Here is a 54,427-nt window from a genome sequence, read left to right as displayed (position 1 = left end):
GATGACCAGCCTGTAGTCGACGAAGGTGTGGCGGGGCTCGACACCAGCACCACCTCCAGCACCGAGGATCAGGCAATAGAAGGGGATGAGACCGACGGCGGGAATGAGAATGAAAGCGAAGCCGCGACGGCTGGCGAAGGGGATGCCATGGCCCAGGAACCGGTCCCCCTTTCCCTGGAGGGCCAAGCAGGCGTTGCCGACACTTTCGCCTTCGAGGCAGATGAGCACGGCGAGGTGCGCGACTTCGAGCTGGGCAAGGACAAGATCGACCTCTCCGGCATCCCCGGTCTCACGGACTTCCATCAACTCTCGCTTCACACCGAGATCGTCGAAACGAAGAGCGATCTCAGCACCAGGCATTCACAGGACACCATCCTGGAGTTCGAGGGTCAGGTCATCCGCATTGTCGACCTGCCTGCATGGGTGTTCGACGAGGCCGATTTCACGTTTGCCGAGGAGAACAAAGACCACGGCAGTAACATCGCCAACGACGAGAGCATGATCAGCGGCGACGACCAGGATAAAGATCTCACGGGCAGCAACGGTGATGACACCATCATCGGTGGCAGCGGCAATGACACGATCCGCGGCGGCGAGGGCGACGATATCCTCTATGGTGGTCCCGGCGCCGATATCTTCGTCTTCGAGTACAACGGAAGCCATGACAGGATCATGGATTTCGAACGTTACGTCGACAAGGTCATGGTGGAGGGCCAGATCGTCTATCACCCTGTAGAGGAAACGCGCCCGGACGACGGTGGCAACGAGCGTACGATCACCAGCAGCGAAGTCCACTATGATGAGGGAGGCTATAACAGCACAAGCAGCCTCATCATCGAAGATCTATTGGCGCGGCCCCAGGATTTCATTTGAGCAGAATGCTGGGCTTCACGTCGGGTCCGCATGCCGCGGAGCAACCCACTACCGCGATAGAAGCTGCTGCAGGAATTGCTGCAACTCCGGGAAGCGGTCGGACAGGAGGGAGAGCACGCTGGCGACACCCACCACGCCGCCCGCAAGCACCAGGAGCAACCCGCCGAAGAAGGCCTTCCAAGGGTTGCGCGATAGGGCGCCTGGCGCCGTCGGCGTTTCATTGCCGGCACGCGGCAGCGCCTCCACCTCGCCCTCGACGAACCGCTGGCGCTCCACCATGCGCTCGGCGATATAACGGGTGACCTGGTCGGTCACCGACGTCATGTCCGTCGATTCCGCCAGTACTACCCGGCCCAGCCGCGTGTCGCGCAGGAAGCGGTAGGTGCGCCGGTCGCGGCCCATGGTGACGTGCGCGACGGCGTCGATCCACAAGCGTGGCTGCTCGCCGGACGAGATGACGAAGTCGAAGGCAGGATCCTCGTCAGGCACCTCGGCGAAGACGGGCTCCAGCTCCTGCGCCAGGAGTTCGAGCCGCGTGCGGCTGGCCTCCCGCATCTCGACGACCACGTCCTCGCGGTCGGCGGCGGCGTTCTTCATCTCGCGGACGGCATCGGAGAGCTTGCGCATATTGGCGATGGGAGCGACGTTCTGGGTAGCCTCGCTCATGATGGTCCTCCAGACCAGAAACTATAGTTAATCCACAGTTAACACGGGCAGGAAGGAAATTCATCCTGATTCGTTCTGCTTTCGTGCCTGTTGAAAACCGGCTTCAGCCGAGGGCACGGGCGAGGATATGCGCCATCTCTTGCGGCGCTTCCTCCGGTAGCATGTGGCCGAGATGCGGGAAGGTGTGGAGGACGAAATGCGGCGGCAGATCATGCGCCTGCCGGGCGGGCAGAACCGTATCGAGCGCCCCCCAGACAACATGCACGGGCATGGTGAGCGCGGCCAGCTTTTCGTGGGAGATGACGCCCTGGCGGCCGTCGCGGGCGATCAGGCCGCAGACGTTCCTGAGCATGGCGAGCTGACCCGGCGCGGTGCGCATGGCCTCGGCTTCGCGTACGACACCTTCCGCCACCAGGGGTCGGCGCCCGGACATGGCGGTGAGGCAGTCGCGGATATCGGCGGCATTCCCGGCTTCCGCGAGGCGCCAGAGCAGCGGCGTGTTGATCTCGGGGCCGAAGCCGCCGGGGGCGAAAAGTGTGAGCGAAAGAACGCGCTTCGGCTCGCCAATGGCCGTGAGGGCGGCAATCGCGCCGCCGAAGGAGTGGCCGGCGAGGTGGAAGCGGTCGATGCCACGATCTTCCAGGTCGGCAAGAATGGCCTTGGCGGCGGGGCCTGCCCGGCCGGCCTCGGGGAAGCCGAGCGAGCCGCCATGGCCCGGAAGGTCGTAGGCGAGCACGCCCGGACTGCCGCCGAGTGCGGCGCGCACGCCGTCCCACACGCGGTGCGTACCGGCGAAGCCGTGCAGGAGGACGAGGGGCGGCGCGCCCTCGCCCGTCCGGCTGACGTAAAGCGTCTCGTTCACCCGACGATACGGTTTGCCGCTGACGTCACCGCCTCCAGGGACGCCGTGACGATGTTGGTGTTGATACCGACGCCGAAGAGCTTGCCGCCGGGGTGCTCCATCTCGACATAGCTGACGGCCGAGGCATCCGCCCCGCGCTGCAGCGAGTGCTCGGAATAGTCCAGCACGGTCATCTCCACGCCCACATGGGCCGACAGCGCGTCGACGAAACCATCGATGGGGCCGGTGCCGGCACCCTTGATAACCGTCTCACGGCCGTTATCGAGGATAGTCGCCTCGACGATGCGCCGGCCCTTAGCTTCCGGATGCGGGAAAGTCTGGTGATCGAGGAATTTGAGCCGTCCGCCGGGCTGCTCCACGTACCGCTCCAGGAAGCGCTCGTGGATGCGCTTCGACGGCAGCTCCTTGCCCTCGGTGTCGGTGATCGCCTGGATATCCTCGCGGAACTCGACCTGCAGGTTGCGCGGCAGGTTGAGACCGTAGTCGGCCTGCAGAATATAAGCGATGCCGCCCTTGCCGGACTGCGAATTGATGCGGATGATCGCCTCGTAGGTGCGGCCGACGTCCTGCGGATCGATGGGGAGATACGGGACCTCCCACAACTCCTTGTTGGCCTGCCGAAACGCCTTCATACCCTTGTTGATGGCGTCCTGGTGGGAGCCGGAGAACGCGGTGTAGACGAGCTCGCCCACGTAAGGGTGTCGCTCCGGGATGCGCAGCTGGTTACAGTGCTCGAAGACGTCCTTGATGCGGTTGATGTCCGAGCAGTCGAGCATCGGGTCGACGCCCTGCGTGTACATGTTGAGCGCCAAGGTCACGATATCGACGTTGCCGGTGCGCTCGCCATTGCCGAAGAGCGTACCTTCTACCCGGTCGGCGCCCGCCATCAGGCCGAGCTCGGTGGCGGCAATGCCGGTGCCGCGGTCGTTGTGCGGGTGGAGCGACAGGATGATGGAATCGCGCCGGTCGAGATTGCGGCTCATCCATTCGATCTGGTCGGCGTGGATATTCGGGGTGGACATCTCCACCGTCGCCGGCAGGTTGAGGATGAGCTTGTTTTCAGGTGTCGGATCAATGATCTCGGTGACGGCGTTGCAGATCTCCAGCGCCACCTCCAGCTCGGTGCCGGTGAAGCTCTCGGGCGAATACTGGAAGCGGTAACCGCCGCCAGCCTTGGCCGCCATGTCGCTAATCATCTTGGCGGCGTCTGTGGCGATCTGTTTCACGCCGGCCACGTCCTTGCCGAAGACCACGCGGCGCTGCAACTCGCTGGTCGAATTGTAGAAATGGACGATCGGGTGCTTCGCACCCTCGAGGGATTCGAACGTGCGCGCGATCAGTTCCGGCCGGCACTGCACCAACACCTGAAGCGAGACGTCGTCGGGCACATTGCCCTCTTCGATCGTCCAGCGCGCGAAGTCGAAATCTGTCTGCGAGGCGGACGGAAAACCCACCTCGATTTCCTTGAAGCCCATGTCGAGCAGGAGAGCGAACATGCGTGCCTTGCGCTCGTGGCCCATAGGATCGATGAGCGCCTGGTTGCCGTCGCGCAGGTCGACCGAGCACCAGATGGGCGCCTTGTCGATGCGTTTGGAGGGCCAAGTGCGATCGGCAAGGCCGACTTGCGGATAGGGCTGGTACTTTCGCGGAGCGTCGGGCATGCCCTTGTGCCCTACGTTCCGATTGGCGATTTCATTCTTCGCGTCCATATCGTTCACTCCGGCGGCCGCAGGCTTGCTCCAATGCAAAGCGCCACCTGTCAAGGCTTCATTGAAAAGGTTTAGCAGGAAGGAGCGGGCCAGCGCATCCGGCGACACCGATCGCCGGGCGCCCCTTCAGCGGACCCGGCGATCGCCGATAAGGCCGAGAAGCAGCAGGCTGGAAACGAGCGCATACGTGGCCGCGCCGCGGAACGCGAACCGGCAGAAATAGCTTGTGCGCTCGATATTGAACATGGGTTTTTGATAGCCGAGGCGGTGGAACCACGCAAGAGGCAGCTTGACAGGGCGAGTACCTTTCTGTATTTCACCAACAAGCTAATTAACTTGACGGTAAAGTAAATGAAGTCAGATCCCCTCAGCGCCGCTTTCGCCGCCCTGGCCGACCCGACGCGGCGCGCCATGCTCACCCGGCTGTGCGAGGGCGAGGCGACGGTGAACGAGATTGCAGCGCCCTTCGACCTGTCGCTTCCGGCCATCTCGAAGCATCTCAAGGTTCTGGAAGGTGCGGGGTTGATCTCGCGCGGACGCGCCGCGCAGTTCCGCCCCTGCCGGCTCGAACCGGGGCCGCTCAAGGACGTGGCGGACTGGGTGGAGCGCTACCGCCGCTTCTGGGACGAAAGCCTCGACCGCCTGGACAGCTACCTGAAGGAAATCCAGCACAAGGAGAAATCCGATGACGCCTGAACTCGCCGCCGCCCGGCAGTCCGATGCGGAACTTTACATCTCGCGCCTCTTCGATGCTCCGCCAGCGCTCGTGTTCGAGGCATGGACGAAGGCGGAGCACCTCAACCGCTGGAGCTGCCCCACCGGCTTCACCGTCCCCCACTCCGAAGGTGATATCCGCACGGGCGGCTGGTTCAAGACCTGCATGCGCTCACCGCAAGGCGAGGATCACTGGCTGAGCGGCACCTATCGCGAGATAGCGCCTGAGCGTCTCGTCTTCACCCACGCCTGGCATGACGAGAACGGCCAGCCGGGCCACGAAACGGTGGTGACGGTGACGCTCAAGGAGGAAGGTGGCAAGACGCGGCTGACGCTGCACCAGGCCTTCTTCGCCTCCAAGGCCTCGCGCGACGGCCACGAGGGCGGCTGGAACGAAACGCTCGACAATCTGGCCGCGTATCTGCCGACCATGGCCGCCGGTTAAAGCGGCACTTGAGGCTTTGCTGAATCGGATTGTCAGCCAGCGCGGCCAACCGCGCGGAATGACTCGACCTTTCGCCCACAGCTCCATCCGACGGGGAGAAGGACAATGAATCGGACGACCACCGCCACACAAGACCTCGCACTTTCCATCACCCGCGTCTTCGAGGCGCCGTGTAGCCTCGTCTTCAGGGTGTGGAGCACGCCGGAGCATCTTGCCCGCTGGTGGGGGCCGAAGGATTTTTCCGTGCCGTCGGTCAAGACCGACTTCCGCGAGGGCGGCGCGTGGCGCACCTGCATCCGCTCGCCCGAGGGACAGGATTACTGGGCGAACGGGGTTTACCGCGAGATCAGCGAACCTCACCGCATCGTCTTCACCTTCACCTGGGAGGAGGAGAACGCCATGGAAACGGTGGTTACCGTGACGCTGGAAGAGATGGGAGAGAAGACACGGCTCACCTTCCACCAGACACCCTTCCCCACCCCCGAAAGCCGCGACAGCCATATGGAGGGCTGGGAGGAATGCATGGACCGGCTTGGCGCCTATGTCACTGCGCAAAAGGAGGAGATGGGATGAGGAAGACCTATCACGGAAGCTGCCACTGCAGGGCCGTGCGCTTCGAATGCCGGCTTGATCTGGCGCCGGAAGGCCAGCGCTCGGAGCCGGCGCGGGAGGGCGTCTGGTGGACATCGACCTTCCGCTGCAACTGCTCGTCTTGCTTTAAGACGCGATTCTGGAAGGCGTTCGTCGTGCCGGAGGACTTCAAGTTGCTCGAGGGCGAGGACGCGTTGATGGAATACCGCTTCGGCGAGCGGATGATCAGGCACGTTTTCTGCAGGCACTGCGGCGTCCATCCTTTCGGCAGCGCCGACTTCGATGTGATGGGCGGGGCATTTTATGCCGTCAACCTCGTCTGCCTCGACGACGCAAGCGCCGGGGAACTGGCCAATGCGCCGATCATCTACGAGGACGGGCGGCATGACGCCTGGGACAGGGCGCCGGAGGTCACGGGGTACTTGTGAAGAGGCCGGCCTCCTTGAAGGGGAGACGAGGCGCAGACGAGCCGTTGAGTACGGACGCGATGACCCCACCCGTCCCGTCGTCTGCGGCGGCCGCCCACCCTCCCCTCAAGGGGGAGGGAGAGGTGCGCCTCGCGCCATGACCTCCATATAAGCCGCATATAGCCTCTCGCGCACACTGGGGCCGACTCTTGGCCGTGCAGGCGGGGTGCCCAGATGCTCCTCGCGCAGTTCCTCCATGAACCCTTCCCAGAGCGCCGGGCCGCCCTCTTCCAATAATTGCGCACGGATCGACAATTCCTCGGTGACGGGGAGCCACTTGCGCCCCCAGGCGCCGATCATGGCAAAGACCGGCAGAAGCTCGATGCCCTTCTCCGTCAGGCTGTAGATTGCCTTCTGTTTATGGCTCGGATCATCCTCCTTGGAGATGACGCCTTCGGCCAAGAGCCGCCGCAGCCGGTCGGCCAGGATGTTGGAGGCGATTCCCTCCTCGTTCTGCGCCAATAGCTCACGGAAATGGCGGCGGTTCCCGAACATCATGTCGCGCACGATGATCAACGACCATTTGTCCCCCAGAACCTCCAGCGTGAGGTTGATGGGACAGCCCGAGCGGTGGGCGGTTTCTTCCTTCTCAGCGGCCAATTTCACGGTCTCCAAAAAAACCGGTTGCAATATAGGATCAGTTTGATAACCTGCAACCAGTTGCAAAATGCAATTGGAATTAGATGAAGTCAAGGAGAGACTGCCGTGGGAGCGCGAGGAAAGGTTTTCTGGCACGCGACAATGTCGCTGGACGGCTTCATCGCCGACCCGGAGGATCGTGTGGACTGGGTGTTCGAGTACAAGGCGCCGAACCCGGCGGCCGACGAGGCGATCCGCACCACCGGTGCCGTGCTCGCCGGCCGACGCACTTACGACGTGGGCATCAGCAAGGGCGGCAAGGTCTATGGCGGCCGCTGGAGCGGTCCGCAATTCATCATCACGCACAATCCGCCGGACCCATCGCACGATCCGGAGTTCACCTTTGTCTCGGAAGACATCGGCGCGGCGGTGTCGCGCGGGCTGGCGGCGACCGAAGGCAAGAACCTGCTCCTCATCGGCGCGTCGGTGGTGCGCCAATGTGTCGAGGCCGGGCTCGTGGACGAAGTGCTTATCCACGTCGCGCCCATCCTGCTTGGCGACGGTGTGCGCCTGTTCAGCCGGACGGGCCTGGAGCCGGTCAGGCTGGAGAGGACCGAGGTTTCGGAGGCGGGACAGATCACCAACATGCGTTTTCGCCTCGCAAAAGGGAGTGCCTGAAATGAGCATGCGCGTTGTCAGATCCGACGATGTCGAGATCGCCACCCAGGCTTTCGGCGATCCTGGGCACCCACCGGTGCTTCTGATCATGGGCGGAATGGCCTCCATGCTATGGTGGCCCGAGGCGTTCTGCCAGCACCTTGCCGCGCACGGCCGCTTCGTCATCCGCTACGATCAGCGCGATACCGGTCTCTCGACGAAATATCCGCCCGGTCAGCCGGGATACGCTTTCGACGATGCGGTCAACGACGTCTTCCGCGTGCTCGACGGTTACGGAATTTCCGCCGCCCATATTGTCGGCTTCTCTCTCGGCGGCATGGTCGGCCAGGCCGCCGCGCTGAAGCGCCCGGAGCGCGTGCTTTCGCTGACGACGATGAGCAGCACGCCGGTCGGGGTAGACACATCTCACCTCCCTCCGAGCGGCGAGGCCTGGATGGAACATATGAGCGTGGAGGCGGACTGGTCGGACCGGGCAGACGCGGTCTCATACCTGGTCGAGGATGCGCGCCTGACTGCAGGCACGGCACATCCGTTCAACGAAGCCGGGACCAGAGCCTTCATCGAACGGGATTTCGACCGCGCCGGAGGCTATCTCAGCGCCACCAATCACAGCGTCCTCTTCAACGTCGGCGAGACATGGAAGGGCCGCCTGCGCGAGATGAAGCCGCCCCTTCTCGTCATTCACGGCACGGCCGATCCGGTTTTCCCGTTCGAGCATGGCGCGACGCTGGCCGCCGAGGTCAACGGCGCCAAGCTGGTCCAGATCGAAAGCGGTGGCCACGAGCTGCACCCGGGCCATTGGGATCGGATCGTCGCCGCGATCGTCGAACATACGGGCGATCCCGCCTGACCAGAAAGAAAGAAAGAGAGTAAGTCATATCCGACAAAGGAGAAAAACGATGAGACGGTTGGCGGTTTGGAACGTGATGACGCTCGACGGCTATTTCGAAGGCAGGAGCCCTTGGGACCTCGGCTTCCACGAGACCGTCTGGGGGGACGAGCTGGAGGCGTTCTCGCTCGAGCAGGGGGAGGAGATCGGCACGCTGCTTTTCGGGCGGCGCACCTATGAAGGCATGGCCAGCCACTGGAGCAAGGAAACCGGGGCGACTGCCGACATGATGAATTCGATCGAGAAGGCGGTGGCGAGCCGCACGCTCGACGAAGCGACGTGGAACAATACCCGGCTCCTGAAGGGCGAGGCCGCGGAGGCGATCAGAGCGCTGAAGGCGGAGGAAGGCAAGGACATCTTTGTGTTCGGCAGTGCCGACCTGCTCGGCTCCCTCTTCAAGGCCGGGCTCGTCGACGAATACCGGATCTGTATAGCGCCGGTGGTGCTGGGCGGGGGAAACCCGCTGTTCAAGCCGCAGGATCAGCAGGTCAAGATGCGTCTTGAAAGCACGCGCCAGCTCAAGACGAGCGGCGTGGTGCTGACCTATGCGGTGGGCGGATAGCCCTATGTGTTTCGTCCGAAAAGGCGACCCACGTCGTCCTGTCGAGGCGGGCCTAACCTTCGCATGAGAAACGAAGTGGAGATTTCAACATGCCCACACAAAGCAGACCTGAGATCGCCCGCGCCTATTTCGGCGCCCACAGGACGAAGGACCGCAAGTTTGTCGAGGATATGCTGACGGAGGATTTCACCTTCACCAGCCCTTATGACGACGCTATCGACCAGGAGGCCTTCTTCGAGCGCTGCTGGCCGGCTGGCCAGCGCATGGCGGAAATTTCTCCAGAGCAAATTGTCGAGAACGGCGACCGTGTATTCGTCTTGTACAAGTGCCGCACTCGGGAAGGGAAGGAATTCCGCAACGTCGAGACGCTTGATTTCACTGGCGACCGCATCCGCGCCGTCAATGTCTATTTCGGCGCGGCCTATGTCGACGGGGTTTTTCAGCCCTCGTGAGGGAGCCGGCGCGTAACCTGGAACCACGGAGGAACCGAAGATGAGCTTGCCAAAAGTTGTTTCGCGAGAGGAATGGCTGGAAGCCCGCAAGACGCTGCTGGCGAAAGAAAAGGAAATGACGCGGGCGCGCGACGCATTGAGCGCAGAGCGCCGCCACCTGCCGATGGTGAAGATCGAGAAGGACTACGTCTTTGATGGGCCGGAGGGCAAGAAGCGGCTGATCGACCTTTTCGAGGGCCGGCGCCAGCTCATCATCGGCCATTTCATGTTCGATCCGCGCTGGGAGAAGGGCTGCCCGGGCTGCACGGCTGGGGCCGATGAGATCTCGGACGGGCTTTTACGTCACCTTGCCCACCGTGACACCTCCTATGCCTGTGTCTCGCGGGCGCCGATCGACAAGATCGAGCGCTACAAGGCGGAGAAAGGCTGGCGCTTCCCCTGGTATTCCTCTTACGGCAGCGACTTCAACTACGATTTCGGCGTGACGCTGGACGAAAGCCGCGGGTATGCCATCTACAACTACCGCACCAAGGATGAGCATGAGAAAGCCGGCACCGGATATTATTTCGACGGCGAGCCACCGGCCGAGGCGCCGGGTAGCAGCTTTTTCCTGCGTGTCGGCGACAGCATCTTCCACACCTATTCGATATTCGGCAGGGGCGCGGAGATGGTCGGCGGTTCCTACTACTGGCTCGACCTGACCGCGCTCGGCCGTCAGGAGGAGTGGGAAGAGCCGAAAGGGCGGGTGGAAAGCGCCCGCGAAAACGTGCCTTTCTTCGACGACTGACAAAGGATCATGCACCTATGGACATGCACCGTAGCATTCACCGGCGTTCGCTGCTGATGGGCGCCACGGCTTGCCTGGCACTCGGCGTCGCGGGCCTCGCCCGCGCCGCCGGCGACGGGACGCAGAAAAGATCGGAAATGGCCGGCACAGCATTTTCGGCAGAAGCTCTCCAAAGACTGCAGGCGGCGATGGAAGGTCATGTGGCCGACGGCTACATCCCCGGCGCCGTCTGGCTGCTTCACCGCCACGGCGAGACCCATGTCGGGACGGCCGGCACTTTCGAGCTCGGCGGTGGAGGCCGGCCTATGGCCCGCGACACGATCTTCCGCGGCTACTCCATCGGCAAGCCGGTAACGGCGGTCGCTTGCATGAAGCTGGTGGAGGATGGCGTGATCGGGCTCGACGATCCAGTGGGCCGCTTCCTGCCGGAGCTTGCCGAGCCCCGCGTGCTGAAAAGCGTCGACGCCGACATCGACGATACTGTGCCGGCCGAGCGGCCGGTGACGCTTCGCCACCTTCTCACCCAAACCTTCGGCCTCGGCGCCATTACGGTCTTTCCCGAGAAATACCCGATCCAGATGACCATGCGCGAGGCCGGCATCGCGCCGAGCTGGGTGCTGCCCAAGCTGACGCCCAACGAGTATATGGAACGGCTCGGCGCCCTACCGCTCGCTTATCAGCCAGGCGAGCGCTTCCTCTACAACAACGGGCTCGATGTCGCCGGAATACTGGTCGAGCGGGCGACGGGCAAGCGGCTTGGCGAGGTCATGGCAGAGTGGATTTTCGAGCCGCTCGGGATGAAGGACACCGGCTTCTTCGTGCCTCCGGAAAAGCAGGACCGCATGCCGCCGCAATACGGCCCGGACTTCGCCGCCGGCGACGGCACGCTCAAGGAATACGGTCCTGAGGATGGCATCGATTTCACCGAGCAGCCGCCGCTCCAGGCCGGCTCCGGAGGTCTGGTCTACACCGTCGACGATTATCTCGCCTTCGCCCGCATGATGCTGAACGGCGGCGAGCTTGACGGCACCCGTGTCCTGCAGGCGGACACAGTGGCGGAGATGACGAGGAACCAGCTCACTGAAGAGCAGCGGCGCCATTCCGACGCCGAAATCTTCATGATGGAAGGCGGCGCCGGCTGGGGCCTCGGCATGTCGGTGGCGATTGAGAAGACCATGCCGTGGCTGACGCCCGGCCGCTTCGGCTGGGACGGTGGGTCGGGCACCTCGGCCTATGCGGACCCGGAAACAGGGCTGATCGGCATCTTCTTCAGCCAGAGGATGATGGATTCTCCAGAGCCGCCAAAGACTTACGTCGATTTCTGGAATCATGCCTATGAGGCCATCCGATAGAAAAGTGCTGTCATCAAAGAAGCAAAGTTTAAGGGCGCTGTCGGACAGCGCCCTTTTTCTTCGTCCTTGATACGATGAGGCTGCCGAAGTGCCTGAAAAGGAGGAGGGAACGATGAACGTTGAAGCGGCGAACACACGAGCTCAGCGGCGCCCGTTGCGCAGTGTGGGTGCGGTGCTTCTGGGCCTGGTGGTGATCTTCGTACTGTCGCTCGGCACAGACCAGCTCTTTCACGCGCTCGGCGTCTACCCACCCTGGGGTGAGCCCATGAGCACGGGGCAATACATCCTGGCGCTCATCTACCGTATCGTCTACGCCGTGCTGGGCTCCTACGTCACTGCACGTTTCGCGCCCAGCCGCCCCATGCTGCATGCACTGATCCTCGGTATCATCGGCGTGGTGCTGAGCACCGCCGGAGCCGTTGCCATGTGGCACCTGGGCGACCATTGGTATCCGATCGCGCTGGTGCTGATTTCGCTGCCCTGCGCTTGGGCGGGCGGAGCGCTGTATCTGAAGACCGAAACTGGAGGATGACGACCATGCGCTACATGATGCTGATGATCCCCAAGGGTTACGAAAGCGCCGGACCTGAACTGGACCTGCCGCCCGATGCCGTCGACAAGATGATGAAATACAACGAGGATTTGCGTGCAGCCGGCATCCTGCGCGAACTCAATGGCCTGCATCCGCCGTCCGCCGGCGCCCGCGTCTCCTTCGCCACCGGCGAGCCGGTTGTTACCGACGGGCCGTACGCGGAGGCAAAGGAGGTGGTCGGCGGCTACTGGATCATCGACGTGCCGACGCTGCAGGACGCGATCGAATGGGCCAAGCGCTGCCCGGGCCAGCCCAACGAGACAATCGAGATCCGCCGGATCCAGGAGATGGAGGATTACACGGAAGAGGTGAAAGCGGTCGTCAACAAATATCCGGACGTGCCGTTGGGAGAGAAGGGCTGAGGCATTGCCTCAGCCCCTGTTATCGCCGTTCTTGGCCTTGTGCGCTGGCTCGACGTGGATGACCACGCGGGCACCGGGGATCTCGTCTTCCAGCGCATCCTCGATGCGGTCGCAGATGGCGTGGGAGCGCTCGACCGTCATGTCGGACGGCACCACGAGGTGGAACTCGATGAAGCGGGCGCGGCCCGCTTCGCGCGTCTTCAGGTCATGAAATTCCAGCGCCTCATCACTGTTGGCCCGCACGATGCGCTCGATCTCGGCCACTTCCGCCGGGTCAACCGCAACGTCCATCAACCCCTGGACGGAGGCGCTGACCATGTGCCAGCCGTGCCACAGAATATTGGCCGCGACGATGATGGCCATCAGCGGGTCGAGCCACAGCCAGCCAGTGGCGAGCGCCAGGAGAAGGCCGGCGATGACGCCGGCCGACGTGATGACGTCAGTCCATAGATGGCGGCCGTCGGCCACCAGCGCCGGCGAGCGGGCTGAGCGGCCAGTGCGCATGAGGACGATGGCCCAGATGCCGTTGCCGACTGCTGCAACAGCGGTGATCGAGAGGCCGATCCCCGGCGCCTCCAACGCGTGCGGCAGGTAGAAGGCGAGCGCGGCCTCGCGCAAGATGAGGAGTGCGGCGACGACGATCAGGACGCCTTCCAGCACCGCGGATAGGTACTCCGCCTTGTGGTGCCCGAAGGGATGGTTTTCATCGGCCGGGGTGTAAGCCACGCGAATGGCGAACCAGGCCGCGCCCGACGCCACGACATTGACGATGGATTCCATTGCGTCGGAGAACAGCGCGACGGAACCCGTCAGCCACCAGGCGCAGAGCTTCAGGGCAAAAATCACCATGCCGACGACGATGGACCAGAAGGACAGGCGCCTGACTGTCTTCATGGGGGTCATGGTTTGCCGCACCCTCGCAAGCTCGCCGTCACGCGCGGCCTACATCGCTCACGCCGCCTTCACCTTCGCCTTGCCCGGCAGATGGGCGACGACGTTCTCGATCATGCGCATGCCGGCGTTTTGGCCCAGCGTCATAATGGATTCGGGGTGGAACTGCACGGCCGCCACCGGCTCGCTCTCGTGCTCGATGGCCATCACCACGCCATCCTCGGTCTCCGCCGTGACGATGAATGCTTCGGGCATACGCGAAGGATCGGCGAAGATGGAGTGATAGCGTCCCACCGTCACCTCGTGCGGCAGGCCGGAAAAGACGAGGCTGTTGCCGCCGGCGCGGATACGCGAGGGCTTGCCGTGCATGGGCTCGCGTAGGTGGCGCAATTGGCCGCCATAGGCCTCCACCAGCGCCTGCAGCCCCAGGCACACGCCGAAGATCGGCAGGTTGCGCGTCCGCGCCTTGGCGATCGTCGCCGCGCAGTCGAAATCCTGCGGTGTACCCGGCCCTGGCGAAAGCACCACGATGTCTGGGTCGACGCGGTCGAAGACGGCCTCGGCCACCGGCGTGCGCACGGTGGTGACGGCCGCTCCCGTCTGGCGGAAATAGTTGGCCAGGGTGTGGACGAAGGAATCCTCGTGGTCGACAAGCAGGATTTTTACGCCCTCGCCGACCTTCGCCGCCTCTCTCGCCTCGTTTGCCATGTTGGTTTTCCCTGCTTCGCAGATGGCCGAAAGCATGGCGGAGGCCTTCAGTTCCGTCTCCGCCTCTTCCTCCGCTCCGTCGGAATCGAAAAGGAGCGTTGCCCCCGCCCGCACCTCGGCGATGCCGTCCTTGATGCGGATGGTTCTGAGCGTCAGCCCCGTGTTCATGTCGCCGTTGAAATGGACCATGCCGACGGCGCCACCATACCAGGCGCGCGGGCTCTTCTCATTGTCTTCGATGAAGCGCATGGCCCACAGCTTCGGCGCGCCGGTGACGGTGACCGCCCAGGCGTGGGAGAGGAAGGCGTCGAAAGCGTCCATGCCCTCGCGCAGGCGACCCTCGATGTGGTCGACCGTGTGGATGAGGCGCGAATACATCTCGATCTGCCGACGTCCGATGACGCGCACCGAGCCCGGCTCGCAAACACGGGACTTGTCGTTGCGGTCGACGTCGGAGCACATGGTCAGCTCCGACTCGTCCTTCTTGGAATTCAGCAGCTTCAGGATCTGTTCGGAATCGGAGATGGCATCGTCGCCGCGCTTGATGGTGCCGGAGATGGGGCAGGTCTCCACGCGCCGGCCCGACACGCGCACGAACATCTCCGGAGAAGCGCCGATGAGATACTCGCGCTCGCCCAGATTGATGAAGAAGGAATAGGGCGAGGGGTTGATCTGTTTCAGACGGCGGGAGATTTGCGAGGGACGGTTTTCGCAGCGCTCAAGGAACATCTGCCCCGGGACAACCTCGAAGAGATCGCCGCGGCGGAAGCTTTGCTTGGCCTTTTCCACCAGCTGCGCGTATTCGCCGGGCTCGTGATCGGCGCGCGGCGGCACGCGGGTTCCCGGCTGGAACGGCTCTTTGCGGCCCTCGCGCGGCAAGCCCGCAGTGGAAAAGCCGTCGCCCGAATAGTCGTAGCGGTCGTGCCAGGCCTTGGCTGCGTGGTGGTCAACGACGAGGATTTCATCCGGCAGGTAGAGGACGAGATCGCGCTGACTTTGCGGCCGATCTAGCTTCAGCTCCACGGGATCGAACTGGAAGGCGAGATCGTAGCCGAAGGCGCCGTAAAGCCCGAGATTGTCGTCGTTATCCGTGTGAAAGAGGCTCGTGACGGCCCTGAGCACGGTGAAGACCGAAGGGACACGCGAGCGCTCCTCCTCCGATACGATTTCTCCCGGCTCGGCAACGGTAACATCAAGCAGACGCGGGCTTCGCTCCGTCACGGCAACGTCCGGCAGGCCCTCGACCGCCGCCCGGAGCGCCGGCAGCATGACCTCGCCGCGCCCGTTCAGCGCCTCGATCTTCATGGCCCGTCCGTGCGCCGAGATCACGAGCGGCGGGTCGATGATGGCGGTATCCCAGCGTGTATAGCGGCCCGGATATTCATAGTTGGAGGAGAAGACGGCGCCGCGACGCGCGTCCAGCGCATCGATATAGGTGTCGATGGCGCCGCTATAAGGCGTCTCGCTGCGCGTGCGGACGACGCTTATATCGCCGGCCGTAACGAACCGCTCGCCGCCATTCTCCAAGACTTCCACGCTCATTCTCCGCTCCCTTTCAAGCGCCGCCGGGAAGCCTCATAATGAAAATGGCCGCCCGGTTTTCACCTGCGGCCAATCGTCGAAGTTGCACGCAATCACTTGCGCCGGCCGCAATCAGCGGGCCCGCCACCAAAGCTTTACGTTCGCAACCGTTTTCATGCGCTCTCCATAGCCGTGAAAGGGCGCGCGCGCAACCGCTTTGGTCACGCGCCGTGGTCCCCGCCCCTTTTCGCCGAATTGCCGCGGCGGCGGTACTGGAGCAACGAGACGACGAGCCAAGTGAGACTTGCCCAAGCCGCCCCGAGCGCCCAGCCGGCCGCCACGTCGCTCGGCCAATGGACACCGAGATAGACACGGGTGATGCCGACGGCGACCGACACGGCAACCGCCACGAAGAGCACATAGAGCCTCACCCGCAGGTCGTCGAAAAAGCGCACGACCAGCGCCGCCATCGTGAGGTAGGCGACGGTGGCCACCAACGCGTGCCCACTTGGAAAGCTGAGCGTGTGGACGACGTCGAGATGGTCGGCCAGATCGGGCCGCGGGCGCTCGTAATACTGCTTCAGAAAATGACTTATGAGAGCGCCCGAGCCGACTGAAAGAACTGCATAGAGCGCCGGGCCGTAGCGCCGCGTGACGACCAGCAGGCCAACGATAACAGCGAGCGCGAGGACGATGAGCGTGTAGCCGCCGAGGGCGGTGATCTCCAGCGCCACTTCCTCCAGCCAGGGCGGCCCTAACGGTTCGGAGGGGTTGGCGGGGTCACGCAGGGCAACGAAAAGCTGCCGGTCAAGGGCGCGGATCTCGCCCTCGGCCACCTCGTCGGCGATCGCGAGGAAGGCGTATGCGCCGAAGGCGAGCACCGCCAGCACGACCACCGGTCCCATAGCCTCCCGCCGCCGCTTCATGCCGCGCACGAGGCCGGCCAGTGATGTGACAATCCCGTTCTGCGCCAAACGCCTGAACCTCCATCAAGAACGCCGCGCTTGAAAATGGTGTCGCGGCTACAAATGTCACTTATGTTAAGAATATCGGTCCCGTGGGAGCATGGCGCACGATGGTATGGTCTTTCAACATCGGCAAGGTCCTCGGCACGACGGTGCGCATCCACGTCACCTTCCTGCTCCTGCTCGTCTGGATCTGGTTCATGCACTACCGGATCGGCGGGGCGGCGGCGGCCTGGGAGGGCGTGGCCTTCATTCTCGCCATCTTCGCCTGCGTCTTGCTGCACGAATTCGGCCATGCCCTTGCCGCACGCCGCTACGGGATCAGGACGCCAGACATCACGCTTCTGCCAATCGGCGGCCTGGCGCGGCTGGAGCGCATGCCCGAGGAGCCCGGTCAGGAATTCTTCATCGCCGTGGCCGGGCCGGTGGTGAATGTCGTCATAGCAGCGATCATCCTCATCGCGCTCGGCGGCTGGGTCGGCACCGAGCAGATGCTGCAGGTGGAAGACCCGCGCGCCAACTTCCTGGTGCGGCTCGCCGGCGTCAACATTTTCCTGGTGCTGTTCAACATGATCCCCGCCTTCCCCATGGACGGCGGGCGCGTGCTGCGCGCCATTCTCGCGACAAGGATGACCTGGGCGCGGGCCACGCAGATCGCCGCCAATATCGGCCAGGGGCTCGCTTTCCTGTTCGGCTTTTTAGGATTGCTCTACAATCCGCTGCTCATCTTCATCGCCATCTTCGTCTATCTGGCAGCGGCGGCCGAGGCACAGAACGCACAGATCCGCGACATCGCCAACAGCGTCCTGACGGGCGACGTGATGGTGACGGAGTTCGCCGCCCTCGACCGCTCCGCCAATATCGGCGAGGCCATCGAGCGGCTGCTCGCCACCACGCAGAACGAGTTTCCGATCCTCGACGCACACGGCCGCATGGAAGGGCTTCTGACGCGCAACGACATGATCGCTGCATTGAAAGAGACGGGGCCCGAGGCGCCAGTGGTCGGGGCAATGCGCACCGACCTTCCCTCCGTCCACCGGCGCCAGAACCTGACCGAGGGGTTTCGCCTGATGCAGGAGAAGAACAAGCCTGCCGTCGCCGTGGTCGACAGCGACGGCCGTCTGGTCGGGCTGCTCACCCACGAGACCATCGGCGAGATGATGATGGTGCGGGCTGCGATGCCGGAAGGTTTCCGCTTCAACCGCTTGAGAAGACCGCCGCCGATGCCCCGCCGTCCTTGACACAGGCCCTGCCCTGACCCACTTTTTCTTTATGGCACGGAACTATTCTCCCCTCTACCTCCTTCGGATGTGTCCCATCGCGGGACGCTGACCCCGGGATCCGGTGCCATGCGCCTCCGGATCGCGGGGCGCCAAAGCCGCAGCCCCTAATGGGCGCGGCGGACAAGAGCACTCCCAGGCGCAACCACAATAGAACAAAGGCCGCAAATGGCGGCAGCCCTTGGATCAGAACTATGCAGAAAAAGGTCGGACGCAAGCCCAAGATCATCGTTTCCAGAACCGATCACGACCGCCTGCTCGGTCTCGCTACCGCGATGGAGGAGCACGATCCCGTGTTTGCGGAAACCATGATCGCCGAACTGGAACGCGCGCGGGTGGTCGAGGATTCGGCGCTTCCCGAAACGGTGGTGCGCATGGGGTCCACCCTCACCTACACTGCCGATGAAGCCCCGCCCACCACCGTGACACTCGTCTTCCCCGTGGAGGCGGATATCACCGAGGGCAAGATCTCCGTGACGACGCCCGTCGGCGCTGTGCTCGTCGGGCTATCGGCCGGCCAGTCTATCGACTGGACCGCACGCAACGGACGCACCCACCGGCTTACGGTCACCGACGTTCGCCAGCCGGTGAAGAAGGCGAGCTAGGAAACCCGTAGGAGTGGGTCCGGCCGGATGAAAAGGCGGAGCCGCGTCGCCCGTCCGGTTTCCATTACCGTGGACGCACCTCGCGGTCGTCAGTCCTCCCCCGGGCTGCCCCTGACTATCGCCTTCAGAACGTCGCGCACGCCAATGGAACCGAGGAAGCGGGAGGCTTCGTCGAAGACGGCCACGGGCGCCGTGTTTGACTGATGCATGGCGCGCATCACCGTCTTCAGTGGCGTTCCGGCATGTGCCCAGTAGACCTTCGGCTTGTTTTCCGGCAACTCTTCAACGCTGTCGCAGGAAAGCCAGATCGCCGGCTGGCCATCGCGCTCGGCATCCACCACCAGCATGTTCTCGTCGAACCTGAAGCGCGTTGTCTGCCGGCGGTCTAGCCACAGCCAGCCCTCGCCGGCGCCTTCGAGATCGCGCGCGTCCCGCATCACGTTCCATGCCGTCAAGACCGAGAGCGGGTTCACATTGGCGATGAAGTCGCGCACATAGTCGTTCTGGGGCCTGAGCACGATGTCCTCCGGAGCGCCGGTCTGGACGATGCGTCCGCCCTCCATGATGGAGATGCGGTTGCCGATCTTCAGCGCCTCTTCGAGATCGTGGCTGACGAAGAGGATGGTCTTCTTCAGCCGCTCCTGGAGTTCGATCAGCTCGTCCTGCAGCTTGGTGCGTATCAGCGGGTCGAGCGCCGAGAAAGGCTCATCCATCAGGAGGATGGGCGCCTCAGTGGCGAAGGCGCGGGCGAGGCCCACGCGCTGCTGCATGCCGCCGGAAAGTTCATGCGCGTATTTGCCCGCCCAGTCCTCCAGGTGCACCAACTCGAGCTGCGCCATCACGCGCTCCTGGCGCACCTTCGCAGGCACGCCCGAAAGCTCCAGTCCGAAGCCCACATTCTCCGCCACCGTGCGCCACGGCAGAAGCGCGAACTGCTGGAACACCATGGCCACGCACTCGCGGCGGATCTTTCGCAACTCGCTCTCAGAGCAGTTGACCACGCTGGCCGACCAGTCGCCGTCGTGCACGATCACTTCACCGCGCGCTACCTTGTTGAGCCGGTTGACGGCGCGCAGCAGGGTCGACTTGCCGGACCCGGAAAGCCCCATCAGAACGGATATCTCACCACGCTCGACCGTCAGGTCGCAACCGGCGCAGCCGAGCACCGCACCGGTCTCCTCCAAAATATCTTCGCGGCTTGCGCCGGCGTCCACCAGGGGCAGTGCCGCAGCGCGCTCCCTGTCAGTGCCGAAGATGATATCGACGGCGCGGAAATCAACAGCCCGCGTCATCGCTCGCCCTCCCTGCCGATGCGGGCCATGCGGTCGAGGATGATGGCCAGGACGACGATGGCCAGCCCCGCTTCAAGCCCCAGCGGGATATTGACCGAGTTCAAGGCCCGCACCACGGGCTTGCCGAGGCCGTTGGCGCCGATGAGGGCGGCGATGACCACCATCGACAACGACAGCATGATGCACTGAGTGAGCCCCGCCATGATGGAGGGAAGTGCCGCCGGCAGCTCCACCTTCCACAGAAGCTGGTTGCGCGTCGCCCCGAAGGCGTGGCCTGCTTCCAGCATCGGCTTGGGCACCGATGTGATGCCGAGATAGGTGAGCCGGATGGGCGCCGGGGAGGCGAAGATGACGGTAACGATGAGGCCTGGCGCGGCACCAAGGCCGAAAAGGATAAGCACCGGAATGAGATAGACGAAGGTCGGCAGGGTCTGCATAAGGTCCAGGACGGGACGCAGGACCTGGTAGACCCGCTCGTTATGTGCTGCCCAGATGCCGACGGGAACGCCGATCGCCATGGAGGCGGCGGCCGCGGCGACGACGAGAACCAGCGTCTCTACCGTCTCCTTCCACAAGCCCTGATTGATGATGAAGAAGAGCCCGACGGCGACGCCCAGCGCCAGCTTCCACGAGCGCTGCAGCAGAAAGGCGATGATGGCGACCCCCACCACGACCACGCTCGGCGGCAGCCACAGAAGGAAGCCGGCCATGCCGTCAAGGACGGATGCGAGCCCGCTGGCTAGATTGTCGAAAAGCCAGGCGAAATTGGTTGTCAGAAAGTCGAAAAATTCACGCCCCCATCTGCCGATGGGAATTTTCCAGGCCGCAATCCATTGTGTCAGGGGATCCATTGGGTCGGTGCTCTCCTGTTATTGGGGAGGAATCAATGTAGGGGGGCGGGCGTCGGAAGGCGCCCGCCGCTCAACTCACATCCCCAGATGCGCCTTGACGGCTTCCATCGCATCGCCGCCGTCGAAGGTGGTCACACCTTCGAGCCAGGGGCCCAGCACGTCCGGGTTCTCCTTCAGCCACGCGGCGGCTGCGGCCTCCGGGGCCTCGCCCTCGTCAAGGATGGCGCCCATGATCTCGTTTTCCATCTGCAGAGAGAAGACCATGTTCTTCAAAAGCTGCCCGAGATTGGGGCACTCCTCGGTCAGCCCCGCGCGCGTGTTCGTATGCACCGTGGCGCCGCCGTAGTTGGGGCCGAACACCTCATCGCCGCCTTCGAGATAGGCCATATCGATATTGGCGTTCATCGGGTGCGGCTCCCAGCCGAGGAACACCACGTGCTGCTCGCGCTGCACGGCGCGGCGCACCTGCGAGAGCATGCCGGCCTCCGAGCTTTCCACGAGTTCGAAACCGGACAGGCCGAACGTGTCGTTCTCGATCATGTCGAGGATCAGCCGATTGCCGTCGTTGCCGGGCTCGATACCGTAGATCTTGCCGTCCAGTTCGTCGCGGAATTCGGCGATATCGGCGAAGCTCTTGAGCCCCGCATCGTAGGTGTATTGCGGCACGGCGAGCGTGTATTTGGCACCTTCCAGATTGGTGACGACGGTCTCCACCGAGCCGTCCGTGCGATAGGGCGCAATGTCGGCCTCCATGGTGGGCATCCAGTTGCCGAGGAAGACGTCGACGTCGCCGTTCTTGAGCGAAGCGTAGGTTACCGGCACGGAGAGCACTTGCGTTTCCGGCTGGTAGCCAAGCCCTTCCAGAACCACGGAAGCGGTCGCCGTGGTGGCGGTGATATCGGTCCAGCCAACGTCGGAGAAGGTGACGGAGCGGCATTCCTCCGGCTCGGCGGCAAGGGCGGCACCGGCGAAGAGGCCGACCGCTACCGCTAGGCCGGCTGCGGTGCATCTAAGGTAGGACATGTCGTGTTCTCCCCTGGGAAGTTGTTCAACATAATTTTTGCGCCAGCGCCGTTTAACCGGCTTCGGCATTTTGTTCAAACGCAAGCACCATTTGAGGCCGGCGGCAAGCGGAAAGGATAGCCTCCGGGTTGCGCCATTCCGGTGGAAGACCGCCGCCGCGGCGTTTCATGCGCCCCTGATGCTGCTATCAGGCAATGGACGGGAACGGCGAAGACGATGGCCAAGCTCTACTTCCACTACGCGACGATGAATGCCGGCAAGAGTACCATGCTCCTGCAGGCCTCCTACAACTACCGCGAGCGCGGCATGTCGACCATGCTGTTCGTCGCCGGCCACTATCGCAAGGACGGGGCCGGCTACATCGCCTCGCGCATCGGGCTCGAGGCCGACGCCGAGATGTTTCGCGATGGCGACGACCTCTTCGCGCGCGTCGCCGAGCATCACCGGCACACCACCACCCACTGTGTCTTCGTCGACGAGGCGCAGTTCCTAGTCGAAGAACAGGTTTGGCAGCTTGCGCGCATCGCCGACCGGCTCGACATCCCGGTCATGTGCTACGGCCTGCGCACCGATTTCCAAGGCAAGCTCTTCACCGGCTCGCAGGCACTCCTGTCGATCGCCGACGAACTGCGCGAGGTGCGCACCATCTGCCGCTGCGGCCGCAAGGCGAACATGGTCGTGCGGCTGGGCCCCGAAGGCAAGGTTGCCAAGGAGGGCGAGCAGGTGGCCATCGGCAAGGACGTATACGTGTCGTTGTGCCGCAGGCATTGGGAGGAGGAGATGGGCCGCTGGCGGGCGGAGGACCTTATCGGCTTTGCCGGGGCTGAATAGCCGCGGAATGCCCCAGGTTGTGGAAGTACCGAAAAGTGCTTATCTCAACGCACTCGGCGCTCGCGAGGCGTCTCTACGGTTTCGCCTGAGGGAGGCGCTTGTTGTCCGGTTCAATCGTCGATTTCTTCACCCGCATATTCGCTGCGCTGGGCCGCGGCATCGGCCGCCTCCTGGCGTGGCTTGCCTGGCCGTTCGTGGCGCTCGGTCGCTGGTACAAGCACCGGGGGTGGATCGTGCGTGCCGTGGTTGGCGCCGTCCTTCTCCTCTTCGTCGGGCTTTACGCCTATTTCTTCTGGCAGACCCAGGTGTGGACCGGCTTTAACCCGGATTACGTTCAGGCCTACGACCTGACGAACCGCAGCGTGTCGGCCGGAGAGCCGGTGGCGGCGACCGGCGACGAGGGACCGCGCACCTGCGGCCGCTCGGCCGTGGCCGACGTCGCCGCCGACCTGACTGACTTTAACGTCAACGAGAACGCGTGGATCTCCTCCATGCTTCTCTACAAGCTCGGCTTCTTCGGGCTCGACTGGGACGATACGCCCTTCTTTGACAACAAGGCCTCCTTCCAGCGCGGCGTGAACCAGGCGGTGCGGCGCACCTCGGTGGAGCTGGTCGACGCGCTCGGTCGCGTGCGCGGCACCTCGCAAATCGACAGCGACCTGCAGAAGGCGCGCGAGAGCATTCAATTCTCAGAGGACGCGTGGTATTTCGGGCTTTCCCCGTTCGGCCCCAAGACGCCGACGCCGAGTTTCTACCGCACGGCGACCGCATCGCTACGCGCCTTCAATGATCGGCTGGAAAGTTGCGACGCCGTCTTCGACGCGCGCGCCGACAACCTTATCCAGTTCCTCGACCGCATCGCCAACGACATCGGCTCCACCTCGGCGATCCTGCGCGAGCGCTCGGAGAACTATAACAGCGGCTGGTTCGACACGCGCGCCGACGACCGCTTCTGGTTCGCCTACGGCCAGCTCTACGGCTATTACGGCCTCCTTCACGCGGCACGCGCGGACTTCGAGGATGTCGTGGCGCAACGCTCGTTGGGCTCGCTATGGGACACAACGGAGAACCAACTTCGCGCCGCCCTCAACATCACACCTTTCATCATCTCCAACGGCCGCGAGGCCGGCTGGATCATGCCAACGCATCTGGCGACCATGGGCTTCTATATCCTGCGGGTGCGGTCGAACCTGGTGGAGTTGCGGCAGGTGTTGGATCGGTGAAAGAGGGAATAGTGACTGGTGGTCCTGCGCCTGCGTCCGGCAAGACAGGGCAGCAGCACTGCGCTCCCTACCCGCTATTCACTGCACTCTTTCACCCCCTGTCGCATTTCATGCATTTTCCGCCTTTTTCAGGATGGCACCGGGAGGCGGCACGCGTCCTTATTGCCTGAAACCGGCGGGTGTGGCAGGCACACCTTGGCCGAGGCAATCGAGGAGGAGGCGCATGGCCGAGGTGAAATCCGATATCGAAATCGCACGCGCGGCGAAGAAGAAGCCGATCCAGGAGATCGGCGAACGGCTTGGCATCCCGTCCGAGCACCTGCTTCCCTACGGCCACGACAAGGCGAAGATCTCGGCCGAATTCATCGCCGAGGCGCGCAAGAACGGCGACGGCAAGCTCATCCTGGTAACGGCCATCAACCCGACGCCCGCAGGCGAAGGCAAGACGACGACGACGGTGGGATTGGGCGACGGCCTCAACCGCATCGGCAAGAAGACCGCCGTGTGCATCCGCGAAGCCTCTCTCGGCCCCTGCTTCGGCATGAAAGGCGGAGCTGCCGGCGGCGGCTATGCGCAGGTCGTGCCGATGGAGGACATGAACCTCCACTTCACCGGCGACTTCCACGCCATCACCTCGGCGCATAACCTTCTATCCGCCCTCATCGACAACCACATCTACTGGGGCAATTCGGAGAATATCGACATCCGCCGCGTCGCCTGGCGCCGCGTCATGGACATGAATGACCGCGCACTGCGCCAGATCGTCGTCTCGCTGGGCGGTGTGGCCAACGGTTTTCCACGCGAGGCCGGTTTCGACATCACCGTCGCCTCCGAGGTGATGGCCATCCTGTGCCTTGCCACCGATCTCAGAGACCTGGAAAGGCGCCTCGGCGATATCATCGTCGGCTACCGCCGCGACAAGAGCCCGGTCTTTGCGCGCGACATCAAAGCCGACGGCGCCATGGCCGTGCTCTTGAAGGATGCGCTGCAGCCCAACCTCGTGCAGACGCTGGAGAACAACCCCGCCTTCGTCCACGGTGGACCGTTCGCCAACATCGCGCATGGCTGCAACTCCGTCATGGCCACCACGACGGCCTTGAAGCTCGCCGACTATGTGGTGACGGAAGCCGGCTTCGGCGCGGATCTCGGTGCGGAGAAATTCTTCGACATCAAGTGCCGCAAGGCCGGTCTCAAGCCCTCGGCCGCGGTCATCGTGGCGACCATACGGGCGCTGAAGATGAACGGCGGTGTGAAGAAGGAGGATCTTGGCGCCGAGGACGTCGAGGCCGTGAAGAAGGGCTGCGCCAATCTCGGCCGCCACATCGAAAACGTGAAGCAGTTCGGCGTGCCGGCGATCGTTGCCATCAACCACTTTCACACCGACACGGCGGCCGAGATCGAGGCGGTGAAGGCATATGTAGCCTCCATGGGCGAGGAGGCGGTGCTGTGCCGGCACTGGGCGGAAGGCTCGGCCGGCATAGAGGAACTGGCGCACAAAGTGGTGGCGCTGGCCGAGAGCGGCACTTCGCAGTTCGCCCCGCTTTACCGCGATGACATGCCGCTCTTCGAGAAGATCGATACAATCGTCACACGCATCTATCGCGGCTTGGAGGCGATCGCCGACAAATCCGTCCGCGCCCAGCTCAAGCAATGGGAGGACCAGGGCTACGGCAAGCTTCCCGTGTGCATGGCGAAGACGCAATATTCCTTCTCCACGGATCCGAACCTGCGCGGCGCGCCGACGGGCCACGTGGTTCCGGTGCGCGAGGTGCGGCTTTCGGCGGGCGCTGGTTTCGTCGTCGCCATCTGCGGGGAGATCATGACCATGCCGGGCTTGCCCAGCGCACCGTCTGCGGAGAAGATATTCCTTAACGAAGAGGGCTATATCGAGGGGCTGTTTTAACCCGAAGGAGACATTCCATGAATCCATCCGGCATCACCGCACTCGTGACGGGCGGCGGTTCGGGCCTTGGCGAGGCCACGGCGCGGGCACTGGCGGAAAAGGGCGCCAAGGTGGCACTCGCCGATGTCGGCATGGAGCAGGCGGAGAAGGTGGCCGGCGAGATCGGCGGTCTGGCGATCAGATGCGACGTGACCAGCGCCGAGGACGGCGAGGCGGCGATTGCTGCGGTGACGGAGAAGCTCGGACCGCCGCGCATTCTCGTAAACTGCGCGGGCATTGCCGTCGCCATGAAGACCGTGGGCAAGGAAGGGCCGCATCCGCTCGATCTCTATCGCAAGGTGATCGAGGTCAATCTTCTCGGCTCCTTCAACATGATCCGCCTCTTCGCCGCCCAGGCACAGGAGCTGAAGCCGCTTGCGGGCGACGAGCGCGGCGTCATCGTCAATACGGCCTCCGTCGCCGCCTTCGACGGGCAGATCGGCCAGGCCGCCTATTCGGCCTCCAAGGGCGGCATCGTCGGCATGACGCTGCCCATCGCGCGCGACCTCGCCCGCGCCGGCATCCGCGTGTGCACCATCGCACCCGGCATCTTCAAGACGCCGATGCTGGCCGGCCTGCCGGAAGACGCGCAGGCATCACTTGGGCAGCAGGTGCCCTTCCCGCCGCGGCTGGGAGAGCCTTCCGAATATGCCGCCCTCGCCTGCCATATCGTGGAGAACCAGATGTTGAACGGCGAGACGATCAGGCTCGATGGCGCCATCCGGATGGCGCCGCGATAAGATGGGAGGCGCCGCAAGAAGCGGCCCTCTTTCCGGCCTGACCATCATCGAGATGGCGGGGATAGGGCCGGTGCCGCTGGCCGGCCTGATGCTGGCGGAGATGGGCGCGGACGTACTGCGCATCGAGCGCAAGAACGCCGGCCGCGCCTTCCTCAATGCACCGCCCGAATACGATCTCGAACGGCACGGCCGGGAAATCCTGAAGCTCGATCTCAAAAGCCCGGAGGGCCGCGTATTGCTGCTGCGGCTCATGGAAGGCGCTGACGTCCTTCTGGAAGGCTTCCGCCCGGGCGTGATGGAGCGGCTGGGGGCCGGGCCGGAGGAAGCGCTGAAGCGCAACCCGCGGCTCGTCTACGGCCGCATGACCGGCTTCGGCCAGGATGGACCGCTCAGCGCCCGCGCAGGGCACGACCTTACCTATCTCGCCTGGTCGGGTATCCTTTCCATGATCGGGCCGAAGGGAGGTAAACCCTTGCCGCCGCTTAATCTCGTCGGCGACTATGGCGGCGGGACTATGTTCCTTATAGCCGGCGTGCTGGCTGCCCTTTTCGAGCGGGAGCGCTCGGGTAAGGGGCAGGTGGTGGATGTGGCGATGGTCGACGGCGCGTCGATGCTTGCAGCACCCTTCTTCGGCTTCATGGCGGCGGGGTTCTGGCGCGAGGGGCGCGGGGAGAACCTGCTCGACAGCGGCGCGCCGTTCTACGACACCTATGAGGCGGGGGATGGCGGCCATGTCGCCGTCGCCTGCCTGGAGCCGCAGTTCTTCGCCGAATTCGCCAGGCTCCTGCCGCTGGAGGAGCGGTTTGTCGAAGGACAATACGACCGTGCGCTGTGGCCGGAGATGCGGGCGGCGATCGCCGCACGCTTTCGCGAGAAGAGCCGCGATGAATGGACAGCGCTGTTCGAGACCACGGACGCTTGCGTGGCGCCGGTGCTTTCGCTGAAGGAGGCGGCGGATCATCCGCACAACCGCGCCCGTGCGGTGCACGAAACGCGGGACGGCTTCACCCGCCCGGCCGCAGCGCCACGCTTTGCGCGCACGCCCCCGCACCGGGCGGGGCCTGCGGAGCCCGTCACCTCGCTCAAGCGTTTCGGCGTTTCCGACGACGAGCGGAAAGCCCTTGAAGAGGCGGGCGTTATCGGCGAAGGCTCCGTATAGAAGGAGCGCGGGCTATGGCGAAGGCCGATCCATTTCTTGAAACCGATGCGCAAGCGATCCGGCTGGCGAAGACGCTCATGCGCACCGCCCGCTTCGGTGCGCTCGCCACGCTCGACGCCGACGGCGCGCCGCTGGCAACGCGGGTGGCGGTTGCAACCGATATGGATGGGACGCCGCTGATCCTGGTTTCCGCGCTGTCGGCGCACACGGCAGCACTCGACGCGGACCGGCGCTGCTCGCTGCTGGTCGGCGAGCCCGGCAAGGGAGATCCGCTCGCCCACCCGCGCCTGACGCTGAAAATGCGGGCAAAGAAGCTGGAACGCGGCACCGCCGACGGAACGCATGCCGTGCGGCGCTACCTGAACCGGCATCCGAAGGCGAAGCTTTACGCCGGCTTTGCCGATTTCTCCTTCTTCCGGCTGGAACCGGAGGGCGGGCTGCTGAATGGCGGCTTCGCCCGCGCCTACAAGCTAAAGCGCGAGGAGCTTTTGGCAGAGAGTGCCGTCTCGGCGGCGCTTCTGGAGATGGAGCAGCGCGCCGTCGAACACATGAACGAGGACCATGCGGACGCTGTGGAGAACTATGCGACCGCGTTCGCCGGTGCCGAGGCGGGGGGCTGGATACTGACGGGCATCGACCCCGAGGGTATCGACATCGCCAAGGGTGACGAAGTGCGGCGCACCTTCTTCGACGAGCCGCTGAAGGATGCCTCCGAGATGCGCCCGGTGCTCGTCGCCATGGCAAAGAAGGCGCGTGGCGGCTGAAGCGATGCCTCGCGAGCTCATCCGCATCGACGACCCGGGAGACCCGCGGATCGCCGCCTATCGCGACATCCGCGAACGCGACCTTGTCGGACGCGAGCGTCGCTTCGTGGCGGAGGGCAAGGTGGTGCTGAACGTGCTCTTCTCCACCGCCCGCTTCGCCGCCGAGTCCGTGCTTCTGCGCGAGAACCGGGTGGCGGGGATGGGAGAACTTATCGACCGCGTGCCACAGGATGTGCCGGTCTATGTGGCGGGCGGCGCGGTGATGGATGCCATCGCCGGCTTTCCCATGCATCGCGGCGTGCTGGCCATCGGCATGCGTAGGGAGGAAGAGGGTGCGGAAGCGCTCATCGCGCGTCTACCGGAACGGGCTCTGGTAGTGGCGCTTTCGGGCATCGCCAACCACGACAACATGGGCGCCATCTTCCGCAATGCAGCGGCCTTCGGCGCCGATGCAGTGCTGATGGACGCCGGCTGCTGCGATCCGCTTTACCGCAAGGCGATCCGCGTTTCGGTGGGCGCGGCGCTCAAGGTGCCCTTTGCGCGGGGCGACAGCGCGGAAGCGCTTGTCGAAGCTCTCTCCGAGAGCGGTTTCGAGATTCTCGCTTTGAGCCCGCAAGGGGCGCGGGAGATCGATGCCGTGACGCGGGCGCCGCGGACGGCCCTCCTTCTCGGCGCGGAGGGGCCGGGCCTGCCGGCAACGCTGCTCGACCGCCTGCCCTCGGTGCGCATCGGCATGCTCGAGGACTTCGACAGCCTGAACGTGGCCGCCGCTTCGGCCATCGCACTGCATCGGCTTTGGCGGGGAGAGGTGTAGCGTCTATTCCGCCGGCGCCGAGCCCTCGCGGAGGGTGCGGACGCGCTCGGCCAGGCTTGGCGGGCGGACCTCGCCTTCGGGCGGTACCGATGGCCGCTCTGATAGCGCCTTTTCGACGGGCGAGCCGGGGCCTTCGAGGACGGCGGCCATGTTCACCACTTCCGCTGCCAAGTTGGAGATTTGCTCACGCAGGTCGTCGTCGCCCGGCCCTTCCTCCGCTGCGGCGATCGCCTCACGCAGCTTCTTGTTCTCACGCATCAAGGTGGCAAGCCGCGACCGCAGCCGTTCCACCTCCGACTTCCTGGCTGTGGACATAGCACCTCCTTCCCCACCATCCTGGGCCAGCAGGGTCGAGACTTGCAGTGAAAGATCAGCCACCTGCATCTCCAGCCGCGCCTTCGCCTCTTCCGCATCGATGAGCTGGCGCGACACGCCGTTGTCGCCGGCGTTCTCCCTGATCTTCCGTTTCAAGCGCGCGATCTCCTTTTCCTGCCGCTCCAACCGCTCGTCGCGCGTCGACAGGTCGGTCATCATACCCTCGATCCTTCGCTCCAGTTCGTCGGAACGCTTGCGCGCAGCCTTCAGGGCCTCCTCCACCTTGGTCTTCTCGGAGGCCGCGGCACGCCTTGCCCGGTCGGCCTCTTTGGCCTCGTTGCGCAAGCGCGTGATCGTGTCGTTGAGACGTTCGATATCGGCTTCGCGCGCCACCAGCTCGACCTGATGGCTACTGGCTATCAGGCTCGACTCCTCGTAGAGGCGCGAAAGCTCCTCGACTTCCGCTGTCCGCTCGGCCAGGCTCTTCTCGACCGTCGGCAGTTTCGCCGACGATGCCTTCATCTCCGCATCACGTTCGGAAAGCTGCTTGGCGATATCATCGTACCGCGCCTGCAGGGTAGCCAGCGCCTCGTCGCGCGCGGTGCACTCCTCACCGAGCCGCCTCACCTCCTCACGCTGGACATTGATCTCCACCAGATCCTGGGCGGCCTTTTTCTTGATGGCTTCCGCCTTCATCTCCAGGCGCCGCGTGGTCATGGCATACTTAGCCCTGACAGCGTCGATCTCGGCCTGCAGCTCCTCGCTCGAGAGCGGCATCGATGCCTCGATACGCTTGCGCGTGAGGACACCGGCACGCCGCCACAGCGCCGGCGCCACCGCAAGAGCCAGCGCGGCGGCGGCGAGGAAGCCGAGGATGAATGTCAGAACGGTCTGTATCACAGGGGCATGTCCGTCGGCGATTGTCGGCTGCTACTGTGCCATGGGGGACATCGGCAAATCCAGTGCCCCGACGGATTTGCCGACTTGCCTGCTATTCCGCCTTAGAACGGGTTCCAGGTCGGCCGCTGGGTCATTTTCAAATAACCGAGATTGACGCCCAACCGGGCGCCGACGCCGGTGCGGATCGGCACGATGAGCACGGGTCCGTTCTTGAGTACGTTGAAGCCTAGGCCGGCGACGAGATAGGCGGAGCCGGCAACGCCCGCATAGCGCCGGTAGAGTTCGCCCACATCGTTGAGATTGTAGACCAGGACCATAACGCGCGAGCCCTGGCCACCGAAGTCCCAACCGATGGACGGCCCTTGCCAATAGGTTGGATGGTCGCCGGCATTTTTGGTGTAGAGCGTTCCCTCGCCATAGGTGAGGCCGCCGATGAGGGCGCCGGATCCTTCCTCGCCCAGCACGTAGCCGTTGGGCAGCCCGTAGGTGGAAAAGATCTTTTCCACCACCGACGCCAGGCCGCCGGTGGTGGTGCCGAAGAAGTTGCTTCCCGCATCGACGATCTCGTCCATCGTATAGCCGTTCTGGGCGTGAGCGGAGGGCGCGGGCAAGAGGATCGCCGCGCCCAGCATCGCCAGCGCCACGATGGCAAGGCGCGCCTTGGCGCGGCTAAAGAGGCTGGTCAGCATTGGTTTCATCTCCATTGCAAAGCGGCGGCAGCGTGAGCCGCGTTGTGGCTCGGCTGCCTCTTACGAAAATTGAAAGGTAATCCGTAATCCTTTTTCAACCATTAAGCCTGCGCCAAACGGCGCCGTCATGATACCTTTTCAGGAGCCGCGCCGCGCCGAATATGGCCGCGGTTTGTTGCCGGCCAGCCCGCGATGTGTAACGACAGTCGCGCTTATCGATATGGCGATTCGCAGGCATGCGGCCGGTTTCGCCCGCTAGAGGATTGAGGATTTTGACTGGGGACGGTTCAAAGATGAATGATATTCTCTCGCTGAGTGCAATCGACCTGGCTGCGCTACTGTGCAGCCGCGTGTGCCACGACATCATCTCGCCGGTGGGGGCGATCAGCAACGGCCTGGAGCTTCTCGACGAGGGGGGTGCGGACGAGGATGCGATGCAACTCATCCGCGCCAGCGCCCGCAATGCCTCTGCACGGCTGCAGTTCGCCCGCATCGCCTTCGGCGCGGCGGGTTCGGCGGGCATGCAGATCGACACCGGCGATGCACAGACCGTCGCCACGGCTTTCATCCACAATGAAAAGCCGGAGCTGGAGTGGATCGGCGGCCGGGCGCTTTTACCCAAGAACAAGGTCAAGCTGCTCCTGAACCTGATCCTGGTGGCGAACACGGCCATTCCGCGTGGTGGTAAGCTGACGGTGCGGCTCGTGGATATCGAGACGGCGCCGAAATTCACCGTCGCCGCACACGGACCCATGATGCGTGTGCCGCCAAAATTCCTCGAACTGCACTCGAACCAGCCGCCCGAGGAACCAATCGATGCGCATAGTGTGCAGTACTATTATACGCTGCTGCTCGCCCGCGAGACCGGCATGACCGTCTCCATCCACGCGTCCGCCGAAGAGATTGTGCTGACCGCAAATTAGCGAACAATTTACCAAGCCCGTTTGCGGTGAATTTACCAGACTTCGTTACCATACGCTCCGGCAATTGCGGCGGCAGCCGGTTGTGAAGGGAGCGGAAGCATGAAGCGCTGTTTGATCGTCGACGACTCGAGCGTAATCCGCAAGGTCGCCAAGCGCATTCTTGCCGGTCCCGACATGCTGGTCGGGGAAGCTTCTACCGCCAACGAGGCGATCGACATCTGCCGGCATGAGATGCCGGAAATTGTGATTGTCGACGGCCTTCTGCCCGACATGGATTCGGCCGATCTCATCCGGCGGCTTGTGGCAATCGATCCCGAGGCCAAGCCGCATATCGTTTTGTGCATCTGCCAGTTCGACGTCGGCCGCATCATGCGCGCCAAGCGGGCGGGCGCCAGAGGTTTTATCCTAAAACCTTTCACCCGCGAGCAGCTTCTGGAGAGCTTCCGCGAATTCGACGTTGCGGCGTGAGTTCAGCTGGTTTCTGAAAACCCGGCAACAAAAAACCCGGCCTAGGCCGGGTCTTTTCGGGGCTGCGCGTCGCCATTCAGGCACTTTCGCGGATTTCCTCGGGCTCGCGCAGCACATAGCCGCGGCCCCACACTGTCTCGATGTAGTTCTGGCCGCCGGACGCGGTATCCAGCTTCTTGCGCAGCTTGCAGATGAAGACGTCGATGATCTTCAGTTCCGGCTCGTCCATGCCGCCATAGAGATGGTTGAGGAACATTTCCTTGGTCAGCGTGGTGCCCTTCCGCAGGGAAAGCAGCTCCAGCATCTGGTATTCCTTGCCCGTCAGATGCACGCGCTGGCCGGCCACCTCGACGGTCTTGGCGTCCAGGTTCACCACCAGGTCTCCGGTGGTGATGATCGATTGGGCATGCCCCTTGGAGCGGCGCACGATGGCGTGGATGCGGGCAACCAGCTCGTCCTTGTGGAAGGGCTTGGTCATGTAATCGTCGGCACCGAAGCCGAGCCCCCTCACCTTGTCCTCGATGCCGGCCATGCCCGACAGGATGAGGATCGGCGTCTTGACCTTGGAAAGGCGCAGCGTCCTGAGCACTTCGTAGCCCGACATGTCCGGGAGATTGAGATCAAGAAGGATAATGTCGTAGTCGTAAAGCTTACCGAGATCGACCCCCTCCTCGCCAAGGTCGGTCGTATAAACGTTAAAGCTTTCCGATTTCAGCATCAATTCGATGCTTTGTGCTGTCGCACTATCGTCTTCAATCAGCAGAACGCGCATTTCCTGTCCCCTTTCCGCCGCCGAACCGGGTCTGGCAGGCATCCGGACACCGCAGCAATGATGCCCTGAATCGGAAGCTGCCAGTTAATGGTTAACAAAATCTGATTCGTCCTTGCAAGCGCTAAGATCGCCTTTCAGCTTTCCCAGTCACGCTATTGAATCCACATACGGAATCGCGCCCGCCCTTTTCCTTGCTCCAGCAGCCCTCTCATATCGAATGCGGAGCCCGGAAAGCGGGGCGATGAACCTCCAATCCCGTGCGCGTCTTTACCGCGCCTTAAGTCCTGTCCCTTATGATTAACAATGCCCGTAAACGAATGGTTACCGTCGGCCACGATTCTTAGGGTTTTGTTTTCCAAGATTGGCGGGATCGAGGCTGAAGGGCACAAACAACACGACGTTGGCCGGTGACGGATTTGCAGTATGGGGCCGCGTTTTCTGGGAGTCTGGAGATGAAGTCACGCACAAACCTCGTCCGGCTGAAGCAGTTTCAGGTGAACGAAAAACGCCGCCGTATCGCCCAGCTCGACACAATGATCGCCGAGTTCAACCGCATGGCCGATGAACTGGAGGCACAGGTTGCCGCCGAGGAGGCCAAGGCTGGCATCACCGATCAGAACCACTTCGCCTACCCCACTTTCGCCAAAGCGGCACGGTTGCGCCGCGACAACCTGCGCACGTCCCAGGCCGATCTCGCTCAGCAGAAGGAGCAGGCCGAGGATGAGCTGGTCGAGGCCGAAGTCGAGCTCAGAAAAGCCGAGGCGCTGGAATCGCGCGACGGCAAACAGCGCGGCGACGAGGGCGCGCACGCGCTGACAGGTTGAGGTAGTCACCGGCGGTCAGGGCCGCGTCGGCTAGCGGCAGGCTTTCGCCGATTCTGCCAATACAATAGAAAGCCGCCCTGCCCTAGCGGCAGCCGATCAATGCAAAGCACACGCCGATACGCAAAAACGCGGCATCCAAACCGTCTTCAAGCTGAAGATCGCCGACACCGCTCCCCTCCAACAAGGGAACAACGGCCTTGTACGCCGTTTCAACCTGAAACGGAGCGCCGCCTTACAGGAGAAGCAGAGGAAAGGATCCCAAGATCAATCTGCGCTCACACCATTGAGCGGCCGACTGCCGGCCCGGTGGGCGAGGCTTCATTGGACATCCGTTTTGTGGCGAGGCTGGATTGCCTACCGCCGCCCTGTGTTTTCACCACCCGGTCAGTGGCGGTACTGCTGGATGCGGGTCGTGCGCAGGCCCTGCAGGCCGTATTCGTCGATGGAGGCCTGCCAGGACAGGAACTCCTCCACCGTCAGACGGTAGCGCTGGCAAGCCTCTTCCAGGCTCAACAGTCCGCCGCGCACAGCAGCCACCACCTCCGCCTTGCGGCGGATGACCCAGCGGCGCGTGTTGGACGGCGGCAGGTCGGCTATCGTTAGCGGGCTGCCGTCAGGCCCAATCACATATTTCACGCGCGGTCGCACCAGATCGGTCATCGTACTCTCTACACTGAACCAAGACCCAATCATTGCGACGATATCGCCGCAGCTTTAAGAATTGCCTAAACGCGTGGTAAGAGTAGCGTAATACAAGTGAATCCGACGTTAGGGATTTGCTCGGGTTTTGATTCGAATGCCGACGATGCATCGATGCGGCATGGCGGCCATCTTGACCCGGCCGCGCCGCATTGCCATGTAGCTGAGCCATGTAGCTTGCGATCAGGAACGGAATTGAGAGCGATGAACAGCCTCGACCTGCCGGGAGTGCCCAAGGACACGCGCGTCGTCGTCGCCATGTCGGGCGGCGTCGATTCTTCCGTCGTGGCCGGCATCCTGGCCAGGGAAGGTTATGAGGTGGTCGGCATCACGCTGCAGCTCTACGACCACGGGGCGGCCGCCCACCGACCTGGCTCCTGCTGCGCCGGCCAGGATATCGACGACGCGCGCCGTGTCGCCGAGACGCTGGGCATCGCCCACTACGTGCTCAACTATGAGGAGCGCTTCCGCAAGGCCGTCATCGACCCTTTTGCCGAGAGCTATGTATCCGGCGAGACGCCCATCCCTTGCGTTTCCTGCAATCAGACGGTGAAGTTCTCCGACCTTCTGGAGACCGCCCGCGAGCTCGGCGCCGACGCGCTCGCCACCGGCCATTATATCCGCTCGAATGCCAACGGCGCGCACAGGGCGCTCTACCGGCCGGTCGACGCCGACCGCGACCAGAGCTATTTCCTCTTCGCGACCACGCAGGAGCAGATCGACTACCTGCGCTTCCCCCTTGGCGGCCTTCCGAAGCCCGAGGTGCGCAGAATAGCCAAGGGATTGGGTTTGTCGGTTGCCGCCAAGCAGGACAGCCAGGACATTTGCTTCGTCCCGCGCGGCAAGTATTCCGACATCATTTCGCGGCTGAAGCCGGAGGCCGCCAGCCCCGGTGAGATCGTCCACATCGACGGCCGCGTCCTCGGCCGGCACGAGGGCATCCTGCGCTACACGATCGGCCAGCGCCGCGGCATCGGCATTGCCGCCGGCGAGCCGCTCTACGTCGTGCATCTCGATGCCGAGCGAGCGCGCGTCGTGGTCGGCCCGCGCGAGGCGCTGGAGACGCGTAGGCTCACCCTGCGCCAGGTGAACTGGCTGGGCGACCGGCCGCTGGAGGCCATCCCCGAGAACGGCATGGATCTCTACGCGAAGGTGCGCTCCACCCGCCCGCCGGCGCCCGCCACGCTGCATCACCGGGACGGCACCGCATTTGTAGAGTTGCATGAGGGCGAGGCCGGCGTGGCGCCAGGCCAGGCCTGTGTGCTCTATTCCGATGACGGAGAGGAAGCGCGTGTCTTCGGCGGTGGCTTCATCGAGCGCTCGGAGCGGCGCGCCGAAGCGGAGGCACAGTTGGCGCGCCTGGTAGACCTGCCGGCCTGAGGTCCGTCCGGGTTCAGCGTCTCTTGCCCGCCCAGCCTCTCGCGCGCGGGGCCCCGCCGTGTCTTCATCCGAGAATGGCTGACACTTCAGCGGCCGGTGGAAGTGCCTTCAGTAGTGCGACACAGTGCCGGCGGTGAGGATGCGCAACACCTCGATTGCTTCCTCGCCAGTGGTGCGTGGCTCGCTGCGCGTCTCGATGCAGTCGATGAAATGCTCGAGCTCACGCGTCAGCGGCATGCCCTCCTCGACCGGCACATAAGTCGGCTCGTTGGTGGTGAAGGCCCACTGGCCGCTGTCCTGCCACACGGCGTGGCGATAGACGGCGAGCTTGCGCCCCCACGGCTCGACATCGTCGAACACGGCCATCGCCTTGGTACCGACCACCGTCAACCGCCGCTCGCGATAGGGGTTGAGGCGCGAGGCGAAGAGGTGGCTCCTCAGCCCGTTTTCAAAAAGCATGTGCAGATGCGCAAAGTCGCTCAAATGATCGAGCAGCGCCGCCCCCTCACCCCGCACCTCGATCGGCGCGGCACCGGTGATCGCCAGGATCATGGAGAGATCGTGCGGCGCCAGATCCCACAGCGCATCATTCTCAGTGTGGAATTTCCCAAGCCCCAGGCGGTGCGAGTGAATGTAGCGCACCTCGCCGAGTTCACCGGCATCGATAAGTGATTTCAGCGTCTCGAAGGCAGGGTGAAAGCGCAGCACGTGGCCGACCATGTAGACACGTTTCGCCTTGCGCGCGGCCTGCACTGCCCTTTCGGCATCCTCGACGGTGAGCGCGATCGGCTTTTCGACCAGCAGGTCCTTGCCGGCAGCGATAGCCTGTATCGCGTAGTCGGCATGAAACTGCGGCGGCAATGCCATCACCACGGCATCGATTTCCTTGTCGTCGAACAGGTCTTCGGGATCGACGACGCGGCAGTCCTGCTCGCTGGCGAAGCCCTCGGCTCGCGGCCGATTGGCATCCGACACGGCGCTGAGAACGTCGAGCGACTTAAGCGTGCGGATATGGTTCGATCCCCAATACCCGCACCCAAGGACTGCGATTCGCGGCTTCATATAATCGTCACAAGATTTGGCGTTGCCGACACATATCGGCGCCGGCCCCGCAACTCAAGCCCGCAGACCCCGATGAGAGCCACGACGAAGGGTCGCAGCCGCCCCGACGAAATGCTTCTTTGCAAATAGCCGAGCCGCTTGACACCGCCACGCGCACAACCTTATATCCGCCCGTCCTCGAAGGTGCCTGGCCCCATCACCCACCGGCGATGCCCCATGCACCTCCTGCGGCGGAGTAGCTCAGTTGGTTAGAGCAGAGGAATCATAATCCTTGTGTCGGGGGTTCGAGTCCCTCCTCCGCTACCATCAATACAGTCCTGGGCGCCTCACCCGATTTGCGATTTGGTAGGTTGATTAGCTCCGCGAGCGCGCCATGCACTCTTAACTCCACCTGTCCCCTGCCTTCCTTTGGCATTATCTCAATTCCGGTGACCAGCGAGCGGATGATGTTCGCCGCCTCACGGCGGTCGCTATCGTCGGAGCGCAACGCGCCCTGAAGCTCCGAAATCCGCCGTCGATAGGCTTCGACCGAGGCCGGGTGGAATTCCACTATGTTCTCCGCGGACGCCATGACCTTGAGCTCCTCAGTCAAGTTCTCCTTCTCGCGCTCCAGTTCAAACAACCTCGACTTCATGCCGGACGTCGCAATGCCGTCGGCGATAGCATCGATAATATTGCGGATTTGCCTTTCTATAGTGGCAATCCGCTTTTCAGCGTGCCGACGGCGCTGCCGATTCACGGCGTTCAGGCGTTTCTGTTCAGCATGATATTCGGCAAGGAAGTCGGCGATGGCATCGGGACCCAGCATGCGCTTCTTGATGCCCTCAAGGACACGTCGCTCAACCTCTGCAACACGAATTGTTCTGCCGTTGTCGCAGGTCCCCTTTTGGCGGCGGGCCGAGCAAGAGAGCTGATCCTTGCTCTTAACCGTGTAGGGCGCGCCGCAGCAGCCGCACCGGACAAGGCCGGAGAATAAGTGCTTCGGCCGTCGGCGATGATGGAGCTTTGCTCCACCGTAGAGCTTCTTGCGCGCGTGCACTGCGTTCCACAGCTCGTCATCGACGATACGCAAATGCGATGCCTCGACGACCTGCCACTTTTCTGGTGGGTTTGGCCGCGAGATGCGCCTGCCGGTCTCGGGGTCCTTGAACATCTTGACACGGTTGAAGACGAGGAGGCCGATATAGGCCTCGTTGTAGAGAAAGCCGTTGCGCCGCTTGAGATTGCCATTGATGGTCGACGCGTTCCACTCCCCGCCAAAGGGCGAAGGTATGCCGTCTCGATTCAGCCCCGCAACAATCGCCCGCGAAGACATCCCGGACGCAAACTCTCGGAAAATCCTCTGAACGATCTGGGCTTGATCCTCATCGACTTCCCGAAGGCCACGGATCGGCTCACCACGCTCATCAAGCTTCTTGACCACACGATAGCCATAGGACAGGCCGCCAGCGGCATAGCCATTCAGGACACGACCGCTTTGACCACGTCTGATTTTGGCGGCCAGATCACGCAGGAACAGCGCGTTCATGGTGCCCTTCAAGCCGACGTGGAGTTCATCCACCGTGCCCTCGGACAAGGTCACGATCTTTACGCCTGCAAAGCGCAGACGCTTGAAAAGCCCGGCTATGTCCTCTTGATCGCGCGACAGGCGGTCCAGTGCCTCCGCCAACACAATGTCGAACTGACCTCTCTGGGCGCTTGTAATCAACTCCTGGATTTCCGGCCGCAGGATCATACTGGAGCCGGAGATTGCCGCGTCCGAGTAGCGCTCGACTATCGTCCATCCCTCGCGCGCCGCATACTCCTCGCACAGCCGGAACTGGTCTACGATAGAGGCTTCGCGCTGATTGTCGGACGAGTAGCGGGCGTAAAGCGCGACGCGGATCATCTGCTGCTCCTCTCTGCTTCTATTCCTTTTTCCCGCCCTCCGGCACGTGTTCCTTTGCCTTTCCGGCCGGCGGTGCGTTGTCATTGGCCTGAGCCTTCTGCAACGCCTCGTGCTGCTCGCGTGCCATGCGCCTCCCGATCAGCCGTGCCAAGGACAACACCGCCTTGTCAATTCGCTGCCAAGGCGCAATGTCAGCATCCTCGGCATTCTCCACTCCCGGCCGCACCTTGTCGTTGGCTGGGGCGAAATACTGTCTCTTCCAATCGCGCCTGTCCTGCATGCCTCGGCTCCAATCCTGCCCAAATCGCAGCAGCATTGTCCAGGACGTGCGTCGGGAAAAGGGTGCATCTTGCTTGCGTCATAGCCCGTCGCGCAAAAAGGAAGATCTTCGCAGCGAGAGCGCACGACATCGTGTTGGGGTGTACTACGAGGCGCCTCGGGCTGTCTCGTGACACCGTTCGTCATCCTTCGGCGCATTCGGGCGTGCGAACGCCGAACGCCGCACATGTCTCCCCGGCAACCGCCCATGCGAATGACCTCGCTCGAAGGCAGAGCGCTCCGCTCGGAGTACACCTTCCAGGCTGCCCTGCGAGGCGCCGGACCATGAAGCCGGTTGGTCAAGCCCGGCAGCCCGGAAGGGGCGCGCGGGAGGGCGTGGGCTTGACCAACCGGCGCGGGCCGGCAACCTCCCCGGAAGGCTCCAAGGCATGCCGCCAGCATAAGAGCCCGATAGAGTGAACTGAGGCTACCAGGCCCGTTCATCATCGGCAGACAGCTTCACGAACACCTGGAACCAGAAGCGGAAGTCTGCCTCCCGTCCGCCATAGCGGGCCGTGAAGGCGGCCGATGCGGCGGCTGTGGCTGCGGCCGGCCCGTAAAGATCACGCGCCGCCACGGCTGCCTCTTCAGGATCGGCAAGGTCCCAGAACGTGAACTCGGCATCGAGGGCATTGGACTTATGGCTGGTCATTGCCTTCAACTCCCCTCCGGAGCTTTCCAGACCCGAAAGCAGCAGCCGTCCCGGTGGCGGCGCTGATACGGTCCCTTGCGCTCGCTGCCCGGCATGAAGGCGTTTGGGCGCAGCATCTGCCCGATGCGCACGACATCGACCAGCACCGAGCGCACCTGCGGCCATGGAAAGTCGGAGCAGTCCTCCCAGCTCTCGCCTTCGCGCAAGATGGCATCGAGCTTGCCGGCCACACCGGCCAGCGACGTGGCCGGGGTGTGGGTCAGGGTATCGAACACGTCCTGCTCGCGGTCGGACGCCTCCTGCTCGGCCCGTTTGGCAGATGAATAGCCGATCTGAGCATCGGCTTCGTTCCAGCGCGCCTGATGGGCGGCGAGATCGGCTTCGGCGTTGACACGGATGTCGGCCACCGCGGGATCGTCGCCGAAAAGTTCCTCAATGTCCTCGAGCCAGGAGACGGTGACGGTCACGTCTTCGTCCGGCAGATAAACCTCCGCTTGAGGGAAGCCGACGCAGCCGATCAGCTTCGTTTCCAGGCGCTGTTGCTTGCGGCACAGGGCTGCCGTGCTGCGAAATGCGTCCTTCCATTGATGCCAGAGTAAAAGCGCGGGATCGAAGGAAGGGTTATCAGCTAGCGCACCGGCAACCGCCGCCTCATCCTGCAACGGCCACGCGGCCGTTGTCGCCATCGTGCCTAACAGCAAATGCCTGCGGGTGACGGAAGGCAAAGTCGTGGTATCGTCCGAATCAGCCATGATCCGAGCTCCTCAGTAGCTTGGCTTTTGGTCAGGCTGCTGACGGTGATTTCGGCACCTTCAGCAGCCGCATCACATTATATGCATATTTGCACTTTTTGTGCAACGGATATCAGAGAACAATGGAAGTGACCCCATCTCAAATCCGTGCGGCCCGCGGGCTTCTCGATATTTCTCAGCAGGAGTTGGCGGATTTATCGAAGGTTAGTTTGCGAACGATCGTGCAGATCGAGCGTGGTTCAAAACCGCCGTCTGCATCAATCGTCCAGGCTCTGGTGCTCTCGCTCGAAGCGGTCGGGATTGAGTTCATTTCACAGAATGGCGGCGGTCCTGGCGTTCGGCTGGCGCGACCGATCGACGGTGAGTGATCATCTGAGCGGAATAGGCGACTCAGACCGGAAGGAGACCTTGGCCATACCCGCGGGAAATGACTGCTTCGCGCCTCATTTGTAGCCTTCCTACGCGCCCCTATAGTTTCCCATAAGCTGCCGTAGATGCAGGCTTGCTATTCTGCAGATTGGGACGTCACCTTTCCTACAAGAACAATGTCACCATCTGTTGGGCGGTCATCTGACGCGCAGCGACGCTCAAGCAAGTTCGACAGACTTTTCGGACGAGATCGTTGAAAGAGGAGGCATTCATTTAGTCATACCCGCTGGCATCAGCCGCTTCGACCCACTATGTTCGGGCTTGTGGGGAAAAATAGAGCTAGATTGGCTCTGCCAGGGGGGAAAGACAACTTGAAGGCAGTATTCGTTCACCTGTCCGATATCCAGACTAACCGCAAAGCGAGGACATTTCAGGGGAGGCACGCCAGGCTGCACCGCCACGACGTTCCGGTAACAAGCGCAATACTGGGATCAAGGTGGGGCGCCGGGGTTCGTGTTTGCCCGACGCCCCACCGCGAGTGCCGTTCAGGGGGCGGGGAAAGCGGCACTCTGTGGCTGGGAAAATGCGTCCTCTAGAGGGAAGACCCCGGCGGCTCGTATCATCTACGTCGAGCCTTACCGGGGCCAATGCACTTCCCCCTACCACAGATGCCGCTTGCGAGCTGAAAGGCCCTAGCGGCCCACAGTGCCCCTTCGTGCAAGCAAGCATTTAGCCACCTTCGCGACTTCCCGGCAATCCGCCCATTGTGGGTAGGAAGCTCAGCCATGGTAGCTAGGTGCTATATCCTCCCTGAGGTCGCGGCCTGCTGAAAGTATGCCCGGCTACCGCGTACCGCTCCGGCCGTTGCACAGGATGGGTGAAGACCAAATCGTGCTTGGCGACGAGTTCATCGCCATCGGCTATGTGCCGGGCAAAGGCTTCGGCGGGATCGGCAAGGTGCTGCTGCCACAATTAGGGACGGTAGGCCCTGCCTATGCTGACGGCATCGGGACTGGTTTCAACACAGAGTCCGAACCTACGTTGAAGAAGCGCCTGGACACCATCCGAACTGAGAGGTCACCGATTACAGGACTGAAAGAGAAGGGCGTCGTCTGGGCTCGGCCGGAGGTGGTGGTAGAGGTGGAATACCGCGGTTGGACTGAGGGCGAGCAACACCTGCCTCACCCATCCTACAAAGGCAGTCGCGATGACAAAACGGTCGCCGCCCTTTGGCATCCAAGCAGATTCGGCGCCCGGCCCGCGGCACCTAGGGCGTGGCCGTGGGCCCGGCCGGGGCGGGACATCTGGCGGTTCGTCCGGTGGAATTGGCCGCGGCGGCTCCGGCTTCGGTCCCGGAGGTTGTGGTGGCGGTTTCGGCGGGAAAGCCATTGGTTGTCTCCTCGCTGAGGGAACTGTCGTCCACCGACATCGGTTCCAGTGCCGCCAAAAGCGCCCGAACCAATGGAAAAACCCGGCCACCGCAGCAGCCGGACTACATTATTGGCATGAATACCCGATCAAACGCCTTGGGAGCTCCATAACTGGCCGGAATGGTCGTAGTAGGCCACAACCTCCCTCCAGGTCCTATAGACGGCTCCAAGTCTCCGCCCCTCCTCCAAGTCCTCGTCGCCGTCCATTTCGTCGAGGAGGTTCACGAGCACCTCGACCGTCGTTTCCAGGCGCAGGCGCGGCGGCGATGGCGTCATGCTGATGAAGATGGTCGGGCCCGCTCACTGCGAGATCCTCCCTTTGACCATAATGCCGAGCAGCACCTCTATGGCTTCAGCGGGACAAATTCGTTTCGATAACCCCAGAAGTCACTTCGCCTCGGGATTGCGGCGCGTGAACGGCTCGGGCATCATCAGCCGGCATTTTGCTCCTCCCACTGTCCTACACGAGCGGGAAACCTTTGCACATCGCTCTTCGCGAGATCGTCAATTCCGCAGGCCGCCTCATAGCCATGCTGGCGGTTCTCCTCGCCCTCGCCGGCTGCACGACCACTGCAGTTGTCGCACCCGCGGTGAAGCCGCTGGTGTCGGAAAAATATGCCGCGATCGTGATCGACGCCAATACGGAACAGGTTCTCTACGAAGAGGCCTCGAATGTGCCGCGTCATCCCGCCTCGCTCACTAAGATGATGACGCTCTACCTTCTCTTCGAGGCCCTGGATTCCGGCCGCCTCAACCCTTTGAGCCAGATACCGGTTTCCGCCTACGCTGCGTCTCGCCCGCCGTCAAAGATCGGCCTGAGGGCGGGCCAGAGCATCGATATCAACACGGCCATTCTCTCACTTTGCGTCAAATCCGCAAACGATGTGGCCACGGCGGTCGCGGAATATCTGGCCGGTTCGGAGGAGCAGTTCGCAAAGATGATGACGGCGAAGGCGCGCCAACTCGACATGCGCTCCACCATATTCCGCAATGCATCTGGACTACCCGATCCCGAGCAGATTACGACAGCGCACGATATGGCGTTATTGGCGATGGCGCTGCACAAGCGCTTTCCCCACCATTACCACTATTTCTCCAACCGCAGCTTCTCCTACGCGGGCAAAACGATCGAAGGACACAACGATCTTCTTGGCCGCGTAGACGGCGTCGATGGGCTCAAGACGGGCTATATCCGCGCTTCCGGTTACAATCTCGCTACCTCCGCCGGCCGCGGCGGACGGCGGGTTGTCGCGATCGTAATGGGTGGGGAGACCGCCAAGGCGCGGGACGCGCACATGGAAGAGCTGATCGAGACATATTTGTCCCGTGGCGCGCCGATCTAACCGACAGGGGAAGGCGCGGCCCGGGAGATAAGGGCTGCTCCTTCACTTCAGATGCTCATACCTCGAAAGTCAATCAAACAGAAGAGCTTCCATCCCTCGAACTTCCTGTAGATAGCGCTTTCAATGTTGTTCCCCGCTGAAGGGAGGTCCGCTTCGCACCATGGCACTTCTTGAACTTCTTGCCCGATCCGCAGGGGCATGGGTCATTCCCACGGCGCTGGAGCTTTGCGATAAGTGGCAACATCATTGAGGAAGGAAACAGCCTGGCCGTCAGAATTGCCAGCTTTGACGAAAGACCTGGGGCAACGAAGCGGCGGCGGGATCTAAAGCTCCGCCAGGCTTTCTCGGCCACCACTTCAGGAGGAAGCGCCGGCAGGAACCGGAAAAGGATTGTCTGTCTTGCCCCTGAGACCCCCAAGAATTCCGTCCGCACCGGTCCTGGCGCCACGCATGTGACCGTCACGCCTGCGTGGCGAACCTCCTCATGTAGCGCCTGCGAGAAGGAGCGCACGAATGCCTTGCTGGCGTAGTAGACAGCCATGTAGGGCCCGGGGGTGAAGCCGGCCACAGAGCTGAAGTTTATAATCCCGCCCCGCCGGCGCACCGCCATACCCGGCAGGAACCGTAGCGTGACATCGCTCAAGGCTCGTATATTGAGGTTGATGATGTCCATCTGCTCGTCCACGGGAAGGGTGTTCGCCGCACCGCGCAGACCATAGCCAGCGCAGTTGACGAGGACATCGCAAAAGAGGCCTTGCTCTGACAGAAAGCGTTCGATGCGCGCGGGAGCATGCTCAGCCAGAAGGTTCAGCTCGAGCGTGAAGCTCTCGGCACCCGCCTCACGCACCTCCTCCGCCACGGCCTGAAGACCGTCTGACGAGCGTGCAATTAGGACAATTGCGCTACCTTCCCGCGCAGCAATCCGAGCGATCGCCCGCCCAATCCCCGCAGAGGCTCCGGTGACGACCACGGCGGGACGCAAGTCACCCCGCGCGCTCATGGCACAGCTCCAGCGCTAGCATCGTCCTCATCCGGTAAGCCCTTCTCCTCCGCACGAATCGCCACCACATGGCCTACCTGCACGGCTCGCTTTGAATTATGGGGCTGGCCACATCGCTGGCAAGCTCATTCAACTCCCTAGCGACGGCTTCGTTCAGAATGTTTTCAAACCTCTCCAGCGCGCGGGCGACGTCGGCGCCATCCATGACCCGGTGGTCGTAATGAATGCGGACGTCGACGGAACCATCCTCTCCGATAGGGCCGTAGTTGAGAAGTGTCGTCAACGGTGTCAGCGGGTTCAAGGACTCCGCTCCAAGTGCGGAATAGACGGAGAACTGGAAAGTGCCGAAAAAGTTCGCCCGCTGCCGTCCGAGGTTGAGCCCCAACCACATAAGGAGCCGTCGCACCGGCGCCGGCGCGCGGGCAAACTTCAACGCACGCCGGAACTCCCTGATCTTCAGGACTGGGCGGGAGCGCGCCGCTAGCAAGCGGGTGTTCAGATCCGGGATGGAATACCTCTCCGGGCCTTTGATAAGGCTCAGAAGGACGGCACGTTCGCCTTCATAGTCCCGCTCATGGGCAATCGATGCGACGCTTGTGGGGTATTCATAGAGCTGCGGCCAGGGCAACTTAACATAGGCACGACGCAGCCCCGGCGTCTCACAGGCCAGAAGTGCATAGCCCTTCAGGAAAATCGCGGTCCACGAGGGCCTTGGATGCAGTACTTTTCTCGCCTCCAGCAGTGGACCAAGATGCATCCGCCGCTGGACGGTAACCCTCGGAATTCCAATGGAAAATCTCATCAGGTCGCCGACGAGGCGCCTGGGCGCCGAAAGCTTTACGGATCGACCGCGCATCACGCCACTCTTTCACTAATAGAGATAGGGAATGATCCTCTTGGTTCTCTCCATGTAAGCACGGTACTGCGGACCAAAGCTCTCCAGCATTATATGTTCTTCCTTGCCGATCCGCAGAAAAAAGAGAAATGCGAAACCCGCCAATCCTGCCAGAGCGACAACCCAGTTCGACAGCAGAAGGGCCTGGCCGACCGCCATCAATAGAAAGGACGTATACATCGGGTGGCGGACCACGGCATATGGCCCGATGCAGACAAGCTTGTGCTTTTCACGTATTTCCAGGCTGATCGACCAGTTCCGTCCAAGGGCTTTGTGGGAACTACGAAAAAGCCAAAGAGCACAGGAGAAGAAGGCGGTCCCGAGAGCGATTGTCGACAGACCGGCCGGATAATCGCCGGCTGCTGGGAAACCCGTGAAGACGTAGAGTGCCGGGAAGATAGCAAGACCGAAAAGAGCCAGTGCCAAACCAACCGTGTCCGGAAGGGAGCGGTCATTCCTTACGACCCGTACGCGTCTGGCCCGGCGCTCGAAGGGATAGCGGATGATGTACCAGGCGACCACGCCCACGACCCAGAGAGCTTCGCCGGCCGTGTCCAGGGTGATGTTCATTCCTGCCTCACCGAGAGGTTGCCGCGCACGGCAGAGCCGGCGCAGCGCGGTGTATAATGCTGAGCCCCTTCGCTACTTGACGAGTGGTCATCCCTGGAGCGCAGCTTGGTTTCACGTGGACGTTCAGGCCGCCTGCCGGGTGGTGCCAATCGCATTCGCGCCGCCGTTCATCTGGCGTAGCTTAGTGATGAACTCCTGCGGCTTGAGCCAGATGAAGGGAGTTCTGTATCCCATGAAGCTCGCGATCTCCCCCACAAAAGCATTGCAGTTATACAAAGCTGCATGCCACATCGGCGAGTCGCGCTGCAAATCGCGGATATAGGCGACCACCTTATCGTACTCTGGCTTGCTCAGCATCACGCGCCAATTCGCCGACATGTACTCGTCTTCCAGGTCACCATCGCTCCACCCGGTCTCTGCAGGCACCGGCACCAGATGGCCGAGCATGTATGGGACAGCGCTGTCGGACGCCGGATGAAGGCCGGCAACCTCGGGATTTATCATATTCCCTGCCTGATCCAGGCGTCCGAAAATAACGAAGGAATGACCGTAGCTCAGCGCGTAACGGGAGCGGAATTCAATGAAGTACTGTCCTTCGCCCTGAGGTGACGCGGTCGCCAAGTCATCGCCATGCGCCGGCGGTTCCGACTGCATGACAATCTGAGAAGTGTCCTGCAGGGAGCTGTTTTGGACAGTCTCTACCGCGCCCGTCTCTCCGCTCGTCTGGCAGGAAGCTACGGAAAGGGCGAAGAAACCGATGAGGACCCAGCGGCCGATCATAGAGCCAATTTCAAGCATGCGCGCTCCATAGCGAGCCCACGCAAAATCTTCCCTCTCCTCCGCCTACGACAGCATGTACTGCAAAGCGGAAGCCGGCCCAGGAAAACCAATTTAAATGGATAAGGGCCCGATGGCCCTTATCCATATCGCCTAGGTCAACGTTACTTATAGACCGGTGCGGGCGCAGGCGCTGGCTCACTCACAGCGACCGGCGGCGGCGCCTTTCCCTTGCCTTTGCCGATGCAGCCGGAAAGGCCAGCAACTGCAATTGCAGTCCCTACAACGATGAGAATCTTGTTCATAAGGCAATCCTTCCCCTCACGTATTGTCGAAGGTACATCCAGATAATTAGCGGCAAAAAGCCACAGAGCCTAGTGCAGGAAAGACACAGCGACACTCCGTTAACAGGAAAAGATAATATTCCTTGCCGGATTGGAAAGCTCCTCGAGCACAAGCGGCGAATCCCGACCGATACGCCGGGGTTCGCGTACCCGTCTGCTGAAGGATGCGAATCGAGCCGAGCTGAGGGATGCCTCCGGCCGCACCTCCTTTGTTGATTATTATTTTGCCAGGGATGGGCGCCCCTGCCTTTGCGACCCTAGATGATGACCACCGTCGCTCCGACTGGTGTTCGATCGTGAAGGTGGATGATGTCGTCGTTCGTCAGACGGATGCACCCGCTCGATACCGCCTGACCGATCGACCACGGCTCGTTGGTGCCGTGTATCCGATACATCGTGTCGCGACCGCCTCGATAAAGATAGAGAGCCCGCGCGCCGAGCGGATTGTGGATACCGCCGGGGACACCGCCCGCAAACTGCAGGTAGCGCGGCTCTCGCTTCATCATGTTGGCAGTGGGAGTCCAGGAAGGCCACTCCGCCTTGCGCCCTACCTTTAGCCTGCCCGAGAGCGTACGTCCTTCCTTTCCAATACCGACACCGTAGCGCGTGGCCCAGCTGTCATCCTCAACGAAATAGAGGAAGCGGTTGCCGCGGTCCACCACGATCGTTCCGGATCCCTCGGCCCCGTCATACGGTACGCGTTGCCGACGATAGACCGGATCCACCTCGAATTGAGCCATCCGGGCATAGGGATCGGCCGGTGGGCTGGCGGCGGGAGCAGCGACTCTCCGAGGCACCGAGACACACCCGCTCGCAAGGAACGCAAGGCCACTGGCCAGAAGCCCCCTCCGAGTTAGTTTTTCACCAACAACTTTCGTCGTCTTCGACGCGCTCATCACAATACCCGATTTCTTAGCCAAACAGAGCTGCCTTTCCAAGCTGCAAATTGAGGAAGCGACTGTGATCTCATAATTTAGCATTTTGGAGAGATAAAAATCTCACATACCACGATCATCGGTTCCATGGGAAACGGCCTGTCGGCGGGCCTCATCACGCGCACCCTGTTCTGGCCCCTCGGGCTGATCCCCGAGCCGCAGGCGGGCAGTGTGCAGGAGCCATACAGGCGGATCGGCCAAGTGTTCTCCCTGAACCTTGCTCTAATGTCGCTACAACTGCCCTTCTGTGGCAATGGTCGCTGAATTATCACCACTCATCCGCGGCGGCTTCTATTGCAATGCGCGAATGGCGATCGCGAAGACGCGAGCTACATCTGAATGAACCCGGCGCGCAAGAATGGATCGGTGATGCGGGCATCGAGGCGCGCGTAGAGGCGCTGCTTGCGCAGATGACGCTTCAGGAAAAGCTGGCCAGCTGAACCAGTATTCCGGCGGGGCGCCGACCGGTCCCGGCACAAATCGCGACAGCTATGACGAGATGATCGCTGGTGTGCATGTGGGCTCCTTCCTCAACGTAACCGGCGAGGAGGCCAATCGCTACCAGAAGATTGCGGTCGAGCGGTCCCGGCTGAAAATCCCGCTTCTCTTCGGCCTCGACGTCATCCACGGATACCGCACTGTCTTTCCTACGCCGCTCGGGCTGTCGGCAACCTGGGATCCGGGCCTCGTCGAAAGGGCGGCACGTGTCGCCGCCGTCGAAGCCCGTGCGGACGGCGTACGATGGACCTTCTCTCCCATGGTCGACATCGCCCGCGACGCAGCCGGAAGAGCGACGGAAGTGACCCTCAGGTGATGCCATCTCCAGCGAGCATGGTGCAGATCTTGACAGGACGATATCGTCCCTGAAACGCGGCCCACGCTTTGGACGAAGCCTGCCGCCGGCAAGCGCTCGTCCAGTTGTGACACGATCTCAGCTCTTCAGGGGTCGCTCTCTACTGTCGTTTTCCCTTCAATTCCGGCTTGCTTCGATTTTCTAATGACCATGAAGTAGACGAACACGGCCAGCAGGGCGAGGAAGAACAAGCTGTCGGGACTGGTTAGGAATACCGTCGGATCGCCATCGCTCAACGACAGGGAGCGGCGCAGATATTGTTCGAGATCCGGCCCCAGAATGAAGCCCAGCAGAAGCGATACGGTCGGGTAGTTCTGCTGGCGCAGGAAGAAGGCGAAGACGCCGAAGAGCAGTGCCAGCGCCATCTGGAAGATAGAGAAGGTCGCCACGTAGCTGCCGACCAGCGCAACCACGGCGATGGAGGCGTATAATAACCCCTTGGGGATCGACACGATCCGCACGAACCACGGGCCGAGCAGGAACAGCGTCAGGGGTATGAGCACCAGTGCGCTGACGAGGAGCGAGGCGAACATGGGTGCGATGAGATCCGTCTGCGTTTCCAGCAGGCGCGGCCCCGGTTGCAGGCCGTTGATGACGAGCACGCCTAGAACGATGGCCGTCGTCGGATCACCAGGAATACCGAACATGAGCATCGGCACAAAGGCGCCGCCACACATGGAGTTGTTGGCGGCCTCGGCCGCTGCAATGCCTTCACGACTGCCTTTGCCATAATCGTCGGGGCGTCTCGACCGGCGCTTGGCGTCGGCATAGGCTACAAAGGCCGCCATGGAGCCGCCGACGCCTGGCAGGATGCCGATACCGTATCCCAGCAGCGCACTTTTCAGATAGGTTACGATGCCGATCTCTCGGATCTGCGCAAAGGAGGGCAGGAAGTCACGCCGGCGGATGATTGACGATGCCGCCTGCGAAAGGGAAATCCGCAGATCTCCTTGGTTCTGGTGCGCCTGGTAGAGCACTTCGCTGATGGCGAAGGTACCGATGATGATGGGCATCATATCGATACCTTCCACGAGCATCTCGGTGCCGAAATTGAAACGCGGGATGGGCTGCATCACATCGATGCCGATCGTCGCGATCATGACGCCGAGCATGGTAGCGATCAGCCCCTTGGCGATAGCGTCGCGCTGGACGATGACGATCACCACGAGGGCGAATAGGACCAGCGAGAATTTGCCGGGGGTCTGGATAAGCAGCGACGCCTTGGCGGCAAGCGGCATCAGGGCCATGAGCAGAAGCGCTCCCAAACTGCCACCGATCATCGAGCCGAGGGCGGCATGGCCGAGCGCATTGGCGCCCTCTCCCTTCTTCATCAGGGCGTGGCCCTCGATTGCCGTCATCATCGAGGATGGCGCTCCGGGAATATTGATGGTCGTGGCGGTGATGCTGCCGGCATACATGCCCGACATGAAGATGGCCGCGCACATGACTAGCGCCGGCACCACATCCATGGAGTACGTGATCGGCAGAAGCAGGGCGATGGCCAAGACAGAGGTCAAGCCGGGGACTGCGCCGAAGAAGGTGCCGATGACGAAGCCGAGCACCATATAGGCCAGGACGTCCGGGCGGGCGAGCGTGGCGAAGCCCTGCGAGAGCTCGAGAAAAAAATCCATCAGATGACATCCAGAAGGGTTGGCAGCCTGATCCCGAACACGAGCGTGAACAGGCCGTAGAAGACGGCCGTCACCGCGATCGCGTAGAGCAGCCTGCGCAGCGGCCGGCCCTGCTGATAATGGAAGATGTGAAACAGTGCATAGACATAGAGGAGCGTCGCAAGGCTGTAGCCGAACGGCTTGAAGAGGGCGATATAAGCGGCGGTCGCCAGCACGACCGCTACAGGTTGCCAGAAGGCGCCCTTCCCGCTTTCGTCATCCGAAACCAGCTCGCGCCGGATGACATGAACAAGCGCCGCATACATGAGCAACGCCGCCAGCAGCGGTAGGAAGCGCGGCCCCACCACCCCCTCACTGAATTGCGGCGTGATCTGAAACGTCGCCCCGACATAAATCGTCGTCAGAACAAGCAGGAACAGCGGAAAGAGCAGCCGCTTCCTCCAGCGCATTTCTCGCATTGCCATTGGCGGCCTCCTGACATGCTCGGGCACGGCCGCCGGCGGGTCTCGTCCCGCTGGCGGCCGCATCCGGTCTATTTCTTGATGACGCCCTGCTCGACCAGCATGTCCATCTGGTCGAACAGCGTCTGGCTCGTCTCTTCGGCCCACTGCGTGACCTCGTCAGTGCCGAGCCAGTCGGGAGTGACACCGACGCTGGCAACCCAGGTCTGGAACTCGTCGCTTTCAAGCGCCTCCTTGTAGGCCTGTTCGATGGCGCTGATCGCCTCGTCGGGCGTACCGGCCGGCGCCGCCAGCACGATGAAGCTACCGATGCGCAGGTCAAGGCCCGCTTCCTTGGCGGTGGGTACTGTGTTGAAGGTCGGGTTTGTGGTCTCGGAAAATTCAAGGATGCCGCGCACGTCGCCGCTTTCCAGAAGCGGTGCAAAATCGCCAAGGCTGGTCGCCACCACGTCAACCTCGTCGTTGAGGATCGCCTCCTTCTGCGGCGCGGCGCCGCCGGGATAGGCGACGATCTTGAACTCGGTACCGGTTTCGTCCTGCAACTGCAGGATCGCCAGATGCAGGCGCGAACCGATGTTCTGGATACCGATCTTCACCTTGCCGGGATTTTTCTTCGCATCGGCGATGAGATCATCAATGGTTTCGTAAGGCGTATCGGAGCCGACGATGATGGCGTCCGGCTCACTTGTCACGCGGGCGATTAGCTTGAGCTTGTCCATGTCATAGCTGGGCAGCAGGCCCTGCCACGGCACGGTCACCACGCTGTCATAGGTAAGCGCGCCGATCGTATAGCCGTCGGGACGTGCATTCATGACTTGGGAAATACCGGTGGCACTGATGCCGCCCTCTATGTTCTCGACATACATTGAAGCGCCGATGTTCTTCTCTGCGATCGAGGTCAGCTTGCGCACGATGCCGTCGGTGCCGCCGCCCGCGCCCCATGGCACGATGACGCGGATATCCTTTTCCGGATAATCGGCCAGCGCCGCCGAGGAAACAAAAACGCCCATGGCGCCGGCGGTCAGCAGTGTCAGAAACTTCCTGTACATCTCTCTCTCCCTGAATTGCAGCTCGCAACAAGTACACGCGCCGCAGCCACGCGAACGCGCCTTTCAGGTCGGCGGCCCGCAGTGGATGCGCAGACCACTCCCCTCCTCTCCGCCTGGAGCCGAACGCTTCGGCGGCATGCGACGGTGCCCGGCAAACGGGCCGTCCGATATGATAAGATGACAAGTCATATGATGACTTATGAAGGCCGTCAAGATGACTCGTTGCCGAAGGATGTTTTCAGACGCTGGATCGACATCTGATTGCGCCTGAGCGCGCCGAGAGGTAGACGGATCCCCCGCGCTGCAAGAAAATCTCTTCACGCTCTTCGCGATCCAAGTCTCTTCCTTGGCGTACACGCTCCTCGCCCACATGCGAGCAAATCCTTGCGGCCTCGAGGCCGGCCAAACCCCCTGTCGGATTTCCAGTCACGCCAGCGGGGCCAAGTGATACGATGGCACCGATCAGTTATATGATAAGTCAGAACCTTGCATGCTTCTTTAAGTCCCGAAAAATGGCACCGGTTTCAGGATTCGGTTTTCCTGCTTGACGAGATAGCCGGCCTCCGCGCTCAGCTCGAGATAGCGCTTCCAGGCCGGGTCGGCCTGAAGGGCGGCACGCTTTGCATCGCGATCAGCGGCGTTCTCATAGACCCATATATGGACATAACTGTTGACATCGCCGGTCTCGACCGCGGCATAGACAATCGGCCTGCCCAGATGCTTTGACTGGATTTCCCAGCCATTGGCCTCGTAGAGCGCCAGGTGCTTCCTGATCGTTCCGGGGCGGCAGGTGTAGATACGGTGGTCAAGTATCATGCTTCGGTCTCTTGAGTTGATGGATGGGATGACGTGAAGAAGATGCAAAAGTTGCGGCAAAGATGCGCCGCGCTGTAGATGAACATTATGAAGCTCGCGAGCGGTATGGATGCGTAGAGAAATGCCACGGGAATGTTCAGGATCGGCGTGACGGCGCGGCTGCGCAGCGTCAGATCGAGCCCGGTCCAGACCATCAACCCGAAAAAGGCGAGCGACAGAAGGCCGAGCAGCACCCGCAGAACGTCGCGCCGCGTCCCCTCCCCCAAAGCTGTTTCCAGCCAATCGACACGGAAATGTTCCTTTTCGCGCCAGAGTGCGGCGGCACCTATGAAGACCATCCAGGCGAACAACACCTCAACGACTTCATCGAACCAGGGAAGCGACCATAGGACGAACGTCCGCGAGACAACGTTGACGAAAAGCACGGCGAAAAGGGCTGCCAGGCAAAAGCTCGCAACGGCGCGCAGGGCCAGGCCGACCCCATGATCGATCGCTGTTAAAGCGCTTCTCATCTCACGGCCCCATCAACAATGTCGGCAGCCAGACGGAGGCCGCCGGCAGCCAGGCGACGATGACGAGGACCGCGACGAGACCGATGAAATAGGGCAGCAGCGCGCGGCTCAGCCGCCCAACTGTCAGACCGCTGATACTGGAAACAGCGAACAGCACCATGCCGACCGGCGGCGTCAGTAGACCGAACATGGAACACATGATCATGACAACGCCGAATTGGACCGGGTCGATGCCATATTGCTGCACGACCGGCAGAAACAGCGGCACGCACAGCACAATGACGGCGATGCCCTCGAGGAACATGCCCAGCACCAGCAGGATCAAGACGACGATACCCATGATGACGGCGGGGCTGTCCGACAAACCGAGCATCGCCGAAATAAGCTGGTTTGGGATGCGCTGGTGGATCAATAGCCAGCCAAAGAAGCCGGCGGCGGCGATAACGAACATTACCCGCACCGTGTGCACGAGCGTATCCCAGAGCACGGCGGGCAGGTGTGCCCAGGTGATCTCGCGATAGACGAACATGGAGATCGCCAGCGCGTAGGCGGAGGCGACCACACCGGCTTCCGTCGGCGTGAAGATACCGCCGAAAATGCCGCCGATGATA

The 54,427-nt window shown here is 62.6% G+C and carries 62 protein-coding genes and 1 tRNA gene (2 of these 63 cut by a window edge); 31 read left to right on the top strand and 32 right to left on the bottom strand.

Annotated features, from left to right (window positions below):
* Window positions 1-873 carry the 3' portion of a calcium-binding protein gene (locus N5A92_RS27260; RefSeq protein ID WP_313958392.1) on the top strand. Its footprint begins 480 nt before the window's first position, so only the last 873 of its 1,353 coding nucleotides appear in the window; its start codon lies beyond the left edge, outside the window; its stop codon occupies window positions 871-873.
* 48 nt (window positions 874-921) lie between these two features.
* Here the strand turns inward: N5A92_RS27260 and N5A92_RS06935 are convergent, their stop codons facing one another.
* The 3 genes from N5A92_RS06935 to leuA form a co-directional block, all read right to left on the bottom strand.
* Window positions 922-1,539 (bottom strand): hypothetical protein, encoded by a 618-nt coding sequence (locus N5A92_RS06935; protein WP_260901272.1) that lies wholly within the window; start codon window positions 1,537-1,539, stop codon window positions 922-924.
* Window positions 1,540-1,642: 103 nt separating this feature from the next.
* Entirely contained in the window at window positions 1,643-2,401 is a 759-nt protein-coding gene (locus N5A92_RS06930) for an alpha/beta fold hydrolase (protein WP_260901271.1), read from the bottom strand.
* Window positions 2,398-4,062, bottom strand: a complete 1,665-nt coding sequence (gene leuA / locus N5A92_RS06925) for a 2-isopropylmalate synthase (protein ID WP_425248558.1) — start codon at window positions 4,060-4,062, stop codon at window positions 2,398-2,400. Before leuA ends, N5A92_RS06930 begins: the two co-directional genes overlap by 4 nt.
* A 399-nt stretch (window positions 4,063-4,461) precedes the next feature.
* On the opposite strand from leuA, the gene N5A92_RS06920 reads away from it, so the two are divergent.
* From N5A92_RS06920 to N5A92_RS06905, 4 genes are all read left to right on the top strand, one after another.
* On the top strand, window positions 4,462-4,806 hold the full coding sequence (locus N5A92_RS06920) for an ArsR/SmtB family transcription factor (protein ID WP_260901267.1): 345 nt from the start codon (window positions 4,462-4,464) through the stop codon (window positions 4,804-4,806).
* Window positions 4,796-5,269 (top strand): SRPBCC family protein, encoded by a 474-nt coding sequence (locus N5A92_RS06915; protein ID WP_260901266.1) that lies wholly within the window; start codon window positions 4,796-4,798, stop codon window positions 5,267-5,269. Before N5A92_RS06920 ends, N5A92_RS06915 begins: the two co-directional genes overlap by 11 nt.
* Before the next feature lie 105 nt (window positions 5,270-5,374).
* Complete coding sequence (locus N5A92_RS06910) at window positions 5,375-5,842, top strand: SRPBCC family protein (RefSeq protein WP_260901265.1); 468 nt, start codon at window positions 5,375-5,377, stop codon at window positions 5,840-5,842.
* Window positions 5,839-6,288, top strand: a complete 450-nt coding sequence (locus N5A92_RS06905) for a GFA family protein (RefSeq protein WP_260901264.1) — start codon at window positions 5,839-5,841, stop codon at window positions 6,286-6,288. The genes N5A92_RS06910 and N5A92_RS06905 overlap by 4 nt, the downstream gene beginning before the upstream one ends.
* Before the next feature lie 105 nt (window positions 6,289-6,393).
* On the opposite strand, the gene N5A92_RS06900 is transcribed toward N5A92_RS06905, so the two are convergent.
* Window positions 6,394-6,927, bottom strand: coding sequence for a winged helix-turn-helix transcriptional regulator (locus tag N5A92_RS06900; RefSeq protein WP_260901263.1), 534 nt, complete (start codon window positions 6,925-6,927; stop codon window positions 6,394-6,396).
* Window positions 6,928-7,032: 105 nt separating this feature from the next.
* On the opposite strand from N5A92_RS06900, the gene N5A92_RS06895 reads away from it, so the two are divergent.
* The 8 genes from N5A92_RS06895 (at window position 7,033) to N5A92_RS06860 (ending at window position 12,580) form a co-directional block, all read left to right on the top strand.
* Window positions 7,033-7,584, top strand: coding sequence for a dihydrofolate reductase family protein (locus N5A92_RS06895; protein ID WP_260901262.1), 552 nt, complete (start codon window positions 7,033-7,035; stop codon window positions 7,582-7,584).
* A 1-nt stretch (window position 7,585) separates the two neighbouring features.
* On the top strand, window positions 7,586-8,434 hold the full coding sequence (locus tag N5A92_RS06890) for an alpha/beta fold hydrolase (RefSeq protein ID WP_260901261.1): 849 nt from the start codon (window positions 7,586-7,588) through the stop codon (window positions 8,432-8,434).
* Window positions 8,435-8,483: 49 nt separating this feature from the next.
* On the top strand, window positions 8,484-9,035 hold the full coding sequence (locus N5A92_RS06885; protein ID WP_260901260.1) for a dihydrofolate reductase family protein: 552 nt from the start codon (window positions 8,484-8,486) through the stop codon (window positions 9,033-9,035).
* A gap of 89 nt (window positions 9,036-9,124) precedes the next feature.
* On the top strand, window positions 9,125-9,487 hold the full coding sequence (locus N5A92_RS06880) for a nuclear transport factor 2 family protein (RefSeq protein ID WP_260901258.1): 363 nt from the start codon (window positions 9,125-9,127) through the stop codon (window positions 9,485-9,487).
* A 40-nt stretch (window positions 9,488-9,527) separates the two neighbouring features.
* On the top strand, window positions 9,528-10,274 hold the full coding sequence (locus N5A92_RS06875; protein WP_260901256.1) for a DUF899 domain-containing protein: 747 nt from the start codon (window positions 9,528-9,530) through the stop codon (window positions 10,272-10,274).
* Window positions 10,275-10,291: 17 nt separating this feature from the next.
* Window positions 10,292-11,626, top strand: a complete 1,335-nt coding sequence (locus N5A92_RS06870; RefSeq protein WP_260901255.1) for a serine hydrolase domain-containing protein — start codon at window positions 10,292-10,294, stop codon at window positions 11,624-11,626.
* Window positions 11,627-11,738: 112 nt separating this feature from the next.
* Window positions 11,739-12,158, top strand: a complete 420-nt coding sequence (locus N5A92_RS06865) for a hypothetical protein (protein ID WP_260901254.1) — start codon at window positions 11,739-11,741, stop codon at window positions 12,156-12,158.
* A gap of 5 nt (window positions 12,159-12,163) precedes the next feature.
* The gene (locus N5A92_RS06860; protein WP_260901253.1) at window positions 12,164-12,580 is read left to right on the top strand and encodes a YciI family protein; all 417 of its coding nucleotides are present in this window, start codon (window positions 12,164-12,166) and stop codon (window positions 12,578-12,580) included.
* Window positions 12,581-12,589: 9 nt separating this feature from the next.
* On the opposite strand, the gene N5A92_RS06855 is transcribed toward N5A92_RS06860, so the two are convergent.
* From N5A92_RS06855 to N5A92_RS06845, 3 genes are all read right to left on the bottom strand, one after another.
* Window positions 12,590-13,483, bottom strand: a complete 894-nt coding sequence (locus N5A92_RS06855) for a cation diffusion facilitator family transporter (RefSeq protein WP_260901252.1) — start codon at window positions 13,481-13,483, stop codon at window positions 12,590-12,592.
* A gap of 48 nt (window positions 13,484-13,531) precedes the next feature.
* Window positions 13,532-15,721 carry an anthranilate synthase gene (locus N5A92_RS06850; RefSeq protein ID WP_260901251.1) on the bottom strand — a complete coding sequence of 730 codons (2,190 nt, stop codon included), beginning with the start codon at window positions 15,719-15,721 and terminating at the stop codon, window positions 13,532-13,534.
* Between the two features lie 200 nt (window positions 15,722-15,921).
* On the bottom strand, window positions 15,922-16,674 hold the full coding sequence (locus N5A92_RS06845) for a phosphatase PAP2 family protein (protein WP_313958391.1): 753 nt from the start codon (window positions 16,672-16,674) through the stop codon (window positions 15,922-15,924).
* Between the two features lie 101 nt (window positions 16,675-16,775).
* Here N5A92_RS06845 and N5A92_RS06840 point away from each other — a divergent pair, with 101 nt between their 5' ends.
* A complete protein-coding gene (locus N5A92_RS06840; protein ID WP_260901249.1) occupies window positions 16,776-17,906 on the top strand; it encodes a site-2 protease family protein in 1,131 nt (376 codons plus the stop codon).
* A 233-nt stretch (window positions 17,907-18,139) separates the two neighbouring features.
* The gene (gene rnk / locus N5A92_RS06835; RefSeq protein ID WP_260901248.1) at window positions 18,140-18,550 is read left to right on the top strand and encodes a nucleoside diphosphate kinase regulator; all 411 of its coding nucleotides are present in this window, start codon (window positions 18,140-18,142) and stop codon (window positions 18,548-18,550) included.
* A gap of 89 nt (window positions 18,551-18,639) precedes the next feature.
* Here the strand turns inward: rnk and choV are convergent, their stop codons facing one another.
* The 3 genes from choV to N5A92_RS06820 form a co-directional block, all read right to left on the bottom strand.
* On the bottom strand, window positions 18,640-19,842 hold the full coding sequence (gene choV / locus N5A92_RS06830) for a choline ABC transporter ATP-binding protein (RefSeq protein ID WP_260901247.1): 1,203 nt from the start codon (window positions 19,840-19,842) through the stop codon (window positions 18,640-18,642).
* On the bottom strand, window positions 19,839-20,693 hold the full coding sequence (choW, locus tag N5A92_RS06825) for a choline ABC transporter permease subunit (protein ID WP_260901246.1): 855 nt from the start codon (window positions 20,691-20,693) through the stop codon (window positions 19,839-19,841). The genes choV and choW overlap by 4 nt, the downstream gene beginning before the upstream one ends.
* A 75-nt stretch (window positions 20,694-20,768) precedes the next feature.
* Window positions 20,769-21,716 (bottom strand): choline ABC transporter substrate-binding protein, encoded by a 948-nt coding sequence (locus tag N5A92_RS06820; protein ID WP_260901245.1) that lies wholly within the window; start codon window positions 21,714-21,716, stop codon window positions 20,769-20,771.
* 216 nt (window positions 21,717-21,932) lie between these two features.
* On the opposite strand from N5A92_RS06820, the gene N5A92_RS06815 reads away from it, so the two are divergent.
* The 7 genes from N5A92_RS06815 (at window position 21,933) to N5A92_RS06785 (ending at window position 29,189) form a co-directional block, all read left to right on the top strand.
* Entirely contained in the window at window positions 21,933-22,547 is a 615-nt protein-coding gene (locus tag N5A92_RS06815; protein WP_260901244.1) for a thymidine kinase, read from the top strand.
* A 101-nt stretch (window positions 22,548-22,648) separates the two neighbouring features.
* Window positions 22,649-23,770 (top strand): DUF2333 family protein, encoded by a 1,122-nt coding sequence (locus N5A92_RS06810; RefSeq protein ID WP_260901243.1) that lies wholly within the window; start codon window positions 22,649-22,651, stop codon window positions 23,768-23,770.
* 223 nt (window positions 23,771-23,993) lie between these two features.
* Window positions 23,994-25,673: a formate--tetrahydrofolate ligase gene (locus N5A92_RS06805; RefSeq protein ID WP_260901242.1), complete on the top strand. Its 1,680-nt coding sequence runs from the start codon at window positions 23,994-23,996 to the stop codon at window positions 25,671-25,673.
* A 17-nt stretch (window positions 25,674-25,690) separates the two neighbouring features.
* The gene (locus N5A92_RS06800) at window positions 25,691-26,452 is read left to right on the top strand and encodes a 3-hydroxyacyl-CoA dehydrogenase (protein ID WP_260901241.1); all 762 of its coding nucleotides are present in this window, start codon (window positions 25,691-25,693) and stop codon (window positions 26,450-26,452) included.
* Window positions 26,424-27,611: a CaiB/BaiF CoA transferase family protein gene (locus N5A92_RS06795; protein WP_260901240.1), complete on the top strand. Its 1,188-nt coding sequence runs from the start codon at window positions 26,424-26,426 to the stop codon at window positions 27,609-27,611. Before N5A92_RS06800 ends, N5A92_RS06795 begins: the two co-directional genes overlap by 29 nt.
* Window positions 27,612-27,625: 14 nt before the next feature.
* On the top strand, window positions 27,626-28,375 hold the full coding sequence (locus N5A92_RS06790; protein ID WP_260901239.1) for a HugZ family pyridoxamine 5'-phosphate oxidase: 750 nt from the start codon (window positions 27,626-27,628) through the stop codon (window positions 28,373-28,375).
* A gap of 4 nt (window positions 28,376-28,379) precedes the next feature.
* Window positions 28,380-29,189: a TrmH family RNA methyltransferase gene (locus N5A92_RS06785; RefSeq protein WP_260901237.1), complete on the top strand. Its 810-nt coding sequence runs from the start codon at window positions 28,380-28,382 to the stop codon at window positions 29,187-29,189.
* A gap of 3 nt (window positions 29,190-29,192) precedes the next feature.
* On the opposite strand, the gene N5A92_RS06780 is transcribed toward N5A92_RS06785, so the two are convergent.
* Together N5A92_RS06780 and N5A92_RS06775 are read right to left on the bottom strand one after the other, a co-directional pair.
* Complete coding sequence (locus N5A92_RS06780; protein ID WP_260901235.1) at window positions 29,193-30,404, bottom strand: coiled-coil domain-containing protein; 1,212 nt, start codon at window positions 30,402-30,404, stop codon at window positions 29,193-29,195.
* Between the two features lie 101 nt (window positions 30,405-30,505).
* Window positions 30,506-31,036, bottom strand: coding sequence for a DUF1134 domain-containing protein (locus tag N5A92_RS06775; RefSeq protein ID WP_425248557.1), 531 nt, complete (start codon window positions 31,034-31,036; stop codon window positions 30,506-30,508).
* Between the two features lie 350 nt (window positions 31,037-31,386).
* Between N5A92_RS06775 and chpT the strand changes: the two genes are divergently transcribed.
* Both chpT and N5A92_RS06765 read left to right on the top strand, forming a co-directional pair.
* The gene (gene chpT / locus N5A92_RS06770; RefSeq protein ID WP_260901233.1) at window positions 31,387-32,016 is read left to right on the top strand and encodes a histidine phosphotransferase ChpT; all 630 of its coding nucleotides are present in this window, start codon (window positions 31,387-31,389) and stop codon (window positions 32,014-32,016) included.
* A gap of 99 nt (window positions 32,017-32,115) precedes the next feature.
* Window positions 32,116-32,484: a response regulator gene (locus tag N5A92_RS06765; protein WP_260901232.1), complete on the top strand. Its 369-nt coding sequence runs from the start codon at window positions 32,116-32,118 to the stop codon at window positions 32,482-32,484.
* A gap of 76 nt (window positions 32,485-32,560) precedes the next feature.
* Here the strand turns inward: N5A92_RS06765 and ctrA are convergent, their stop codons facing one another.
* Window positions 32,561-33,256, bottom strand: coding sequence for a response regulator transcription factor CtrA (gene ctrA, locus N5A92_RS06760; RefSeq protein ID WP_159587121.1), 696 nt, complete (start codon window positions 33,254-33,256; stop codon window positions 32,561-32,563).
* A 452-nt stretch (window positions 33,257-33,708) separates the two neighbouring features.
* Here ctrA and N5A92_RS06755 point away from each other — a divergent pair, with 452 nt between their 5' ends.
* On the top strand, window positions 33,709-34,080 hold the full coding sequence (locus N5A92_RS06755) for a flagellar export protein FliJ (RefSeq protein WP_260901231.1): 372 nt from the start codon (window positions 33,709-33,711) through the stop codon (window positions 34,078-34,080).
* Between the two features lie 384 nt (window positions 34,081-34,464).
* On the opposite strand, the gene sciP is transcribed toward N5A92_RS06755, so the two are convergent.
* A complete protein-coding gene (gene sciP / locus N5A92_RS06750) occupies window positions 34,465-34,740 on the bottom strand; it encodes a CtrA inhibitor SciP (protein WP_159587124.1) in 276 nt (91 codons plus the stop codon).
* A 243-nt stretch (window positions 34,741-34,983) separates the two neighbouring features.
* Here sciP and mnmA point away from each other — a divergent pair, with 243 nt between their 5' ends.
* Window positions 34,984-36,159, top strand: a complete 1,176-nt coding sequence (mnmA, locus tag N5A92_RS06745; protein WP_260901229.1) for a tRNA 2-thiouridine(34) synthase MnmA — start codon at window positions 34,984-34,986, stop codon at window positions 36,157-36,159.
* Between the two features lie 108 nt (window positions 36,160-36,267).
* Here mnmA and N5A92_RS06740 read toward each other — a convergent pair whose 3' ends face one another.
* Entirely contained in the window at window positions 36,268-37,221 is a 954-nt protein-coding gene (locus tag N5A92_RS06740) for a Gfo/Idh/MocA family protein (RefSeq protein WP_260901227.1), read from the bottom strand.
* A gap of 229 nt (window positions 37,222-37,450) precedes the next feature.
* On the opposite strand from N5A92_RS06740, the gene N5A92_RS06735 reads away from it, so the two are divergent.
* Window positions 37,451-37,527: transfer RNA gene (locus tag N5A92_RS06735), tRNA-Met, on the top strand.
* Here N5A92_RS06735 and N5A92_RS06730 read toward each other — a convergent pair.
* The 4 genes from N5A92_RS06730 to N5A92_RS06715 form a co-directional block, all read right to left on the bottom strand.
* On the bottom strand, window positions 37,484-39,109 hold the full coding sequence (locus N5A92_RS06730) for a recombinase family protein (RefSeq protein ID WP_260902294.1): 1,626 nt from the start codon (window positions 39,107-39,109) through the stop codon (window positions 37,484-37,486). The genes N5A92_RS06735 and N5A92_RS06730 overlap by 44 nt on opposite strands.
* A 19-nt stretch (window positions 39,110-39,128) precedes the next feature.
* Window positions 39,129-39,389, bottom strand: a complete 261-nt coding sequence (locus tag N5A92_RS06725; RefSeq protein WP_260901225.1) for a hypothetical protein — start codon at window positions 39,387-39,389, stop codon at window positions 39,129-39,131.
* Between the two features lie 465 nt (window positions 39,390-39,854).
* Entirely contained in the window at window positions 39,855-40,079 is a 225-nt protein-coding gene (locus N5A92_RS06720) for a hypothetical protein (RefSeq protein ID WP_260901224.1), read from the bottom strand.
* 5 nt (window positions 40,080-40,084) lie between these two features.
* Entirely contained in the window at window positions 40,085-40,831 is a 747-nt protein-coding gene (locus N5A92_RS06715; RefSeq protein ID WP_260901223.1) for a hypothetical protein, read from the bottom strand.
* Between the two features lie 20 nt (window positions 40,832-40,851).
* Between N5A92_RS06715 and N5A92_RS06710 the strand changes: the two genes are divergently transcribed.
* Both N5A92_RS06710 and N5A92_RS27445 read left to right on the top strand, forming a co-directional pair.
* The gene (locus N5A92_RS06710; RefSeq protein ID WP_260901222.1) at window positions 40,852-41,199 is read left to right on the top strand and encodes a helix-turn-helix transcriptional regulator; all 348 of its coding nucleotides are present in this window, start codon (window positions 40,852-40,854) and stop codon (window positions 41,197-41,199) included.
* An 835-nt stretch (window positions 41,200-42,034) separates the two neighbouring features.
* A complete protein-coding gene (locus N5A92_RS27445) occupies window positions 42,035-42,607 on the top strand; it encodes an ATP dependent DNA ligase (RefSeq protein WP_425248545.1) in 573 nt (190 codons plus the stop codon).
* A gap of 110 nt (window positions 42,608-42,717) precedes the next feature.
* Here the strand turns inward: N5A92_RS27445 and N5A92_RS06705 are convergent, their stop codons facing one another.
* Window positions 42,718-42,906 (bottom strand): hypothetical protein, encoded by a 189-nt coding sequence (locus N5A92_RS06705; protein WP_260901221.1) that lies wholly within the window; start codon window positions 42,904-42,906, stop codon window positions 42,718-42,720.
* A gap of 203 nt (window positions 42,907-43,109) precedes the next feature.
* Between N5A92_RS06705 and N5A92_RS06700 the strand changes: the two genes are divergently transcribed.
* Window positions 43,110-43,973, top strand: a complete 864-nt coding sequence (locus tag N5A92_RS06700; protein ID WP_260901220.1) for a D-alanyl-D-alanine carboxypeptidase family protein — start codon at window positions 43,110-43,112, stop codon at window positions 43,971-43,973.
* A gap of 73 nt (window positions 43,974-44,046) precedes the next feature.
* On the opposite strand, the gene N5A92_RS06695 is transcribed toward N5A92_RS06700, so the two are convergent.
* From N5A92_RS06695 to N5A92_RS06670, 6 genes are all read right to left on the bottom strand, one after another.
* Window positions 44,047-44,973 (bottom strand): SDR family NAD(P)-dependent oxidoreductase, encoded by a 927-nt coding sequence (locus tag N5A92_RS06695; RefSeq protein WP_260901219.1) that lies wholly within the window; start codon window positions 44,971-44,973, stop codon window positions 44,047-44,049.
* Between the two features lie 73 nt (window positions 44,974-45,046).
* Complete coding sequence (locus N5A92_RS06690; protein ID WP_260901217.1) at window positions 45,047-45,829, bottom strand: hypothetical protein; 783 nt, start codon at window positions 45,827-45,829, stop codon at window positions 45,047-45,049.
* Between the two features lie 15 nt (window positions 45,830-45,844).
* Window positions 45,845-46,438 (bottom strand): protein-S-isoprenylcysteine O-methyltransferase, encoded by a 594-nt coding sequence (locus tag N5A92_RS06685; protein ID WP_425248544.1) that lies wholly within the window; start codon window positions 46,436-46,438, stop codon window positions 45,845-45,847.
* Between the two features lie 123 nt (window positions 46,439-46,561).
* Window positions 46,562-47,236 (bottom strand): hypothetical protein, encoded by a 675-nt coding sequence (locus N5A92_RS06680; RefSeq protein WP_425248543.1) that lies wholly within the window; start codon window positions 47,234-47,236, stop codon window positions 46,562-46,564.
* 143 nt (window positions 47,237-47,379) lie between these two features.
* Complete coding sequence (locus tag N5A92_RS06675) at window positions 47,380-47,520, bottom strand: ABC transporter (RefSeq protein WP_260901216.1); 141 nt, start codon at window positions 47,518-47,520, stop codon at window positions 47,380-47,382.
* A gap of 296 nt (window positions 47,521-47,816) precedes the next feature.
* Window positions 47,817-48,455 (bottom strand): L,D-transpeptidase, encoded by a 639-nt coding sequence (locus N5A92_RS06670; RefSeq protein WP_260902291.1) that lies wholly within the window; start codon window positions 48,453-48,455, stop codon window positions 47,817-47,819.
* Window positions 48,456-48,930: 475 nt separating this feature from the next.
* Here N5A92_RS06670 and N5A92_RS06665 point away from each other — a divergent pair, with 475 nt between their 5' ends.
* On the top strand, window positions 48,931-49,308 hold the full coding sequence (locus N5A92_RS06665) for a glycoside hydrolase family 3 N-terminal domain-containing protein (protein ID WP_260902290.1): 378 nt from the start codon (window positions 48,931-48,933) through the stop codon (window positions 49,306-49,308).
* 125 nt (window positions 49,309-49,433) lie between these two features.
* Here N5A92_RS06665 and N5A92_RS06660 read toward each other — a convergent pair whose 3' ends face one another.
* The 6 genes from N5A92_RS06660 to N5A92_RS06635 all read right to left on the bottom strand — a co-directional run.
* Window positions 49,434-50,978: a tripartite tricarboxylate transporter permease gene (locus N5A92_RS06660; RefSeq protein ID WP_260901215.1), complete on the bottom strand. Its 1,545-nt coding sequence runs from the start codon at window positions 50,976-50,978 to the stop codon at window positions 49,434-49,436.
* Window positions 50,978-51,442, bottom strand: a complete 465-nt coding sequence (locus tag N5A92_RS06655) for a tripartite tricarboxylate transporter TctB family protein (protein WP_260901214.1) — start codon at window positions 51,440-51,442, stop codon at window positions 50,978-50,980. The genes N5A92_RS06660 and N5A92_RS06655 overlap by 1 nt, the downstream gene beginning before the upstream one ends.
* Before the next feature lie 68 nt (window positions 51,443-51,510).
* Complete coding sequence (locus N5A92_RS06650) at window positions 51,511-52,488, bottom strand: Bug family tripartite tricarboxylate transporter substrate binding protein (protein ID WP_260901213.1); 978 nt, start codon at window positions 52,486-52,488, stop codon at window positions 51,511-51,513.
* Window positions 52,489-52,986: 498 nt separating this feature from the next.
* Complete coding sequence (locus N5A92_RS06645) at window positions 52,987-53,304, bottom strand: NIPSNAP family protein (RefSeq protein WP_260901212.1); 318 nt, start codon at window positions 53,302-53,304, stop codon at window positions 52,987-52,989.
* Entirely contained in the window at window positions 53,301-53,816 is a 516-nt protein-coding gene (locus N5A92_RS06640) for a TRAP transporter small permease (RefSeq protein ID WP_260901211.1), read from the bottom strand. Before N5A92_RS06640 ends, N5A92_RS06645 begins: the two co-directional genes overlap by 4 nt.
* 1 nt (window position 53,817) lies before the next feature.
* A protein-coding gene (locus tag N5A92_RS06635) for a TRAP transporter large permease (RefSeq protein ID WP_260901209.1) crosses the window boundary here: on the bottom strand, window positions 53,818-54,427 show its 3' end. The gene runs 677 nt beyond the window's last position; the window shows 610 of its 1,287 coding nt (coding positions 678-1,287); its start codon lies off the right edge, out of view — the gene reads right to left on this strand; it ends in the stop codon at window positions 53,818-53,820.

It is taken from the genome of Chelativorans salis (genome assembly GCF_025336525.1).
Taxonomy (GTDB): domain Bacteria; phylum Pseudomonadota; class Alphaproteobacteria; order Rhizobiales; family Rhizobiaceae; genus Chelativorans; species Chelativorans salis.
The sequence above is the reverse complement of the archived record's forward strand: the minus strand, read 5'-3'. Positions and strand labels throughout refer to the sequence as shown.

Bases quoted from the DNA above. Each gene is read 5' to 3' on its own strand.
- ctrA (WP_159587121.1), bottom strand. From the start codon at position 33,256: ATGCGCGTTCTGCTGATTGAAGACGATAGTGCGACAGCACAAAGCATC.
- N5A92_RS06650 (WP_260901213.1), bottom strand. From the start codon at position 52,488: ATGTACAGGAAGTTTCTGACACTGCTGACCGCCGGCGCCATGGGCGTT.
- N5A92_RS06910 (WP_260901265.1), top strand. From the start codon at position 5,375: ATGAATCGGACGACCACCGCCACACAAGACCTCGCACTTTCCATCACC.
- rnk (WP_260901248.1), top strand. From the start codon at position 18,140: ATGCAGAAAAAGGTCGGACGCAAGCCCAAGATCATCGTTTCCAGAACC.
- N5A92_RS06905 (WP_260901264.1), top strand. From the start codon at position 5,839: ATGAGGAAGACCTATCACGGAAGCTGCCACTGCAGGGCCGTGCGCTTC.
- N5A92_RS06855 (WP_260901252.1), bottom strand. From the start codon at position 13,483: ATGACCCCCATGAAGACAGTCAGGCGCCTGTCCTTCTGGTCCATCGTC.
- N5A92_RS06670 (WP_260902291.1), bottom strand. From the start codon at position 48,455: ATGAGCGCGTCGAAGACGACGAAAGTTGTTGGTGAAAAACTAACTCGG.
- N5A92_RS06655 (WP_260901214.1), bottom strand. From the start codon at position 51,442: ATGGCAATGCGAGAAATGCGCTGGAGGAAGCGGCTGCTCTTTCCGCTG.
- N5A92_RS06685 (WP_425248544.1), bottom strand. From the start codon at position 46,438: ATGAACATCACCCTGGACACGGCCGGCGAAGCTCTCTGGGTCGTGGGC.
- N5A92_RS06720 (WP_260901224.1), bottom strand. From the start codon at position 40,079: ATGACCAGCCATAAGTCCAATGCCCTCGATGCCGAGTTCACGTTCTGG.
- N5A92_RS06850 (WP_260901251.1), bottom strand. From the start codon at position 15,721: ATGAGCGTGGAAGTCTTGGAGAATGGCGGCGAGCGGTTCGTTACGGCC.
- N5A92_RS06880 (WP_260901258.1), top strand. From the start codon at position 9,125: ATGCCCACACAAAGCAGACCTGAGATCGCCCGCGCCTATTTCGGCGCC.
- N5A92_RS06870 (WP_260901255.1), top strand. From the start codon at position 10,292: ATGGACATGCACCGTAGCATTCACCGGCGTTCGCTGCTGATGGGCGCC.
- N5A92_RS06890 (WP_260901261.1), top strand. From the start codon at position 7,586: ATGAGCATGCGCGTTGTCAGATCCGACGATGTCGAGATCGCCACCCAG.
- choV (WP_260901247.1), bottom strand. From the start codon at position 19,842: ATGACGCGGGCTGTTGATTTCCGCGCCGTCGATATCATCTTCGGCACT.
- N5A92_RS06680 (WP_425248543.1), bottom strand. From the start codon at position 47,236: ATGCTTGAAATTGGCTCTATGATCGGCCGCTGGGTCCTCATCGGTTTC.
- N5A92_RS06840 (WP_260901249.1), top strand. From the start codon at position 16,776: ATGGTATGGTCTTTCAACATCGGCAAGGTCCTCGGCACGACGGTGCGC.
- N5A92_RS06865 (WP_260901254.1), top strand. From the start codon at position 11,739: ATGAACGTTGAAGCGGCGAACACACGAGCTCAGCGGCGCCCGTTGCGC.
- N5A92_RS06775 (WP_425248557.1), bottom strand. From the start codon at position 31,036: ATGCTGGGCGCGGCGATCCTCTTGCCCGCGCCCTCCGCTCACGCCCAG.
- N5A92_RS06705 (WP_260901221.1), bottom strand. From the start codon at position 42,906: ATGACGCCATCGCCGCCGCGCCTGCGCCTGGAAACGACGGTCGAGGTG.
- leuA (WP_425248558.1), bottom strand. From the start codon at position 4,062: ATGCCCGACGCTCCGCGAAAGTACCAGCCCTATCCGCAAGTCGGCCTT.
- N5A92_RS06920 (WP_260901267.1), top strand. From the start codon at position 4,462: ATGAAGTCAGATCCCCTCAGCGCCGCTTTCGCCGCCCTGGCCGACCCG.
- N5A92_RS06640 (WP_260901211.1), bottom strand. From the start codon at position 53,816: ATGAGAAGCGCTTTAACAGCGATCGATCATGGGGTCGGCCTGGCCCTG.
- N5A92_RS06860 (WP_260901253.1), top strand. From the start codon at position 12,164: ATGCGCTACATGATGCTGATGATCCCCAAGGGTTACGAAAGCGCCGGA.
- N5A92_RS06690 (WP_260901217.1), bottom strand. From the start codon at position 45,829: ATGCGCGGTCGATCCGTAAAGCTTTCGGCGCCCAGGCGCCTCGTCGGC.
- N5A92_RS06755 (WP_260901231.1), top strand. From the start codon at position 33,709: ATGAAGTCACGCACAAACCTCGTCCGGCTGAAGCAGTTTCAGGTGAAC.
- N5A92_RS06645 (WP_260901212.1), bottom strand. From the start codon at position 53,304: ATGATACTTGACCACCGTATCTACACCTGCCGCCCCGGAACGATCAGG.
- N5A92_RS06805 (WP_260901242.1), top strand. From the start codon at position 23,994: ATGGCCGAGGTGAAATCCGATATCGAAATCGCACGCGCGGCGAAGAAG.
- N5A92_RS06695 (WP_260901219.1), bottom strand. From the start codon at position 44,973: ATGAGCGCGCGGGGTGACTTGCGTCCCGCCGTGGTCGTCACCGGAGCC.
- N5A92_RS06875 (WP_260901256.1), top strand. From the start codon at position 9,528: ATGAGCTTGCCAAAAGTTGTTTCGCGAGAGGAATGGCTGGAAGCCCGC.
- N5A92_RS06675 (WP_260901216.1), bottom strand. From the start codon at position 47,520: ATGAACAAGATTCTCATCGTTGTAGGGACTGCAATTGCAGTTGCTGGC.
- N5A92_RS06785 (WP_260901237.1), top strand. From the start codon at position 28,380: ATGCCTCGCGAGCTCATCCGCATCGACGACCCGGGAGACCCGCGGATC.
- N5A92_RS06765 (WP_260901232.1), top strand. From the start codon at position 32,116: ATGAAGCGCTGTTTGATCGTCGACGACTCGAGCGTAATCCGCAAGGTC.
- choW (WP_260901246.1), bottom strand. From the start codon at position 20,693: ATGGATCCCCTGACACAATGGATTGCGGCCTGGAAAATTCCCATCGGC.
- N5A92_RS06790 (WP_260901239.1), top strand. From the start codon at position 27,626: ATGGCGAAGGCCGATCCATTTCTTGAAACCGATGCGCAAGCGATCCGG.
- N5A92_RS06660 (WP_260901215.1), bottom strand. From the start codon at position 50,978: ATGGATTTTTTTCTCGAGCTCTCGCAGGGCTTCGCCACGCTCGCCCGC.
- N5A92_RS06820 (WP_260901245.1), bottom strand. From the start codon at position 21,716: ATGTCCTACCTTAGATGCACCGCAGCCGGCCTAGCGGTAGCGGTCGGC.
- N5A92_RS27445 (WP_425248545.1), top strand. From the start codon at position 42,035: ATGCCCGGCTACCGCGTACCGCTCCGGCCGTTGCACAGGATGGGTGAA.
- N5A92_RS06730 (WP_260902294.1), bottom strand. From the start codon at position 39,109: ATGATCCGCGTCGCGCTTTACGCCCGCTACTCGTCCGACAATCAGCGC.
- N5A92_RS06915 (WP_260901266.1), top strand. From the start codon at position 4,796: ATGACGCCTGAACTCGCCGCCGCCCGGCAGTCCGATGCGGAACTTTAC.
- N5A92_RS06800 (WP_260901241.1), top strand. From the start codon at position 25,691: ATGAATCCATCCGGCATCACCGCACTCGTGACGGGCGGCGGTTCGGGC.
- chpT (WP_260901233.1), top strand. From the start codon at position 31,387: ATGAATGATATTCTCTCGCTGAGTGCAATCGACCTGGCTGCGCTACTG.
- N5A92_RS06715 (WP_260901223.1), bottom strand. From the start codon at position 40,831: ATGGCTGATTCGGACGATACCACGACTTTGCCTTCCGTCACCCGCAGG.
- N5A92_RS06885 (WP_260901260.1), top strand. From the start codon at position 8,484: ATGAGACGGTTGGCGGTTTGGAACGTGATGACGCTCGACGGCTATTTC.
- mnmA (WP_260901229.1), top strand. From the start codon at position 34,984: ATGAACAGCCTCGACCTGCCGGGAGTGCCCAAGGACACGCGCGTCGTC.
- N5A92_RS06740 (WP_260901227.1), bottom strand. From the start codon at position 37,221: ATGAAGCCGCGAATCGCAGTCCTTGGGTGCGGGTATTGGGGATCGAAC.
- sciP (WP_159587124.1), bottom strand. From the start codon at position 34,740: ATGACCGATCTGGTGCGACCGCGCGTGAAATATGTGATTGGGCCTGAC.
- N5A92_RS06935 (WP_260901272.1), bottom strand. From the start codon at position 1,539: ATGAGCGAGGCTACCCAGAACGTCGCTCCCATCGCCAATATGCGCAAG.
- N5A92_RS06815 (WP_260901244.1), top strand. From the start codon at position 21,933: ATGGCCAAGCTCTACTTCCACTACGCGACGATGAATGCCGGCAAGAGT.
- N5A92_RS06795 (WP_260901240.1), top strand. From the start codon at position 26,424: ATGGCGCCATCCGGATGGCGCCGCGATAAGATGGGAGGCGCCGCAAGA.
- N5A92_RS06725 (WP_260901225.1), bottom strand. From the start codon at position 39,389: ATGCAGGACAGGCGCGATTGGAAGAGACAGTATTTCGCCCCAGCCAAC.